Source organism: Shewanella vesiculosa, assembly GCF_009994065.1.
GTDB lineage: Bacteria > Pseudomonadota > Gammaproteobacteria > Enterobacterales > Shewanellaceae > Shewanella > Shewanella vesiculosa.
In genome coordinates, this window is the sequence record NZ_JAACSD010000007.1 from 115,344 (window position 1) to 173,014 (window position 57,671).

General features: G+C 41.7%; 34 protein-coding genes, 6 tRNA genes and 1 pseudogene (2 of these 41 cut by a window edge). 20 read left to right on the plus strand and 21 right to left on the minus strand.

The features are described 5' to 3' along the window. From GW828_RS08685 to GW828_RS08705, 5 genes are all read left to right on the plus strand, one after another. On the plus strand, nucleotides 1–2,928 hold the 3' portion of the coding sequence (locus GW828_RS08685) for a SusC/RagA family TonB-linked outer membrane protein (protein WP_273058159.1). 18 nt of this gene lie to the left of the window's left edge; only the last 2,928 of its 2,946 coding nucleotides appear in the window; its start codon lies off the left edge, out of view; it ends in the stop codon at nucleotides 2,926–2,928. 33 nt (nucleotides 2,929–2,961) lie between these two features. Further along, nucleotides 2,962–4,671, plus strand: coding sequence for a RagB/SusD family nutrient uptake outer membrane protein (locus GW828_RS08690; RefSeq protein WP_273058158.1), 1,710 nt, complete (start codon nucleotides 2,962–2,964; stop codon nucleotides 4,669–4,671). 124 nt (nucleotides 4,672–4,795) lie between these two features. Further along, entirely contained in the window at nucleotides 4,796–6,133 is a 1,338-nt protein-coding gene (locus GW828_RS08695) for a sugar porter family MFS transporter (protein WP_182756202.1), read from the plus strand. Continuing rightward, the gene (locus GW828_RS08700) at nucleotides 6,120–8,132 is read left to right on the plus strand and encodes a glycoside hydrolase family 32 protein (RefSeq protein ID WP_273058157.1); all 2,013 of its coding nucleotides are present in this window, start codon (nucleotides 6,120–6,122) and stop codon (nucleotides 8,130–8,132) included. Before GW828_RS08695 ends, GW828_RS08700 begins: the two co-directional genes overlap by 14 nt. A 61-nt stretch (nucleotides 8,133–8,193) precedes the next feature. Continuing rightward, nucleotides 8,194–9,408, plus strand: a complete 1,215-nt coding sequence (locus GW828_RS08705; RefSeq protein ID WP_273058156.1) for an oligosaccharide MFS transporter — start codon at nucleotides 8,194–8,196, stop codon at nucleotides 9,406–9,408. Here the strand turns inward: GW828_RS08705 and GW828_RS08710 are convergent. Both GW828_RS08710 and GW828_RS08715 read right to left on the minus strand, forming a co-directional pair. Continuing rightward, a complete protein-coding gene (locus GW828_RS08710; RefSeq protein WP_182698583.1) occupies nucleotides 9,380–10,375 on the minus strand; it encodes a LacI family DNA-binding transcriptional regulator in 996 nt (331 codons plus the stop codon). The two genes, GW828_RS08705 and GW828_RS08710, sit on opposite strands and share 29 nt — an antisense overlap. A 478-nt stretch (nucleotides 10,376–10,853) precedes the next feature. Beyond that, nucleotides 10,854–11,099, minus strand: a pseudogene (locus tag GW828_RS08715) (endonuclease III); the annotation flags it as partial. 118 nt (nucleotides 11,100–11,217) lie between these two features. On the opposite strand from GW828_RS08715, the gene GW828_RS08720 reads away from it, so the two are divergent. Further along, entirely contained in the window at nucleotides 11,218–12,609 is a 1,392-nt protein-coding gene (locus GW828_RS08720; RefSeq protein ID WP_124014715.1) for an alpha-amylase family glycosyl hydrolase, read from the plus strand. 110 nt (nucleotides 12,610–12,719) lie between these two features. Here the strand turns inward: GW828_RS08720 and nth are convergent, their stop codons facing one another. The 13 genes from nth to GW828_RS08785 all read right to left on the minus strand — a co-directional run bounded on the left by nth (nucleotide 12,720) and on the right by GW828_RS08785 (nucleotide 22,344). Continuing rightward, on the minus strand, nucleotides 12,720–13,352 hold the full coding sequence (nth, locus tag GW828_RS08725; RefSeq protein ID WP_124014716.1) for an endonuclease III: 633 nt from the start codon (nucleotides 13,350–13,352) through the stop codon (nucleotides 12,720–12,722). Nucleotides 13,353–13,411: 59 nt separating this feature from the next. Beyond that, complete coding sequence (locus GW828_RS08730; protein WP_124014717.1) at nucleotides 13,412–14,107, minus strand: electron transport complex subunit E; 696 nt, start codon at nucleotides 14,105–14,107, stop codon at nucleotides 13,412–13,414. Continuing rightward, entirely contained in the window at nucleotides 14,100–14,723 is a 624-nt protein-coding gene (rsxG, locus tag GW828_RS08735) for an electron transport complex subunit RsxG (RefSeq protein WP_182697431.1), read from the minus strand. The genes GW828_RS08730 and rsxG overlap by 8 nt, the downstream gene beginning before the upstream one ends. A gap of 26 nt (nucleotides 14,724–14,749) precedes the next feature. Beyond that, nucleotides 14,750–15,802, minus strand: coding sequence for an electron transport complex subunit RsxD (rsxD, locus tag GW828_RS08740; RefSeq protein WP_124014719.1), 1,053 nt, complete (start codon nucleotides 15,800–15,802; stop codon nucleotides 14,750–14,752). A gap of 5 nt (nucleotides 15,803–15,807) precedes the next feature. Next, nucleotides 15,808–18,333: an electron transport complex subunit RsxC gene (gene rsxC / locus GW828_RS08745; RefSeq protein ID WP_273058155.1), complete on the minus strand. Its 2,526-nt coding sequence runs from the start codon at nucleotides 18,331–18,333 to the stop codon at nucleotides 15,808–15,810. Continuing rightward, on the minus strand, nucleotides 18,327–18,905 hold the full coding sequence (rsxB, locus tag GW828_RS08750; protein ID WP_182722973.1) for an electron transport complex subunit RsxB: 579 nt from the start codon (nucleotides 18,903–18,905) through the stop codon (nucleotides 18,327–18,329). The genes rsxC and rsxB overlap by 7 nt, the downstream gene beginning before the upstream one ends. Nucleotides 18,906–18,907: 2 nt before the next feature. Then, nucleotides 18,908–19,486, minus strand: a complete 579-nt coding sequence (gene rsxA, locus GW828_RS08755; protein WP_182722839.1) for an electron transport complex subunit RsxA — start codon at nucleotides 19,484–19,486, stop codon at nucleotides 18,908–18,910. Nucleotides 19,487–19,626: 140 nt separating this feature from the next. After that, nucleotides 19,627–21,525, minus strand: a complete 1,899-nt coding sequence (locus GW828_RS08760; protein ID WP_182722840.1) for an EAL domain-containing protein — start codon at nucleotides 21,523–21,525, stop codon at nucleotides 19,627–19,629. A 325-nt stretch (nucleotides 21,526–21,850) separates the two neighbouring features. Continuing rightward, nucleotides 21,851–21,926: transfer RNA gene (locus tag GW828_RS08765), tRNA-Asn, on the minus strand. A gap of 29 nt (nucleotides 21,927–21,955) precedes the next feature. Then, nucleotides 21,956–22,031, minus strand: a tRNA-Asn gene (locus GW828_RS08770). A 29-nt stretch (nucleotides 22,032–22,060) separates the two neighbouring features. After that, nucleotides 22,061–22,136: transfer RNA gene (locus GW828_RS08775), tRNA-Asn, on the minus strand. Nucleotides 22,137–22,159: 23 nt separating this feature from the next. Then, a tRNA-Asn gene (locus tag GW828_RS08780) sits at nucleotides 22,160–22,235 on the minus strand. A 33-nt stretch (nucleotides 22,236–22,268) separates the two neighbouring features. After that, nucleotides 22,269–22,344: transfer RNA gene (locus GW828_RS08785), tRNA-Asn, on the minus strand. Nucleotides 22,345–23,651: 1,307 nt separating this feature from the next. On the opposite strand from GW828_RS08785, the gene uvrB reads away from it, so the two are divergent. Then, nucleotides 23,652–25,673, plus strand: coding sequence for an excinuclease ABC subunit UvrB (gene uvrB / locus GW828_RS08790; protein WP_124014723.1), 2,022 nt, complete (start codon nucleotides 23,652–23,654; stop codon nucleotides 25,671–25,673). A gap of 147 nt (nucleotides 25,674–25,820) precedes the next feature. On the opposite strand, the gene asnS is transcribed toward uvrB, so the two are convergent. Then, a complete protein-coding gene (gene asnS / locus GW828_RS08795; protein WP_124014724.1) occupies nucleotides 25,821–27,221 on the minus strand; it encodes an asparagine--tRNA ligase in 1,401 nt (466 codons plus the stop codon). Nucleotides 27,222–27,402: 181 nt separating this feature from the next. Here asnS and GW828_RS08800 point away from each other — a divergent pair, with 181 nt between their 5' ends. Further along, a complete protein-coding gene (locus GW828_RS08800; protein WP_124014725.1) occupies nucleotides 27,403–27,738 on the plus strand; it encodes a hypothetical protein in 336 nt (111 codons plus the stop codon). A 93-nt stretch (nucleotides 27,739–27,831) separates the two neighbouring features. Here GW828_RS08800 and GW828_RS08805 read toward each other — a convergent pair whose 3' ends face one another. Continuing rightward, nucleotides 27,832–28,407, minus strand: a complete 576-nt coding sequence (locus tag GW828_RS08805) for a CoA pyrophosphatase (protein ID WP_124014726.1) — start codon at nucleotides 28,405–28,407, stop codon at nucleotides 27,832–27,834. Between the two features lie 593 nt (nucleotides 28,408–29,000). Between GW828_RS08805 and malQ the strand changes: the two genes are divergently transcribed. The 6 genes from malQ to GW828_RS08835 all read left to right on the plus strand — a co-directional run bounded on the left by malQ (nucleotide 29,001) and on the right by GW828_RS08835 (nucleotide 41,263). After that, nucleotides 29,001–31,223 (plus strand): 4-alpha-glucanotransferase, encoded by a 2,223-nt coding sequence (gene malQ, locus GW828_RS08810; RefSeq protein ID WP_273058154.1) that lies wholly within the window; start codon nucleotides 29,001–29,003, stop codon nucleotides 31,221–31,223. Between the two features lie 10 nt (nucleotides 31,224–31,233). After that, on the plus strand, nucleotides 31,234–33,459 hold the full coding sequence (gene glgB, locus GW828_RS08815) for a 1,4-alpha-glucan branching protein GlgB (RefSeq protein ID WP_273058176.1): 2,226 nt from the start codon (nucleotides 31,234–31,236) through the stop codon (nucleotides 33,457–33,459). A gap of 48 nt (nucleotides 33,460–33,507) precedes the next feature. Next, nucleotides 33,508–35,607: a glycogen debranching protein GlgX gene (glgX, locus tag GW828_RS08820; protein ID WP_273058153.1), complete on the plus strand. Its 2,100-nt coding sequence runs from the start codon at nucleotides 33,508–33,510 to the stop codon at nucleotides 35,605–35,607. Continuing rightward, nucleotides 35,607–38,165, plus strand: coding sequence for a glycogen/starch/alpha-glucan phosphorylase (locus tag GW828_RS08825; RefSeq protein ID WP_273058152.1), 2,559 nt, complete (start codon nucleotides 35,607–35,609; stop codon nucleotides 38,163–38,165). The genes glgX and GW828_RS08825 overlap by 1 nt, the downstream gene beginning before the upstream one ends. Before the next feature lie 95 nt (nucleotides 38,166–38,260). Further along, nucleotides 38,261–39,523 (plus strand): glucose-1-phosphate adenylyltransferase, encoded by a 1,263-nt coding sequence (gene glgC, locus GW828_RS08830; RefSeq protein ID WP_124014731.1) that lies wholly within the window; start codon nucleotides 38,261–38,263, stop codon nucleotides 39,521–39,523. 9 nt (nucleotides 39,524–39,532) lie between these two features. Continuing rightward, entirely contained in the window at nucleotides 39,533–41,263 is a 1,731-nt protein-coding gene (locus tag GW828_RS08835; RefSeq protein WP_273058151.1) for a glycogen synthase, read from the plus strand. A 356-nt stretch (nucleotides 41,264–41,619) separates the two neighbouring features. Here the strand turns inward: GW828_RS08835 and GW828_RS08840 are convergent, their stop codons facing one another. The 4 genes from GW828_RS08840 to pabB form a co-directional block, all read right to left on the minus strand. After that, nucleotides 41,620–44,013 carry a TonB-dependent receptor plug domain-containing protein gene (locus GW828_RS08840; RefSeq protein ID WP_124014733.1) on the minus strand — a complete coding sequence of 798 codons (2,394 nt, stop codon included), beginning with the start codon at nucleotides 44,011–44,013 and terminating at the stop codon, nucleotides 41,620–41,622. 237 nt (nucleotides 44,014–44,250) lie between these two features. Next, complete coding sequence (locus tag GW828_RS08845; RefSeq protein ID WP_273058150.1) at nucleotides 44,251–45,972, minus strand: phospho-sugar mutase; 1,722 nt, start codon at nucleotides 45,970–45,972, stop codon at nucleotides 44,251–44,253. A gap of 326 nt (nucleotides 45,973–46,298) precedes the next feature. Continuing rightward, nucleotides 46,299–46,982, minus strand: coding sequence for a glutathione S-transferase family protein (locus GW828_RS08850; protein WP_273058149.1), 684 nt, complete (start codon nucleotides 46,980–46,982; stop codon nucleotides 46,299–46,301). Nucleotides 46,983–47,352: 370 nt separating this feature from the next. Next, nucleotides 47,353–48,774, minus strand: coding sequence for an aminodeoxychorismate synthase component I (gene pabB, locus GW828_RS08855; RefSeq protein ID WP_182756230.1), 1,422 nt, complete (start codon nucleotides 48,772–48,774; stop codon nucleotides 47,353–47,355). Nucleotides 48,775–48,954: 180 nt separating this feature from the next. On the opposite strand from pabB, the gene GW828_RS08860 reads away from it, so the two are divergent. From GW828_RS08860 to GW828_RS08885, 6 genes are all read left to right on the plus strand, one after another. After that, nucleotides 48,955–50,490, plus strand: coding sequence for a fumarate hydratase (locus tag GW828_RS08860; RefSeq protein WP_124015022.1), 1,536 nt, complete (start codon nucleotides 48,955–48,957; stop codon nucleotides 50,488–50,490). Nucleotides 50,491–50,697: 207 nt separating this feature from the next. Beyond that, nucleotides 50,698–52,749, plus strand: a complete 2,052-nt coding sequence (locus GW828_RS08865) for a dipeptidyl-peptidase 5 (protein ID WP_273058148.1) — start codon at nucleotides 50,698–50,700, stop codon at nucleotides 52,747–52,749. Between the two features lie 634 nt (nucleotides 52,750–53,383). Then, complete coding sequence (locus GW828_RS08870; protein ID WP_124014738.1) at nucleotides 53,384–54,016, plus strand: YchE family NAAT transporter; 633 nt, start codon at nucleotides 53,384–53,386, stop codon at nucleotides 54,014–54,016. A 230-nt stretch (nucleotides 54,017–54,246) separates the two neighbouring features. Continuing rightward, nucleotides 54,247–54,336 (plus strand) — tRNA-Ser (locus GW828_RS08875). A gap of 198 nt (nucleotides 54,337–54,534) precedes the next feature. Next, entirely contained in the window at nucleotides 54,535–55,854 is a 1,320-nt protein-coding gene (locus GW828_RS08880) for a DEAD/DEAH box helicase (RefSeq protein WP_182722848.1), read from the plus strand. A gap of 837 nt (nucleotides 55,855–56,691) precedes the next feature. Then, on the plus strand, nucleotides 56,692–57,671 hold the 5' portion of the coding sequence (locus GW828_RS08885) for a DUF885 domain-containing protein (protein ID WP_182697274.1). It continues 814 nt past the right edge of the window; the window shows 980 of its 1,794 coding nt (coding positions 1–980); it begins with the start codon at nucleotides 56,692–56,694; its stop codon lies off the right edge, out of view.

Consider the following 57,671-nt stretch of genomic DNA (forward strand, 5'->3'; position numbering starts at 1 on the left):
AAGCCACTTACTGCGAGCGTAAGTGCTGTATTAATAGGCTTGCTCTTGCCATACAGTTCTTTAGCAGCTCAACAAGAACAAGTACAAGAGCCTCCTGAGGATGACGATATAGAAGTTATCGAAGTGTCTTATGGATATGGCAGTGTTAAAAAAAAGGACCTAACAGGTGCTGTAAGTTCTGTTAAGTTAGACGATGTAGTTGATATGCCTTCGGGTAATATAATGCAAAACTTGCAGGGGAGAGTACCTGGCTTACAAATTTCAACTAATGGTTCACCGGAGTCTACTGCAACGGTAAGGATACGTGGCCAAGGTTTAGGGCCATTAGGCAATAATGACCCTCTATATGTTATTGATGGTATTCCTACTAAGTCAGGAATGCATGAACTTAATAGCCATGATATTGCTGATATTCAGGTTTTACGAGACGCAGCCGCTGCTAGTATATTTGGTGCACGTTCTGGTAATGGCGTGATAGTCATTACAACGAAAAAAGGTCATGAGGGACTTGATTTTAATTTCTCTGCTAACCAATCTCAAGATGACTATAGCTATGATCTAAATCCGCTTAATACCCAACAACGTGGACAAGCTGTATGGCAAGCTGCTGTTAATGATGGTTCAAATCCAAATTCAGCCAGTTCGCTATATCGTTATGATTGGAATGGTGACTTCAGTAACCCCCAATTAAACGCGGTGATCTTACCTACTTATACCGATCCTCAACAAGTACAGCGTCCTGCAGACACTAATTGGTTTGATGAGGTAACCCGTACAGCTAAAGTTAGTGACCTTAACATTTCTTTATCAGGAGGTTCAGAAAATGCCTCTATTTATACTTCTTTAGGCTATTTCAATTCTGAAGGTGTTGTTGATGGTTCGGAATTTGAACGAATTAGTTTTCGAGTTAATTCGGATTACCAATTAACCGACAAATTAAAAATTGGCGAAAACTTCACTGTTACTAATCAAGAGTCAAATCTCATCAATGCGAGAGCTAGTGAAATTCTAGGGCTGGCAATAGAGCAACAATCTATTGTGCCCGTTTACAATGATGAAGGCGGCTGGGGTGGCCCTGTTCCTGGTGTCACGGACCGCGATAATCCAGTTAGAATAATTGAAATGAACCGCGATAATGTCAGTCGGTTTAATAAACTAATGGGTAATATCTTTTTTGAATATGAATTAATTGATGGGTTAACGCTAAAAAGTACTGTTGGACTTGATTACGGACAATACTACTTCAGAAACTATACTCGTGCGTTTCAAGCTGGCTCATTAAACTACGGAGATCAACTTTCAGTTACTGAAAACTGGAATAGTAGTTTTAGTTGGACTAACACTGCAGAGTATAAATTAGATGTTGGTGATAATCACAGTTTTACCTTTTTAGCCGGTACAGAACAAATCGATTATGAGTATGAAGGCTCTGTTGGTTTTGGTTCAGGTTTTGCCTCTGATGATCGTGATTATGCTCATTTATCACAAGCAACTGGAGACGTACGTGTTGAAGGTGATGGTGATAAGTGGACACTCGATTCTTACTTTGCTCGTATGGATTATAACTTTGATGATCGCTACCTCGCTGGGCTCACTATTCGTCGCGATGGTTCATCTCGGTTTGGTAGTAATAATAGTTACGGTAATTTTCCAGCTGCTTCAGCGGGATGGGTCATTAGCAACGAATCATTTTATGACTTCGAGTTTTTAAGCACCTTAAAAGTACGAGCTAGTTGGGGTAAAACGGGTAACCAAGAAATTCCTACAGATGCAACATATACAACGTATTTAAGTCGATATGCAACACAGTCTTTATTCACTGATCAGCAAGATGAAGGCACCGCTTATGATATCGGCGGCGCTAATGGCGGCACCTTACCTTCAGGTTTTGTCAAAGCTCAAACAGGTAATGATGATCTAAAGTGGGAAACTTCAACGCAAAAAAATATTGGCATTGATTTTGGCATGCATTACGACACGATTTACGGCAGCATTGATTGGTTTGAAAAAACCACTGAAGATATCTTAACTCTTACCAACCCTATTGCGACGCTAGGTGAAGGCGCTCAGCAGTGGGTTAATGGTGGCACAATAGAAAACTCAGGTTTCGAATTTATAATTGGCTACGCAGATTACCTTTCATTCGATAGCCTAGATGATGATATTGATGTTGATATAAGCTTCAATATTTCTTCCGCTAAAAATAAAGTTGTTTCCCTTCCAAAAGATGTTGTTAACTCCTTTGGCGGCAATGGCGCTGATAAGACAATTGTTGGCCATTCTATTAATTCAGTTTATGGCTACGTTGCCGACGGTTTATTTCAAAATCAAGGTGAAATCGATGCTCACGCTGTTCAATCAGGTGCTGGCTTAGGAAGAGTTCGTTGGCAGGATCTTGATGGCAATGGTGTTATTAATGAAAACGACCAAACATTTTTTGCCGATACCGATCCTGATTTTATCTATGGCATGAATATGAACTTTAAATACAAAAGCTGGGATTTCACTATGTTCTGGCAAGGTGTTAAAGGAGGTCAAATTCGAAATGGTTGGCGTGGATTCACAGACTTTACATCACTCAACATAGGTTCTAACTATGGCGATCGTGTTCTTAATGCTTGGTCAAGCAGCAATACTGATACCGATGTTCCTGCGTTAACTGCAATTGATAACAATGGTGAGGGTCGTCAATCAAGCTTATTTTGGGAAGAGGGTACCTATCTTAAATTGCGCAATTTATCTATAGGGTATACCCCCGATGAACAGTGGTTAAGTCACTACGGTATAAGTTCTGCACGAATTTATTTTCAGGGAAGTAACTTATTGACCATTACGCCATCAGGGACGTTAACTCAGGATCCTGAAACTCCGAACGGAACCTTCCCAAATCCTAAACGTTTCACGTTAGGCGTGAACCTCACTTTTTGATTTATTAAAACAAAAACGATACGAGCACTTATTATGAATAAAATAAAAACGCTATTTTCAGCAACTACATTTGCTCTTTTTTTAGCTTCGTGTGGTGGTTCTGATCTTGATGTTGCACCTTCAGGGGTATTGACCGAAGAACAAGTTTCTAACAGTAAAAATGTAGATGCGTTGATCATCGCAGCCTACTCATATCTAGGTAACGATCATTATACCGCGCCTAACTTTTTATGGCCGACGGGGAATTTACGCGCAGGAGACGCCCATAAAGGCGGTAATGGACCTGGTGATATTTTTGCTTATCATGCTTTGTCTTTATATCAGCCAGTAGTGCCTGATATGGAGTCATTCCCGCCAGATTTGATTGATTTGAACAACAAAAAATGGGTGCGTAATTACACCGGTATTTCAAGAGTCAACTCAGCATTAGCGGTAATCGCAAATGCGCCAGATGCAATTGAAGACAGTGCTGCAAAACAATCCGAACTGCGGTTTATTCGCAGCATTTTCTACTTTGATTTAAAAATACATCATAAACATATCCCGTGGATTGATGAAACAATGACACAAGATCAGATACTTCTCACGACTAATAGTGATCTGAGCGATCAGGAGTTATGGGATAAAATTGCTGCTGATTTTGAGTTTGCTGCCAATCATTTACCACAAACTCAAAAAGATGTCGGGCGAGCTTCAGCGTTATCTGCTAAGGCATATTTAGCTAAAGCATTGCTCTACCAGGCTTATGAGCAGAATGAGTTACATCAAGTTATCAATATTAATAAAGATAAACTTGTAAAAGTGGTCGCTCTGGTTAATGAAATTGAACAGGCGGGCGTATATGGCTTATTTGATGATTACGCGAATAACTTTTTGTTTGAAAGTGAAAATGGCAAAGAATCAGTATTCGCTATTCAGCGTTCTTTAAATGACGGTTCGCCAGATGGACGTGGAAGCTGGCCTAGTGCATTAAATGCCCCATTGGCTGGAGGATTTGGTTGCTGTGGTTTCCATGTACCAACAGAAAATTTTGTCAATGCGTTTAAAACAGATCAACAAGGCTTACCGTTATTTGACACTTTTAACGATTTCAATTACGACAAGGTGACCGATGCCGTTGATCCTCGCCTAGATCATACTGTGGCGATGGAAGGTAAACCATTTAAATATGACGAGAATTTGATCCACGGCGGTGATAGTTGGGCTCGAGCTCCGGGGATATATGGCAACTTTACAGCGATGAAGGATCTTGAACACCCAGATTGTAGTTGTCGTGGTCAGAATGGACCATTTCCTATCTTTTCATTAAATACACCGCTCATTCGTTACGCTGATGTATTACTTTGGAAAGCAGAAGCGTTAATTGAGTTAGATCGGTATGACGAAGCATTGCCAATCATCAATCGCATTCGTGAGCGCGCTAAAAATAGCACCGGTAAATTACACAACGCCAGTATTTATAATATTGGCTCATATACAAGTTTTGTTTCTAAAGAGCAAGCAAGAGAGGCATTGCGCTTTGAGCGACGTTTAGAATTAGGGCTTGAAGGACATCGCTTTTTTGACTTAGTGCGTTGGGGAATAGCGAAAGAAACGATTGATAGTTATTTAGCAATTGAAGCGTTACGCAAACCTTATTTGGCCGATGCTGTTTTCACTAAAGGTCGTGATGAGTATTTACCTATTCCGAATCAGCAAATGATTTTAAGTGGTGGGTTGTATACACAAAACCCGGGTTATTAATAGCGGTTGCTTGTATACACAAACTCAGGTGATTAATAGCGGTGGTTTGTATACACAAAACTCAGGTTACTAATTAATGGTGGGTTTCGGCCCACCTTTTAAATTTAACGTGTTAAGAGCGATTATGAAAAAAATTATTTACTGGTCAGCGACTGTTGCAGTTGCTGGATTTTTATTTGGTTTTGATACCGCGGTTATATCCGGTGCTGATAAACCTATTCAAGCATTATGGAATACGAGTTCGTTATTTCATGGTCTTTTTATTATGTCTTCGGCTTTATGGGGGACACTACTTGGTGCATTAACCGGTAATTACCCATGCGATAAGTGGGGGAGAAAACCCACATTGATTTTAGTCGGGGTGTTATTTTTTATTTCGGCACTTGGCTCTGCCATGGCTCCTGAAGTTTACAGCTTTGCTTTATTGCGATTTATTGGCGGTGTGGGAGTGGGGATTTCTTCAATTGTTGTACCTGCCTATATTTCTGAGATTGCTCCAGCTAAGTTCCGTGGCCGTTTGGTTGCGCTTTATCAGTTCCAAATTGTATTTGGTATCTTAGTCGCGTTTGTTTCTAATTTTTTAATTGCAGGTACATCCTCAATTGATTGGCGTTTAATGTTAGGTGTGGAGGCAATACCTGCCTTAGCTTATTTGTTAATGATCATTAAGGCACCTGAAAGCCCACGTTGGTTAGTGCAAAAGAAAAATCAGAGAACCAAAGCGCGTTCCATTTTAGTTACCTTAGGTGAAGAAGATCCTGACCAAGTATTAAATGAAATTGAGCGCGACAAGTTACACAACAGTCAATCAAAGCTATTTGGTGGTAGTTACAATAAGGCCATATTATTTGCATTTTTATTTGCCGCATTTAATCAATTATCAGGCATTAACTTTATTATTTATTATGCCCCGCGTGTATTTGAACTTGCTGGTTTGGATGTAAATCAATCATTACTTTCAGGCGCAGGGATCGGTGTGGTTAACTTATGTTTTACCATGCTAGGTTTATCATTGATTGATAAGTATGGTCGCCGTGCGCTGATGTATATAGGCTCAATTGGCTATGTTATTTCTCTTTCGGTGGTGGCATGGGCGTTTAGTACGGATTCTGGCGGCTTAACGGTTGTAGCGTTTGTATTTGTATTTATTGCCGCTCATGCCATTGGCCAAGGTACCGTTATTTGGGTCTTCATTGCAGAAATATTTCCTAATAATGTACGTTCAAAAGGTCAGTCTTTGGGCTCAGGTACGCATTGGTTTTTTGCCGCAGCAATCACTTTACTTATGCCATTTTTCTTAGAGCGCTTTAGTGCCACTGAAGTGTTCACTTTCTTTACGTTAATGATGTTAGGGCAGTTAATTTTTGTTGCGTGGTTTATGCCAGAAACAAAAGGACGGTCTTTAGAAGCAATTTCATTAGATACCAATAATAAGCATGGAGCATTAGATGCGAACCGTTAATTTAGTGTTAATTTCATCATTTTTGGCAGCATGTAGCATGACAAATCAAACTGAACAAACTGCCCTTGAGGGTGTAGATAAACCTAGCAAAGAGGTGTTTCGTCCCGCTTTTCATTTTACCCCTAAAAAGCATTGGATGAATGATCCTAACGGTATGGTTTATTACCAAGGTGAATATCATCTGTTTTACCAGCATAATCCTGATTCATCTGTATGGGGGCCAATGCATTGGGGACATGCAATTAGTAAAGATATGGTTCATTGGCAGCATCAAGACATTAAGCTGTTTCCTGATGAGCACGGTACTATCTTCTCCGGTAGTGCGGTGGTTGATTGGCAAAATAGTAGCGGCTTTGGCACTAAAGAAAATCCACCATTAGTGGCTATATTTACTTATCACGATGATAAAAAGGCTGCACTGGGGGCGATTGATTTTCAAACCCAAGGCGTAGCATATAGCACCGATAAAGGTCGTACATGGAAAAAATACGCTAATAATCCGGTATTAAAAAACCCTGGGATCCGTGATTTTCGTGATCCTAAAGTAAGTTGGCATGAGGATACCCAGCAGTGGGTCATGGTATTGGCCCAAGATGATCATATTGGCTTTTACAGCTCAAAAGATTTAAAAACATGGCAATTTGAAAGTAACTTTGGCGCCGATTGGGGAAGTCACGCAGGTGTATGGGAGTGTCCAGACCTTATTCGCGTGCGTATTGAAGGCACAGATGAATATAAATATGTTTTATTAGTGAGCATCAACCCAGGCGCGCCAAATGGCGGCTCTGGTACACAATACTTTGTCGGCGATTTCGACGGTGAAAAATTTGTACTTGATAGTGATTATCAAAAAATGCTTACCGCAACGCCAGCCGTTTTCCCCCAAGGACTTGATTTTTCTAATTTCAAGAGTGGTTTAAAAAATTGGCAAGTATCTGGTGATGCATTCCATATAGTTAATGATCAACCAGCAAATACGATTGCCAGTTCTTTTAAAGGTTCTGATAAGGCAATTGGCACATTAACCTCAACATCATTTGCGATCGATCATGATTTCATTAACTTCAAGATTGCAGGCGGAAAGCATCACAATAGTACCGCAATACAGTTGTTAGTTAATGGCGAGATTGTTAAAACCGCAAGCGGAAATAATACCGGTACTATGACAGAGCGTTCATGGAACGTGAGTCAATTAAAAGGCCAGCAAGCTTATATTAAAGTGGTCGACAATGAACGAGGTGATTGGGGGCATATAAAAATCGCTGATATCGTATTTTCTGATAATGCAGCAAATGAAAGATACGAACCTTCAATATGGTTAGACTACGGCACAGATAATTATGCAGGTGTCACTTTTTCTGATGTCAAAGACGGTAGACACTTATTTATGGGGTGGATGAGTAACTGGCAATACGCAAACCAAGTACCCACTGAAGTATGGCGCAGTGCAATGACGATTCCCAGAGAATTAACCTTATTGCAAACAGCAAGTGGCGTGCGTTTAGCATCTCAGCCTATTAAAGAACTCGATAGTTTATTGAGTAACACACAACAAAAGGCAAGCCTAACTGGTGCAAATAGCTATCAGTTAGATGAGCTTTTTACTGTTGAACCTGGGCAATTTAAGGTGAGCTTTAGTTTATCAAACGCTGAGCAAGTTACTGATATCGTGCTTAGCTCTGATACGGGTGAATACACTAAGCTGCAGCTAGACCCAGCTCAAGGGCAACTTGTACTTGATCGCAGACAATCAGGTTTAAAAGACTTTGAAGATGGTTTTGCATCTTTACAAACAGCCCCATTACAAAAGGGCCTTGAGTATTACGATGTTGAGATATGGGTAGATAAAGCGTCGGTAGAAGTGTTTGTAAATAAAGGGGTTAGCTCTATGACCTCGATTGTTTTTCCAACCTCTCCTTACAATAAAATACAAGTAAGTTCTGAGCAGCCTTTGTCGCTTAGTGACGTTAAGTTAAATAATATAGCAATAGAAAAATAACTTCCAAAATGACTCTATATTATTATAGAGTCATTAATCTTTCTCCAAGGCTATGCGATATATGAGTAGCAACTATCGACTCTTAAGTGTCATTTTGTTTGTTTATTTTATGGCATGGTCTTTTTCTTTTTCATTATTTCCTATTTGGCTTAGTCAAGAAGTAGGCCTCAATAGTGCTAAAGTCGGGATTATCTTTAGTATTAATTCCATCATGGCTTTACTCGTGATGCCTTGCTACGGCATTTTGCAAGATAAACTCGGTTTACAAAAAACACTACTTTACTTCATTGCATTTTTCATCATGTTGATTGGCCCGTTTGTTAGTTATGTATACGCGCCACTACTACAAACGCAGTTTTATCTGGCTGCTATTTTAGGCGGTGCCGTTTTTTCATGTGCATTTTTAGCTGGAGTAGGGACGCTTGAAAGTTATATTGATAAACAAAGTCGCTCGACGAACTTTGAATTTGGTAAAGCTCGAATGTGGGGGTCACTGGGTTGGGCCATGGCAAGCTACTTTGCCGGTTTATCGTTTAATTTATCCCCTAGTTTAAATTATTGGTTATCAAGCATTGCGGCGGTTTGCTTAATAGGTTTTTTAGCCTTTGTTAAGGTCGCACAAAATCAGAGTGAAATAGCGCCTTCTCGAACTTTTACTCCTGTAAAACAGCTTAAAGCCTTTTTTAAAATCGCAGGACTGTGGCGGTTAAGTGTGTTTGTGATCGGTGTTAGTTGTATTTATGCGGTATTTGATCAGCAATTTGCTATTTATTACACCTCTTTTTTTGACACCCCAGAGCAAGGTCGAGAAATTTTTGGCTATTTAACTTCAGCGCAAGTTATCCTTGAAGCGGTTATTTTGTATTTAGCTGTAAAATGGGTGAATTATTTGGGCGTTAAAAATTCGTTGCTGTTAAGTGGTGTATTGATGGCGATGCGAATATATTGCTCGGGGGTTGTTAGTGATCCTATCAGCATTAGTTTATTGAAATTGTTACACGCAATTGAATTACCGCTGATGCTGATTGCGTTATTTAAATATATAAATATGCATTTTGACGCTCGCTATTCAGCGATGATCTATATTATTGGCTTTCAATTTACTACGCAATTGGTGGCATCAATGTTAGCCGTCGGGGTAGGCGTTGTATATGATCATGTAGGCTTTGCGTTAGCCTATCAATATTTGGGTTTGGTTATCTGTGTGTTTATCGTATTATCGTTTTTTGCATTAAAGGCAGATGCTATTAAAACGAATTGCGAGCAATCAATTTAAACGGTAAGTGGTGGTGAACAATATCAGTGCGCTGCTCTATAAGATACTCCATTGCCCAACGTCCCATCGCATGATGTGGTAATGCCATGGTGGTTAAATTTGGTTGTAATAATTCTGGAATACTGCCCCAATCATCAAAACTTGCAATACCAATGTCCTTACCAACTACCATTCCTTTATCATGCACAACAAAATAAATTTCCAGCGCCATGGGATCTTGCCCGCATATAATAGCATCAGGTTTAAACTCGTCTATCACTCGCGCCGCAGATTCTCTCGAGGTAGAAATATCACTACCATCGGCTTGACAAAAAATAACCGATTCAATGAGTAAATCATCTAATGGTAAGCCGTGCTTTTTAAATGAATTTATAACGCCTTGTTTGCGACCTTTGGCAGCAATTATATGCTCATTTAAGTTTAAGAAAGCAATTCGGCGATAGCCTTTACGTATTAATGCATCGGTAATATCTTCACCGGCTTGTTGCTCATCAGGTACTACGCAAGGAAAGTTATTTGAAGCAGGGAAGCAGTTAGCTAAAATAGTTGGGATTTTTTTTAGTTCATCAGCGATTACAACTTGGCGATGATACATTGCTGAATAGATAACACCCTCTACGCGATACTCTAAAAGGCTTTCGATAGCTCTGTCTATACTCGCTTGGGTTTCGTTAACATTGAGGATCAACAGTTCTTTATTTTTCTGCCAAGCAATTTCTTGGGCACCACGAATAATATCGAAAGTATAAGGAACACTAAGCAGTTCATCAGCAATAATTGCGTAAATGTTTGATTTTTTACGTCGCGTTAAGCTTGCCGCACGATTAGGGCGATAATCTAATTCTTTTATTGCTTTAAGAACCTTCTCGCGGTTAATCTTTTTGACTGTTGGATCATTATTGACCACTCGCGATACTGTCTTGAATGAAACACCTGCGTGGACAGCCACTTGCTTAATTGTAACCATACTAGAATAAGACCCTCTCTGAGTCATTAGAGTATAACAGCTGATTAGATTTTATTTATGTGTTTTTATAATAGTTTTATTACAAATATAAGCAGTAACTATAAATCTTGGCTTACTGTAGCCAAATTTTTTATTGCTAAATCAGATGATTTTTGACCACAAACATCTGGAGAATATACAGCGTTATTGAGTAAGCAAAAAGGTAAACTTACTCAACAGACAAGCTTTAAATTGAAACCTTGGGAATATAGAGTGTATGTTCAGTGATATTAATAAGCTAAGCGAAAATTTTATACATTAAATAGTCACATAATGGTGCTCAAACGAGTGCTAATTATTATAGTTACTCGTTTGAGTGCCAATGTAATGAAGAAAATAAAGGAAAAGAGGCTTGAATTTATCTATTACCGAAAATCTATACCTTAATTTTAGGGCAACAAAAACTTAAAAGCCGCAGAAAAAGAATCCAAGGATCTCACTACTCTGTTTTATCCTTAAATTCACACAGGTCTTCGATAATACAGGAGCCGCAACGGGGTTTTCTGGCTAAGCAAGTGTACCGTCCGTGAAGAATAAACCAATGATGAACATCCACTTTAAACTCATTCGGCACCACTTTAAGCATATTCAGTTCAACTTGATCGACATTTTTGCCTGGGGCAAATTTAGTCCGGTTTGCTAACCTAAAAATATGCGTGTCAATGGCAATGGTTGGCCAGCCAAAAGGTAATTATGCTAGACAGGCGCAAAGGTTTGCATTCGTATTCATGTTAATGGACTGTTTAAAATAATGTCGCTACATCGTATATTCTTTGAACTTAATCGTTTAAGGTGTTCCACAAATGAAAAAACTTACGCTCATATTACTGCTTTTAGGGCTGTGTGCTTGTACTAATATAAGTAAAAAAACTAAGACAACGAATATTTCCTCAAATTATGTTCCGCAAGAATATGTGAAGTTAACGCATCCTCAGTGGAGTAAGAATGCAAGTTTTTATCAAATTAATACGCGACAGTTCACGCCTGAAGGAACATTTGCAGCCGCTGAGCATCAACTACCACGATTAAAAGAACTTGGCGTCGATATTCTTTGGTTAATGCCGATTCATCCGATTGGCGAAGAAAACAGAAAAGGGTCGCTGGGTAGCCCTTATTCAGTAAAAGATTACTACGGTGTTAACCCTGAGTTTGGTACTTTAGATGACTTAAAAAGCTTTGTTAATGCTGCTCACGAATTAGGTATGTACGTTATTTTAGATTGGGTCGCGAATCATAGTGCCTGGGATAATGAATTAAGGCATAAGCACCCAAATTGGTATACAAAAAATTCGCAAGGCAATTTTCAACCTACGCCTTGGTGGGATTGGTCAGACATAATAGACTTTGATTATAACGTACCAGAAATGCGTGAATACATGACTGATGCAATGAAGTATTGGGTCAAAGAAGCTAACATTGATGGTTATCGATGTGATGTAGCAGGTTTTGTTCCTCTAGATTTTTGGGAAAACGTTAGGTCAGAGCTAGACGCGATCAAGCCTGTTTTTATGTTAGCTGAATGGGAGATGCGGGATTTACATGCTAAAGCTTTTGATGCTACTTATGCATGGTCTTGGCAGGAAGCTATTCATGATATTTTAAGTGGTCACGCTGATCTAAATAGGTTGTTTGTATACTATTCATGGAATGAGGGAGCTTACCCAAAAAATAGCTACCGGATGACGTATGTTTCAAATCACGATGCTAATTCGTGGGAAGGTACCGTATTTGAACGTTATGGTAGTGAAGAAAAAGTAGCGACAGCTATTGTATTGTCTATTGTCGGTGAAGGTATGCCATTAATTTATAATGGACTTGAAGCTGGGAATAATAAGCGGCTTGAGTTTTTCGAAAAAGATCCTATTAAATGGAAAGAGCATGAGTTTAAGCCATTGATTCAGAAGCTCTTAGCTTTACAGAAACAAAATAGTGCGTTATGGCATGGCAAGTATGGCGCGAGAATGGAACGTATTTATAATACTAACCCGACTGAAGTGTTTAGTTTTATACGCGAAAATACCAAAGATAAAGTGTTTGTTGTGATTAATTTTTCTGATAAAGAGCAAGATATTCAATTTATGGGGCCACAAACAGCTGGAGTATATACAGAGCTATTTAGCAAACAAAAGGCAACGCTTACTGAAGACACAAGCCTTAAGTTGGCGCCTTGGGAGTATAGAGTTTATGTTCAGTAATAATTAAAGGTTAAGCGGCTATTTAAGGTTTTCAAATTAAGATAATCATGCGAGTAGCACATATTTAAGTTATTCGCATGATCATCAATATATTTCAATTAAAAATTAGCTTACTCAGTCTTATCCTTAAACTCACACAGGTCTTCGATAATACAGGAACCGCAACGGGGTTTTCTGGCTAAGCAAGTGTACCGTCCGTGAAGAATAAACCAATGATGAACATCCACTTTAAACTCATTCGGCACCACTTTAAGCATATTCAGTTCAACTTGATCGACATTTTTGCCTGGGGCAAATTTAGTCCGGTTTGCTAACCTAAAAATATGCGTGTCAACGGCAATGGTTGGCCAACCAAAAGCGGTATTGAGTACTACATTAGCCGTTTTTCGTCCCACTCCAGGTAAAGCTTCTAATGCTTCCCGATTTTCGGGTACTTCACCAGCATGTAAATCAATCAGCATTTTACAGGCGTTAATCACATTAATGGCTTTGTTATTGTATAAGCCAATGGTTTTAATATATTGCTTGAGCCCGTCAACGCCTAAGTCATAGATTGCTTGAGGCGTATTGGCAATTGGAAACAGTTTATCAGTGGCTTTATTGACACTGACGTCAGTTGCTTGTGCTGATAATGTGACCGCAACTAAGAGCTCAAATGGGCTGGAAAAATTAAGTTCGGTCTCAGGTTTAGGGTTATTGTCCCTTAATCGGCAGAGAATTTGATGGCGTTTATCTTTATTCATAATAATCGGTCAATTTATCGTTAAGTTAACGGCCGCTGTCGGTTAACAGCGGTTGAGTATTAGTTGACTTTAGTGATCCGAGCCCGCGTAACACCAACTACTTCAGCTTTAGGTTGCATTGCTTTTACTCGGCTGTCGATGACATTTTTAAGGGCGATTAGTAATCCCATGCCAATGAATGCTCCTGGCGGTAACATGGCCAATAAAAATGGTGTGTCTACCTGCCATACATGAATGGTCAATACACTGGCCCAATCACCTAATAATAGATCTGCACCGTCAAAAAGAGTCCCTTGACCAATGAGTTCACGGCTTGCACCTAACACTACCAATACTGCGGTAAATCCCAAGCCCATCATCAATCCATCGAACGTCGAGTGGGCTAATGAATTACGCGATGCAAATGCTTCAGCGCGACCTATGATGACGCAGTTAGTGACGATCAAGGGTAAGAAAATACCTAATGATAAATATAAATTATAGGCATAAGCGTTAATCAGTAATTGCACACAAGTCACCAGTGCAGCAATGATCATCACAAATACCGGGATTCGAATTTCTTTAGGAACAAAATCGCGCACTAAAGAGACTAAAATATTCGACCCAACTAATACCAACAAAGTGGCCACACCTAAACCTAACGCGTTAGTAATGGTGGCAGTAACGGCAAGTAGTGGACATAGGCCTAAGAGTTGCACTAACCCTGGATTGTTTTTCCATAGCCCTTGAGCGGCTATTTCACGATAATTACTCATGGCTGGCCTCACAGGCATAATGACTTTGGTACAGTGTTTGACGATGTTGTTCAATAAACGTCATCGCTTTAGTAATGGCTTTAACATAAGCGCGCGGAGTAATGGTTGCACCGGTAAATTGATCAAACTGGCCACCGTCTTTTTTTACTTTCCACATGCTGGTGTTGTCTTTAAATAATTTGCCACTGAAATGGGTCACCCAATCAGATTTACGAAGATCGATTTTATCACCTAACCCAGGAGTCTCTTGATGGGAAAGGGTTCGCACACCTAATATTTCCCCTTGGTTATCAACGCCGATAATCAGTTTTATCTCGCCGTTATAGCCATCTGGTGCAATTGCTTCTATTGCGATAGCGACAGGTTGATCACCCTGATAAGCAAGATATGCCGGTAAATCGGCTTCTGTGCCTAATAGTTCTGGCGAGTTAACCAAAATACATTGCTCACTGAGTACATTATCGTGTAACTGGGGCGGAATGATTTGGTTGAGAATCAAGGTTAATTGTTTTTGCTGTTGCAATGAAATCGTGTCGCTGGTTAACGCATGTACTAAGGCTACAAGACCTGTGCAACACAAGGCAAATAGGCCCAGTAAAAGACCATTTTTAATCATCGGGTTAGTGGTTAAAATAGACATAATTAATTTCCTGCTCGATGACCATAACTACGAGGGCGAACATAATAATCGATAAATGGTGCGCACATATTCGCCAGTAACACAGCAAATGCGACAGCATCAGGATAGCCGCCAAATGTTCTTATTAAGTAAATCAGTAAGCCTATCATGGCGCCAAATATTAGACGACCACGAGTACTCGTTGCCGCAGTCACAGGGTCAGTGGCAATAAAAAATGCCGCCAGCATGGTTCCCCCAGAAAATAAATGCATCGTAGGGCTCACGAAGGTATCAGGGCTGATTAAAAAGCCAATACTGGCACAAACAAATAAGCTCAAAAGAATTGATCCGCTTATGTGCCAGCGGATCACCTTGAGCTTCAGCATGACTATGCCGCCAATGAGATAGGCGAGATTGACCCAAAACCAACCTTCGCCAACAGTGCCAGAAAAGATAGTCTTAGTCATACTTTCTGTTGTAGTTAGGCCCATCGACAGGTCGGTTTTTAGGGTATCTAGTGGCGTGGCCATCGTTGTGCCATCAATCGCAAGATGGAAATAGTCTGCAGCGTAGCCAGTGTTTAATTGAAAGATACTGTTGAACGTATGCAACATATCGGCGCTGTTGAGGGCTAATGTTTGCGGGGCAACCCATGATGTCATTTGCACTGGAAATGAGATCAACAGCAGTACGTATGCAGCCATAGCAGGGTTAAAGACATTATTGCCCAATCCGCCATAGAGCTGCTTGACAATCACAATCGCAAATAATGTCCCGATAACGATCATCCACCAGGGTGCTAAAGGCGGAATTGCAACCGCCAGTAAGCTTGCCGTCACCAATGCGCTATTATCCGCTAAGGTTGCCGTTATATTTTTGTGACGTAACTTTATTACTGCAGCTTCAGCGAGATAAGCTACTGTGATGGCGAGTAATAATTGAACTAAGGTTCCATAGCCAAAATAATAGCTTTGTACAGCAATCCCGGGGATCAAGCATAGCGCAACGCGCTTCATCACTGTATTGGTTTGCGATGTTGAACTGACATGTGGTGATGAGGCAATTTTAAATGCCATAGTGGTTATTCCTCTTGCTTAGCACTGTTAGCGAGTTTCTTGGCTTTCGCTTTGGCGACAGCGGCGGCAATTTTGGCTTTTTTGTCATCAATAGGAGCTTCGCTATTGGTCATATCAACATCACTAGCGGTCTTAATCGCCTGATTGACGACGGTAGATGATACGGCTGACTCATCTGTTTGCGTCAACTCATTAGCTAATGCTGCTTTTTTAGCTTTTGCTTTAGCCACTGCGGCAGCGATTTTAGCTTTTTTGTCATCGACAGGAGCGGCGTTAATACTGCTATCTGTTGCACTGGGGCTATTTATCGCCTCAGCCGCAACAGCACTACTAGGCTCAGCTGGGTTATCGGTTGCAGCCGATTCATTAGCTAACGCGGCTTTTTTGGCTTTTGCTTTAGCCACCGCAGCAGCGATTTTAGCTTTTTTGTCATCAACAGGAGCGACGTTAATACTACTATCTGTTGCACTCGGGCTATTTATCGCCTCAGCCGTAACAGCACTATCAGACTCAGCAGGGTTATCGGTTGCAGCCGATTCATTAGCTAACGCGGCTTTTTTGGCTTTTGCTCGAGCTACCGCAGCAGCGATTTTAGCTTTTTTGTCATCGACAGGAGCGGCGTTAATACTGCTATCTGTTGCACTCGGGTTATTTATCGCCTCAGCCGTAACAGCACTACTCGATGTAGCTGAGTTATCGGTTGCAGCCGATTCATTAGCTAATCCTGCTTTTTTGGCTTTTGCTCGAGCTACCGCAGCGGCAATTTTTGCTTTCTTGTCGTCGATATTATCAGCGGAATGATCAGCAGTTGCCTCTGTGACATCAGCTTGCTTATCAGCTAAAGACTGAGCTGCAATAGCGGCTTTTTTAGCTTTAGCCCGCTCAATTGCTGCACTAACCGCGGTTTTCTTAGCGTCCGGACTGTCTACAGCTACACTTGGTGCATCGGTAATGTTTGTGTCTGTTGTGACTGAGTCCTTTGTCGCATCTGCTGTTTGAGCCTTTTTAGCAGCAATACGTGCCATTGCAGCGGCAACGGCATCTTTGTCGCTCGATTTCATATTCGCTTGGCGTTTAGCCGCTGCTTGCTTAGATTTTTCTTCTCGAGCCGTTTTTTCATCTTCAAGTCGTTGCAGGCGCACTTCAAAACGTTGTTTTGCTCTTTCAGCTTGTAGTTTTTCTTCTGCAGTATTTTTCAGCGCAGATTTAGCCACGCGATAGTATTCTACTAATGGAATATCACTTGGGCATACGTAACTGCAACAACCACATTCTATGCAGTCTTTTAAGTTAAAGCTGGCAGCCTTATCGTATTCTTCGGCCTTTGCATGCCAAAATAATTGCTGAGGTAGCAATAATGCCGGGCAGGCAACTGCACACTCACCACATCGAATACAGGCTTTCTCATCGGCGTCTGGGGCGATTTCAGCTTGGCTGGGGGTCAGTAAGCAGTTAGTACCTTTTAATATTGGCACATCGAGATCTGCTAGTGCGTATCCCATCATTGGGCCACCCACAATGACTTTTTGGCCATTATCTGGGGCAAAGTTGACTTGATTTAGAGCATCGGCCACCGTTGTTCCTATGCGAAGCCAATAGTTTCCTGGTTTTCCGACGCGTTCCCCAGTGAAAGTGACAACGCGTTCAATAAGTGGCTTACCTTGTAAAACGGCTTCTTGAATCGCATAGGCGGTACCGACGTTATGCATCACAATACCAAGTTGGGCTGGAATGGCTCCACTGGGTACTTCTTTACCGGTAATAATTTGAATCAGTTGTTTTTCACCGCCAGAAGGATACTTGGTCGGAATAACCGTGACGCGAATAATATCATTAGGCAATGTACTGCGAGTAATTGCCGCTTGCATCGCTTTTGCTGCTTCAGGTTTATTATCTTCAATAGCGATAACAATGCGCTGAGGATTGAGTAAGTGATGAATAATGCTGATCCCCGTTAAGATCTCATCACTGTAATCGCGCATTAATCTGTCATCGGCGCTGATGTAGGGTTCACACTCGACACCATTAATGATCACTAAATCTATTTCACTGGCAGGGTTAAGTTTTACGTGGCTGGGAAATGCTGCGCCGCCCATACCCGCAATACCCGCTTGTTTAATTTTGTCTAAAATAGCCGACTTTGACAGTTGTTCAAGCTGGTTTGGTATTAATTCACACCAAGTATCTTGACCATCAGCTTCGATGATGCAGCTTAATACTGGCAATGTAGAAGCATGGTTACTGTTATGTTGCTCTATGGCGACAACCACACCAGAGGTAGGCGCGTGAACGGGTAAATAAGTAAAGCCAGCTCCTTCAGTGAGAGCTTGTCCTTTGAGTACGTGGTCACCCACCTTGACACTCATGGTCGCAAGTTGGCCGACAAGGGGAACCGGTACGACAAATCGCGATGGCAAGGGTAACGATGATATTACGCTTTGATTGGATAATGTTTTCAGTTCAGGTGGATGGATCCCGCCAGGAGAGCGCCACAAATGACCTTTATCTAATTGCTCTAATAACGTTAACACCGTTTATCCTCTTGCTGTTGATCGATTACGCTTATTGGAATTGCGCGTAATTTCCAATCCCAATTTTGTATAGTGGTTTCAACGGGGATCATGTCAATACAATCGACGGGACAAGGTTCAACGCATAAATCGCAGCCAGTACAATCTTTGGCAATCACGGTATGCATTAATTTTCCAGCCCCTAAAATAGCGTCGACTGGGCATGCTTGAATACATTTAGTACAGCCAATACATTCATCTTCGCGGATAAAAGCCACTTTTTTCACATTGGCTTGGGCTGCTTCCCCTAATGGTTCCGGTTCTACGCCCATGAGTTCGGCAATCTTTTCCATGGTAGCAGTACCACCAGGAGGGCATTTATTGATTTTATCACCATTGGCAATGGCTTCGGCGTAGGGCCGGCAACCCGGATAACCACATTGTCCACACTGAGTCTGTGGCAGCAGGGTGTCAACTTGATCAACAATAGGATTGCCTTCGACTTTAAATTTTTTCGATGCAAAGCCTAAAATGACTCCAAATGCTAACGCTAAAACGGTCAATATCGCTACAGCAATGAATATACTCGACAACATTAGTTAACCAGCCCCGCAAACCCCATAAAGGCTAATGACATTAAACCTGCAGTGATCATCGCAATCGCACCACCTTGAAAAGGTAAGGGCACGTCTGCTGCAGCCAAGCGCTCACGCATGGCTGAAAATAAAATTAACACTAGAGAAAAACCAACAGCAGCACCAAAACCATAAATAGCCGATTCAATAAAGTTATGGTCTTCATTAACGTTAAGCAATGCCACGCCTAATACCGCGCAATTGGTGGTAATAAGCGGTAGATAAATTCCCAAAGCACGATGTAGAGACGCGCTGGTTTTTTGCACCACCATTTCAGTGAACTGTACGACAACAGCAATCACTAAAATAAAGCTCATGGTGCGTAAATAGCTTAAGTCAAAAGGTTGCAGTAAAAATTCGTTGGTTAAATAACTCAGAATAGAAGCGAGGGTCAACACAAACGTGGTGGCCATTGACATGCCGACCGCCGACGCTAATTTGCTCGACACCCCCATAAAAGGGCATAGACCTAAGAATTTTACCAGAACGAAGTTATTTACCAGCACTGTGCCGATCAACAGGAGAAGATACTCTGTCATTGCTACAATTTTTTTGACCAATAGATACGAGTATTATCTTAGGTTTGGCGCCGATAAACAACGGATAAAAAATAAGGTTAAACATAAAATGTTTAACCTTAGAATAAAAGCGATATATTTACCGTATATTAACGTTGTTTTTACTGTTTATTTAACAATAACTCAGGTTTAGCAATATAATAACCTTGCATACCATCTACTAACAGTTTTTCTAACGTCAGCTTTTCGTCTTGTTTTTCAACCCCAGTAGCGATAACGCGGATACTGATGCGTTTAGCGATATCGACAATCATCCGGACAAAGAACTTATTATTATTGTCCTGTTCGATATTGTCACTGTAACTACTGTCTAACTTGATAAAATCAGGACGAACCTCTCGGAAAAATTTAAATGATGTAAAGCCTAAACCAAAGCGCTCGATAGCCACTTTTGCTCCAGCTTTGTGTATCTCGTTTACAAAATTATGGCTAGATTCTAAATTGGTTTGCATGCCTGATTCATTCAGTTCAAACACCAATCGAGCCGCTGTGCCTCGATTTTTAGTTAATATGTCTTTAAGCCACATGGTAAAACCGTCTTGATGTGCTGAAGAAGCACTGATATTAACTCCCATGTGGCCTGAAATGCTTGGGTTCTCACTCAACACCTTAATGGTTTGTGTCACGATCATTTTATCTAATTCAACACTCATCCCATATCGTTCAGCCATTGCAATAACAGTGGTCGTGGGTAAATGTTTACCTTCGACATTATAAAAGCGTGCTAATAATTCACGGTAAACTTCAGTCGCATTATTACAAGGTTGGATAGGTTGTTGATAAAACTTAATACTTCTTCGATTAATTAAGTCATCTATAGTGATTTTCCAATGTTCCGTGCTTATTTGCTCACTACCCGATAGTTTCTCTAATTGATAGTAACGATTTGGTCCCATTGTTTGCGCCACGCTGACGGCCGTATCGGCTAATGCCATCAATGCCAATGGCTCGTTACCTTGCTGATAGGGCACCATACCAGCATGTGCAATGGAATCACTTTTAGTTGTTTGAGCATATTCATCTAAGTGGCGTTTAAGGTGTTCTAAAAATCGTTCGCCTTCTTTAAGTGAAATGCTGTCAATAAAAATAGCAAAATCACCACTTGAGATTCTAAAGCACTCACTCATTCCAAGATTAGCTAGCGATTTTCGAATACAGGTTGCCAATTTTGCTAAATAATCATCTCCAGCCGCACGTCCATGCAACTGATTGATGCTTGCCAGTTCAGCAGCCTTAACGACTATGAGTACACCATACTGTTGCTTATCCGTTTTATTAATTGCTTCAATATGTTGTGTAAAACGTTGTCGAGTTGAAAATCCACTGACGGGATCTTGATATGCGGCTTTAGTTAACTGTTCATTCTCTTTTCTGACACGATCTAAGTTGAGCTTTAATTGGCTGCGACAAATTTCCAGTGTATTACCGAGTGGTCTTAAAACACCTGGAAAGCGCGATTTCTCAATGGCGAGGAAGGATAAATCAGGAATATGAGAGATGTATTCGGCAGCATAGTTGATTCTTCGGCGGTGTAGTTGCATCAGCAATGCAAATAACAACATCAATGACACATAAGCGATAATCAATAAGGTTGCTGTCTGTTGTAAATCATCAAAACTGGCTGATAATACGCTCGCGGTATCTAATCTAACTTGTAAGCGACCGTCAGGAAAATTTTGTACATGACCTAATTCAATATTGAAGATTTCACTGGCGAAATCTCCCGCTGGGCGAAGTAAGCTGCCATGAGTAAAATTGTTATTATTATCAGTTTTATCAATATACTGAAAAAACTGAAACGAAAATTTTTCAGACATAAGCTGGTATAGTGCTTCGCCACTCCCTTGCCACTGATCAATAGTTTGCACGTATTGCTGATAATTAACCCGTGCAATTTCACCTTGTTGTTGAACTTCATTATTTTCCACCGTAAAAATTCGGAAAATTAATAAACCGAAAACGATAAAAAGAACAAGCTGAAAGGATTTCGATAAGCCCATAAAACATCTATTCCTTGAGTATGTTTGGTTAAACTTGCTCGTTCTGGCACAAACCTTGTGCTGCAGTGGTTCGAATGTCGTTTTTTAACCAAAAGTAAAATGCGCTATATAGTTTGTATAATAACCAATAATATCATAGCAGAAATGAGATTAAATAATGATTAATCTAAGGTTATATTTCCGATAGAAAATTTAACGATTTTAATCACAAAAATTTTAACATAAATGACCAATGATAAAGGATCATCAATGACTAATAAGATATTGAATTACATGGGAGGTTCGTAGGATGGGAGTTTTAGCTGTGCGATGAAGTTAATAATAATGGCTCCCCAGACTGGACTCGAACCAGTGACATACGGATTAACAGTCCGCCGTTCTACCAACTGAACTACTGGGGAATTATTATTACTTATTTTAGACTTTGAAATGGCTCCCCAAACTGGACTTGAACCAGTGACATACGGATTAACAGTCCGCCGTTCTACCAACTGAACTATTGGGGAAGCGTATTATTTCAAATATGTTATCTCGATGGCTCCCCAAACTGGACTTGAACCAGTGACATACGGATTAACAGTCCGCCGTTCTACCAACTGAACTATTGGGGAATCGTTTCGATAACAGTAAATATTGGCTCCCCAAACTGGACTCGAACCAGTGACATACGGATTAACAGTCCGCCGTTCTACCAACTGAACTATTGGGGAATTATATTTACATCTCAACTTACTTTTACTAAATGGCTCCCCAGACTGGACTCGAACCAGTGACATACGGATTAACAGTCCGCCGTTCTACCAACTGAACTACTGGGGAAGCGTTTTTAGCAATGTATTGCTGAGAACGGAGCGCATAGTAAAACGCTCTGGTAACTGAGTCAACTCGAGTTATAAAAAAAAACGCATTTATGTGACTAATTGGTTACCAAACACACATCGTGAACGACTTTTGCTCGTTTGTGGTGATATTTTGACAATGAAAACAAAATTAATCACTTACTCATAAAATGGATTGTCGAACACTAACGATGCTGTTTATGTCAATTTCTTTGGGGAGTAGGTAGTTTGTGGTTGAAATTTGTTCGACTGACTTGATTTGTCTCTTTGTAAAAGAATGTGGCACAAGTTTTAGCGACAAAGTCTCTCAATAAGCATATATCGAGCAATAAATTGTTCGTTGATACATTAGACTACTTAGCTAATCTCTTGAGATCACGTTTGTGGTCACTTTTACTGTAGCACCGCTCACTCATGACGCTCAACTCCATCTGATGATTTCCATCTTGATGCCTCATCATATTAAAGTGATTATTCAAGTGCTGATATTTCGGCTAAGAGCTAGCTCAGTTTAACTAATGTATTTAAGAGAATGAACATTAACATTAATGAAATGGGTATCGAAAGTAGATGACTCAGAGATGGGATCGCAAGCTTGATCGATATTCAATCGATTGCTAAAGTAATTGTAGATTATCGAATTTAGCTATTCTTGACCCAATAGGTGAACTATTGTCGCTATCTTTCGTATTAATATGCAAATGTAATTAAATTTCATCACAAATTTCTTACGCTTTTATGAAACTCACTTGGTCGCTACCCCGCAGCAGTATTGAACTTTATTGACTTATCCACTAAATCTGTGGATAAACTTGTGGACTTCTTATGTAAATGAGCGGCAACCCCTTATTGCGCTTGAGTCGGACTTAAATTGGTACAATTATTTAGCGATAAGTTAAGTTGTATTTAATCAACTAGATACAAAAATCAATAACTTTCTTTTGTCACTGTTCTCTCAGTTGCAAAATTGTAATCTCTTTGGACAGTAGATTGTGTATTAAATTATGATTTAAGTTAGTTTTTCGGCGTATTACAGTGATTTAATCATGACCTTATCCATTTGTTTATAACTTTCACTTTAGGATCTTTATTTTGTCACATTACAGTGCTTAGTCGCTGATATTGATCTGAATAAAACATGCCCCAATTAATGGCTATAATGCGCTTTTAGGATTCATTTGGGCATAGCTTTAAATGATAAGAGAAGCTGTGCAATGATATTTTATATCGCCATTTGCTTGTTTTTGGGTATATCATAAACAGTTAATTAAAATAGGAAGCCGTGTTGTGTCAGAGTCCGTTTTTTCCCTAGAATCTAAATTTGAACCCGCCGGCGATCAACCTACAGCGATAAAAAAATTAGTTGATGGTTTAGAATCCGGTGTGGCTAGCCAAACGCTACTCGGCGTTACTGGATCAGGTAAAACATACACAATCGCCAATGTCATTAAGCAAATGGGGCGGCCAACTATCATCATGGCGCCTAACAAAACCCTTGCTGCCCAGCTCTATGGTGAGATGAAAGAGTTTTTTCCACATAATGCGGTTGAATATTTTGTATCCTACTACGATTACTATCAACCTGAAGCCTATGTTCCTGCGTCTAACACCTTTATAGAAAAAGATGCATCTGTGAATGCTCACATAGAGCAAATGCGTCTATCGGCCACTAAAGCGCTTTTAGAGCGTAAAGATGTGGTGCTCATCGCCTCGGTATCAGCTATATACGGTTTAGGTGATCCCGACTCTTATATGAAGATGCTATTACATTTGCGCCAAGGTGATTTTATGGGGCAACGGGACATCCTTATCCGACTCAGTGAATTGCAATACAAACGCAATGATATTGAATTACAACGCGGCACATATCGAGTTCGTGGTGAAGTGATTGATATTTTTCCGGCAGAATCTGAACGTGAAGCGATTCGAATTGAATTATTTGACGATGAAATAGAACGTTTAAGCGAATTTGATCCTTTGACTGGACAGATTAACAAGCGCATCGCACGCACCACTATTTATCCTAAAACCCACTATGTTACCCCGCGAGAAAAAATTCTTGCCGCCACGGAAGAGATAAAGGAAGAGCTACGAGAACGCCGTCAGTATTTACTTGATAACAATAAATTGATTGAAGCTCAGCGGATCACTGAACGGGTTCAATATGACATTGAAATGATGGTCGAGCTGGGTTACTGCTCTGGAATTGAAAATTACTCGCGATATTTATCCGGTCGATCATCTGGAGATGGTCCACCAACATTACTTGATTACCTTCCTGCAGATGGTTTACTGATCATTGATGAATCACATGTCACAGTGCCGCAAATTGGCGCTATGTACAAAGGTGACCGAAGCCGAAAAATGAACTTAGTAGAGTATGGCTTTCGATTACCATCTGCATTGGATAATCGGCCATTGATGTTCGAAGAGTTTGAGCGATTAATGCCGCAAACTATTTTTGTTTCGGCGACACCTAGTTTATATGAACTTGAAAAAAGTACCGGAGAGATAGCAGAGCAGGTGGTAAGGCCTACGGGATTGCTCGACCCTGTTTTAGAAGTGCGTCCTGTGGGTATCCAAGTTGACGATTTATTGTCTGAGATCCACAAACGTGTGGCGGTGAATGAAAGGGTGCTGGTTACCACATTGACCAAACGGATGTCAGAAGATCTGAGTGAATACCTTGATGAACATGGCATAAAAGTGCGCTATCTGCATTCTGACATTGATACCGTTGAGCGGGTTGAGATTATCCGAGATTTACGTTTAGGGCGTTTTGACGTACTGATTGGGATTAACTTATTACGTGAGGGCTTAGATTTACCAGAAGTATCATTAGTCTGTATTTTAGATGCCGATAAAGAGGGTTTTTTACGTTCCGAACGCTCACTTATCCAAACCATTGGTCGTGCGGCCCGTAATGTTAACGGCAAAGTTATTTTATATGCAGATCGCATAACCAACTCAATGGCTAAAGCCATGGGGGAAACGGAACGTCGACGCGAAAAACAACATCTACACAATGTGGCCAATGGGATTGTGCCGCGAGGTGTGGTGAAAAGTATTACAGATGTGATGGATGTTGGTGATAGCAACTTCAGTAAAGGTACACGTAAAAATCACTCTAAATTTGCTGAAGTCGCAGAAGAGCGCGCTAAATACACCAGTATTGCTGATTTGAGTCATCAAATTGATAAACTTGAAAAACAAATGCACGAACATGCTAAAAATTTAGAGTTTGAGCAAGCCGCTGCTGTGCGTGACGACGTTAAACATTTACGAGACCTGATCATTGTTAATAGCTAACAAGTTCAAAATATAATCCCTGTCTGCTGCCAGACGGGGAAGAGTCTCATGTGATCACAAACAACTGCATCGGCAAATTATTCTAAAACTGCTCATAAAAAAACGCGCCAATTGGCGCGTTTTTGTTGTTGCATATTATTGAGCTAATTAGAAACTGGCTGAGCGTGGGGCACGTGGGAACGGGATAACATCACGAATGTTGTTAACGCCAGTAACGTACGATACCAAACGTTCAAAACCTAGACCAAAGCCTGCATGAGGTACTGTGCCATAGCGACGTAAGTCGCGATACCACCAGTAATCTTCTTGGCTTAAATCCATTTCAGCTAAACGCTTATCAAGCACGTCTAAACGCTCTTCACGTTGCGCACCACCGATGATCTCACCAATGCCTGGTGCTAACACGTCCATAGCGGCAACTGTCTTGCCGTCATCATTTAAGCGCATGTAGAAAGCTTTAATGTCTTTCGGGTAGTTTTTTACTACCACAGGTGCTTTAAAGTGTTCTTCAGCTAAGTAGCGTTCGTGCTCAGACTGTAGATCGATACCCCATTCGACTGCGAATTCAAACTTCTTACCGCAGTTTTTAAGGATTTCAACCGCATCAGTGTAATCCACTTGGGCGAAATCACTGCTCACAAAGGCTTGTAAACGTTCAATAACGGTTTTATCAATACGCTCATTAAAGAAGGTTAAGTCATCCATACGCTCTTCAAGTACCGCACTGAAAGCGAACTTAAGCATTTTTTCCGCTAACTCAGCCGCATCGTCTAATGTAGCAAACGCCACTTCAGGCTCAACCATCCAGAATTCTGCAAGATGGCGAGTTGTGTTGGAGTTTTCAGCACGGAAAGTCGGGCCAAAGGTATACACTTTGGATAATGCACAAGCATAGGTTTCTGCGTTCAACTGACCCGATACGGTTAAGAATGCTTCTTTACCGAAAAAATCTTTATCGTAATCAACTTTACCTGCGTCAGTACGTGGAAGATTTTCCATGTCTAATGTCGACACGCGGAACATTTCACCTGCGCCTTCACAATCAGAAGCGGTAATAAGTGGGGTAGATACCCAGATAAAACCTTCTTGGTGATAGAAACGATGGATTGCTTGCGATAAACAGTTACGAACTCGAGCTACAGCACCAATAATATTGGTACGTGGGCGTAAATGGGCGAGTTCACGAAGATGCTCAATAGAATGACGTTTAGCCGACATTGGATAAGTATCTGGATCATCAACAAATCCAGTCACTACGATTTCAGATACTTGTAATTCAAATGCTTGGCCGGCACCTGGAGAGGCTACCACTTCACCTGTCATCACAACAGAGCAGCCTGCAGTCAATTTCAATACATCGTCATTGTAATTGGCTAGGCTATTTGGCACGACACCTTGAATAGGGTCGAAACATGAACCGTCATAAACGGCCAAGAAAGAGATACCCGCTTTTGAATCACGACGAGTTCTTACCCAGCCACGTATAGTGACATGTGAACCAACGGCGTGTTCAGCTTTAAATACAGAAGCGACAGATGCAATGCTCATTGTTGCTTTATTCTCCAACGTATAGAATATAAATATAAAATTTGGGTTTATCTTACCTTGCTGGTGGCTTTTCTCAAGCTGAAAACGCTATTCTATAAAGATTATTGTGATACTTTTGAGTAAGTCGATTAAATATTTGGCGAATTAGCCTCGTATTCTCTCGTTAACCAAGGAAAAGGCCATGTCTCGTTTAGGTATTATACAAGTGGTGTTGACTATTTTGTCATTATTAGGCTGGAGCTTAGCCATTTATGCATTGATTATCTTTGGCGAAGCCAGACCCGATAGAGCCGTAGGGTACTTTTTGAGTAAGGGCGCCACGGTCCGCTTAAACTGGGATCCACAGTTAACCATTAAATTAGAATACCTAATTTGGTGGTGTGCCGGTGTTAGTTTTCTCAACCTGCTGGTAAATTTTTATGCTAAGGCCACTACGCGCATAGGGTTTTGGGTTAATATTCCGTTGTTGTTTTTGGTGTCAGTGTCTGCGGGTTTGTACATTCGTTACGTGGTGTAGATGTGTCGATTAATGCTCATGCAGAAGCCAATAAAAGTGGTTACCGTTTGGGTGTTGAATTGGATTGTTATTTAAATCGCCAATGTTATAGGCTTAATTGACATCGATATGACGACACAATAAGTCGATAATGGCGGCGGTAACCCCCCAAATAAACTTGTCTTCAAAAGGCATAAAGTGAACTTGATACCTTGCCCCATGACGATAATGAAACATGTTATGGCGGTTGCTGCGCTCAATAAAAAAATTGAGTGGTACCAAAAAGCAATCTTCAACTTCACCAGGATCTAGCACCAATTCAAAAGGCTGCTTTACCATCGCTACCACAGGGGTAATTTCAAAACCAGTAAAGGTTTTGTGCGCAGGAAAAATCCCTAGAATATCGACATTTTCAGGCTGTAATCCTATTTCTTCGTGCGCTTCGCGCAGTGCCGTATGAATAATATCCCTATCATTTGGCTCAACTTTACCGCCAGGAAAGCTTATTTGACCAGGATGGTGACGTAAATGCATAGGACGCCGAGTTAACATAATATGCAGTTGCTGATCGACTTCCATTACTGCAATTAACACCGCGGCTTGACGACCAAGATATGATTTGGGCGCAGAGGTGATGGTTGAGCGCAGCCGATGTAAGTTATAGCGTAAAGTGAATTCGTGTTTATTCATTGGTAACGTCTGGATCCTATTCATTATATCTGGCTGTTTTAGTCGTAAATAGTCACAATCTTCGATGGTATCTACCAAAGCTTAACCAGCATAACGGAGCCATTTAATGGTGGCATTTTACCACAATGATCGATATGAGTGCGCTTAGATATCTTATAGAAAAACAACACCTGTTATAAATTTAATACCATTCAATAACCCGTCTATAGTAAATCAATATTTCGTTCCTATTTTATTAATCTTTCATCAATAGCAGGCAAATGCTATTGGTAGCTAATCAGTGGTCTACTGATGATCATTAATTCATCTGTAAGTCTCTTCTATTTAGCTGCGCTATTTTATGGCAATAGCAAAGCAAACTTTATGATGTTATGCACTTTTTTTGTATCTTCTGCACTATTTCTGTGCGATAACTAATCGCAGATGAGCGTCACAAGTAACAATATTTGTTAAATTGAATTTAATTAACCATCTGATTTATAAGTAATATGTTTTGTCATTTTACTGCCATTAATCTGTAGTCAATTTGTTATGATTAACTGGCATGGTAACTGCTGTATTTTCAGTAGTTAATTCACGCGAGGAGGACAAATATGGAGCTAGAAAAGTTACTGTATTTGCAAGGCGTAGGGGCAGAGTTTATCGATTGTTTCGGTAATCTTGTTCATATACCCGCTAAGGACAGGCAGGGTATTTTAACCACAATGTTGTTACCATCTTCAGGTCATCAACATGCTTTTAGCCGTCATAGCGAAGCGTTATGTCATCTCAATGAGTCTTATCATCAACCATTATCAGAGTCACAGGTTGCAGCTAAGATCAGCCAGCTCGATATCCAACCTTGGTTAAAGCCACTGCATAACTTTCAATGGTGTTTAATTGATAAGCCTCATGTTGATATTTACTTACCAGAGCGTGATTCAGGTGCTTTTAGCATCAAGATCCACGGTGAAAATGCACACTCTATCTCGATCTCTGCACAGGTCAATGACTGTATTGTTGTCGGTGAATACCATATTAACGGTCAGCGTTATTGTCAGTATCGCTTATTTTTTGTTCACTCTAGTCTGCAGTTAGGATACTACTCATTGAGTTTATCCTTTATCAATGATCCAGTTCATCCTGATGTGTTGCGTGGGCAATTAATGGTCTCTCCATCTATGGCCTATCAAGGTCGTTTAGCACAAACAGATAAACAGTTTTGGGGACTGAATGCGCAGCTTTATGCATTACGTAATGATGCGCAATGGGGCATAGGCGATTTTGGCAATTTAGCCGAACTGATTGATTACGCGGCTCATGCTGGTGCTGATTTTATTCTGCTTAATCCACTTCATGCTTTAGACATCAGCCAGCCAGATAATCCCAGCCCATATAGCCCAACGGATCGTCGTCGTTTAAATCCCTTATACATACAAATTGAAGCCGTTGGTGAATATAACGCCCTTGATGGGGAGTTATTATCACAAAAATGGCAACAAAAAAGACAGATCCTCAATCAAGCTCATTTGATTAACTATGATGAAGTTCAGCAGTTAAAATATGCAGCATTTGAAAAACTGTATCAAATATTTTGCTTGGACCATGTTAAGTATGAAACCCCCAGATTTAAAGAGTATTTGGCATTCATAGAACAAGATAACGTTGCATTAATGCAATTTGTCGCCATGGAATTGAAATTGGCATCTAAAAATTTCACTCATGATGCTGGGTTTTATTTATATTTACAGTTCATTGCCAATGAGCAATTACAAGCTTGTCAGCTTAATGCGAAGCAGTGCGGCATGAGTATTGGACTGATCCGTGATTTAGCTGTTGGTGCCATTAGCCATGGGGCGGAGGTGAGTGCAAATGTTGATTTTTTTTGCGATAACGCCAGTATCGGCGCGCCGCCAGATCCGTTTGCCGAGCAAGGCCAAAATTGGGGCTTAACTCCATTTGATCCTGTCAAACTAAAACAACATGACTTTAGCCACTTTATCCAACTGGTTCGCAGTAATATGCAAAGTTGCGGAGCCTTGAGGATCGACCATGTCATGGGGTTGCTGCGTCTATGGTGGTGGCCGTTACAGGACGATTTAGGCAATGGCAGCTATGTCTATTACCCGCTTGAAACCTTATTAGCTATTGTGTGTTTAGAAAGCCAACGAGCGCGTTGTGTCGTTATTGGTGAGGACTTAGGCATAGTTCCGCCAGAAATAGTGGCTTGTTTGCGTGACGCGGGTATTTTTTCGAACGAATTATTCTATTTCTGTAAAGATTATCACGGCTTCAAGTCTCCACAAGAACACAAGCGCCAGAGCTTGATGATGCTAGCTAATCATGATGTTCCTACATTATTTGCCTGGTGGTCTGGCGACGATTTACGTCTACGACGTCAGCTTAATTTGATCGAAACCGATGATAAATTACAGCAGCTTTTAGCGCAGCGTCAGCAAGAAAAAATACAATTAGTCGATTTACTTATCCGCGAACATGGGTTTGAGTTACCACTGCCCACATCTTCAGTGGATGAATTAGAGTTTGACAGTGTGTTACTGGCTTGGATAAGTGTTGCCGCCAAAGGCAATGCACAATTGTTTAGTGTGCAATTAAGTGACTTAGTCGCTGATAAGCATGGGGTTAATATTCCTGGTACTTGGAAAGAGTTCCCTAACTGGCAGCGCAGGTTACCTTTGTCTATTAAGCAAATGTCCCAAAGTCCTAAAGTACAACAACGTCTTGAAGCGATAGCTTGTGCACGACAACCTCGCAGCAACGCCCGAAGCAGCGTTAGTGCTGTAAACATTCCCTCATCCGATACACTCGGCCATTAATGGATCACTGATTATGACTGTAGCGACCCCGTATTTTCAGCAAGATAGTGAAATAGCCTTATTAAATGGTGAGTACACTGACGTGTTTTCATTACTTGGTATGCACAGTAGTAGTGATAATAAAGGATTAATTGTTCGTTGCTTACTTCCCGGTGCACTGAGTATCGATGTGTTAAACGCAAAAGATCTCCGTAAAGTGGCCAGTCTTGAACAGGTTAATCAACAAGGTTTGTTTGCCGGTAAAATGGGCCGCAGAGTGAAACCTTTTGCTTACTTATTGCGAGTGCAATACCCACTGTGTGAACAGCTCATCAATGATCCTTATCAGTTTGATAGTTTACTCAATCCTGATGATGTGTATTTATTCGGTGAAGGTAGTCAGTTACAAACTTATCATTTTCAAGGGGCTAACTGGCGCGAGCATCATGATGTTAAAGGTGTGCATTTTTGTGTGTGGGCGCCAAATGCCAAGCAAGTGGCTGTGGTGGGCGATTTTAACTTATGGGACAAAAAACGCCATGTGTTGCGCCACCATCCTGCGAGTGGGTTGTGGGATATTTTTATTGCAGATGTTGAACCTGATCAACACTATAAGTTCGCTATTTGCGATGTTCATGGCAATGAGATTATTAAATCTGATCCCTATGCCGTTGCCATGCAACCGTCGCCGCACAATGCGTCAAAAATCCCTAATCTTGATCACTATGACTGGCAAGATGGCGAATGGTTAACTGAACGAGCTAGCCGTGAGCCTCATGCTCAACCTATGTCTATTTATGAAGTGCAATTAGCCTCATGGCGTCGTAGTGGTGATGACGGTCAAGATTACACCGATTATTCACAGCTCATTGCCGAACTGGTGCCGTATGTCAAAGAAATGGGCTTTACACATTTGCAATTGATGCCGATCAGTGAGTATCCATTTGACGGTTCTTGGGGTTATCAACCTGTCGGGTTATTTGCGCCTACCTATCGCTTTGGCGACGCTAATGGTCTTAAAGCCTTTATCGATGAATGTCATTTGCAAGGTATTGCAGTATTGCTTGATTGGGTACCCGCACACTTTCCTCGAGATCCACACGGGCTGGTGAGATTTGATGGTAGCTGCTTATATGAACATGAAGATCCGCGCCGAGGTGAGCACCCTGATTGGGATACGCTAATTTATAATTATGGTCGCGCGGAAGTCCGCAGTTTCTTATACAGCAATGCCTATTACTGGCTAAACGAATTCCATTTTGATGGTTTACGCCTTGATGCTGTGTCGTCGATGTTATATCTCGATTACAGCCGCACAGCCGACCAATGGATCCCCAATGAACTGGGTGGCCGAGAAAACCTTCAAGCTATCAGCTTTCTACAAGAGCTTAATGCGCGCATGTACCAATGTTTTCCTGGCATTAATATGATCGCTGAGGAATCAACTGCGTGGCCAGGCGTGACTCAAGCGACCAGTAATAACGGCTTAGGTTTTGGTTTTAAATGGAACATGGGCTGGATGAACGACACACTGCGTTACATCAGCAGCGATCCTTTGTTCAGACGTTATCACCATGGTGAGCTGACATTTAGCTTAGTGTATGCCTTTACCGAACAATTTATTTTGTCGCTTAGTCATGATGAAGTTGTCCACGGCAAGGGGTCGTTATTACATAAAATCCCCGGCGACGATTGGCAGAAATTTGCTACGTTACGCGCTTATTACGGTTTCATGTGGGCACATCCGGGCAAAAAGTTATTGTTTATGGGCAATGAGTTTGCCCAGCGCAATGAGTGGAACCATAACCAGAGCCTTGACTGGCATTTATTAAACTATACGCCGCATCAAGGCGTGCAAGATTGGGTACGCGATCTCAATCAGTGTTATCAGCAATATCCTGCGTTATATCAACGCGATCACAACAGTGATGGTTTTCAATGGCTCGACTGCAATAATGCCGACGATAACATTTTAGTATTTTGTCGTTTTGGTATTGATAAACAACAACCTGTGGTGATTGTGGTCAACATGTCGCCACAGGTTTTTCACCACTTTAGAATTGGGGTGCCAACCGACCAGTCCTATAACGAAATACTTAACAGTGACCACCGTCATTATGGCGGCAGTCATGTTGTCAATGATGCAACGTATGAAATACAAGCAACAGAATGGCAAGGCATGCCTTACAGTTTAGTGATTACAGTGCCACCACTGGCATGCAGTATTTGGGCACCGGAACCGCATGAGTTGCCATAATAGTGCAACATGTTAAAACAGCAGGGTTTGATTTCAAAAGGGCATGTTATGGGTATAAGCAGCGGTTATCCTTATCCACTGGGGGCGACGGTTGATAATAGCGGAGTGAATTTTTCGTTATTTTCAGCACATGCCACCAAAGTGGTGTTGTGTATCTTTGATGCCACGGGGGAAATTGAGGTTGCTCAGTACATTATGACTGAGAAAACACGGCAAATTTGGCACTGTCATCTAGCCAATGCTCAAGCTGGGCTTTTGTATGGTTACCGCGTTTTTGGGCCCTATCAACCGCAGCTTGGCCATCGTTTTAATCACCATAAATTGCTCCTCGACCCATATGCAAAAAAGCTGGTGGGAGAGCTAAAATACCATCCGGCAGTCTATGGTTATGACATTAATGCCCTTGATGAAGATTTGTCATTTGATACTCAAGACAGCGCGCCTTATTTACCCAAAGCGCAAGTGATCGATTATGAGTTTGTTAAAGACATTCCAATCGTACCACTCAATATTAGTCTGGCTCGAAGCATTATCTATGAGACCCATGTAAAGGGGTTTACTCAACAACATCCACAGGTCGATGCAACAAAAAAAGGCACCTTTGCGGGCCTAGCGAGCAAGCCGATAGTCGATTACTTACAAAATGTTGGTATTACTAGCGTAGAGTTATTGCCCGTGCATGGCTTTTTCGATGAGCCTTTTTTGATTGAAAAAGGCCTCAATAACTATTGGGGCTATAACAGTATTGCCTTTATGGCGCCGCATTCTGCTTATTTATCTGATGAGGGGGATATTGCTGAGTTTAGGCAAATGGTCTCAACACTTCACGCAGCAGGGATTGAAGTGATCCTCGATGTGGTATTTAACCATACCGCCGAAGGAAACCATTTAGGGCCGACGTACAGTTTTCGCGGTATCGATAATGCCAGTTATTACCGTTTATTGCCTAATGATAAGCGCTTTAATATTAACGATACTGGTTGTGGTAACACCTTTAATCTCAATCATCCGCAAGTATTAATGTTAGTCATGGACTCTTTGCGTTATTGGGTCGAAATTATGGGCGTCGATGGGTTTCGATTTGATCTCGCCAGTTGTCTTGGCCGTGAGGCTTATGGTTTTGATCCCGGAAGTGGATTCTTTGATGCTATTACCCAAGACCCAGTATTGTGCAAGGTTAAGCTCATTGCCGAGCCTTGGGATATCGGCCCCGGTGGTTATCAGCTCGGTAATTATCCCGTAGCATTCAGTGAATGGAATGATCGCTACCGTGATGCAATGCGCCGTTTTTGGCGTGGGGATAGTGGTTTATTACCTGAATTTGCCAAGCGATTTCATGGCTCGAGTGATTTCTTTGAACATAACGGCCGAGGCCCTGCGGCGAGTATTAATTTTATCACCAGTCATGATGGCTTTAGCCTACATGATTTGGTGAGCTACAACGATCGCCATAACTTGGCTAACGGTGAGGATAACCGTGATGGTCATCAAGAAAACTGCAGTTACAACTATGGTATTGAAGGCGAATCTGCCGATGAAGCAATTAATGCCATTCGATCGCGACAAAAACGCAATTTATTAACCTGTTTATTGTTGTCTCAGGGCGTGCCCATGTTGTTGGCGGGTGATGAATCAAGTCAAACACAACAAGGCAATAATAACGCCTATTGCCAAGATAATCCTATCGGCTGGTTTGACTGGGAGCAAATAGATTGGTCGTTAGTGAATTTTACTGCGCAGTTGATCAGCTTGCGCAAACGCTTTCCTATGCTGTGTCACCAAGCTTTTATTCATAAACCAGAAGCCTTATTTGATAACGGTTTAGCTTGGTTTAACCGCCAAGGTGAGGTGATGAATAAATCAAATTGGTGTGAACATCATACCCGTACCTTAAGCGTGATTTTAACCGGTAATCTAGCGGATGCCGACATTGGTGCGGTGGCGGAAAGTACCGAAGCGTTATTATTGATGATTAATGTCGATGAGTTACCCCACCAATTTACTCTGCCGCAATTAGCCCATTTTCGCCATTGGCATTGCTTACTGCATACCCAAGAAAGTGAACCCGAAGTCGATGCTAATAAGCAAGTGAATGTAATCAGTCGTAGTTTAATGCTATTTCATACCGAATTTACTAGGAGTCATTGATGACCACAGCAAAAGATAACGCCAGTGTAAAAAAAACCACTGTGCGTGCCAGTCGCAGTAAAGCTAGCACTAAGGCGACGAGTAAAGAAAATGTCGTGGCGGCCTCGCAAGCTGACAAGGTGGTTAGTGCTCATCATGATCCTTGTGAACCCTGTGACAGTTTATCGGCATCACTTGCCCGACATATCCGCTACGGGCTATGTCGTGACGAACATGAACAACATGAGCTTTTCAATGCCGTGGCGCAAAGCGTTAAAGAACAAATGCTCGATAACTGGCGTCAAACACGGATTAAAGACAATCAATATCAACAAAAACAGGTCGCATACTTATCACTTGAATTTCTAATGGGCCGAGCCCTAGGTAATGCATTGTTGAGTTTAGACATTACTGCTGATGCCCAACAGGTGTTAACCGATTACGCCACCAGCTTAGAAGATATTGAGCAAGTTGAACAAGATGCTGGTCTTGGTAATGGTGGACTTGGGCGCTTAGCGGCATGCTTTTTAGACAGTTGTGCGAGTTTAGACTTATCGGTTACTGGTTATGGGATTCGTTACCAATATGGCATGTTTGCGCAAAAGATTGTCGATGGTTATCAAGTAGAACGTCCCGATCGCTGGTTACGTCATGGCAACCCATGGGAAGTTCGCCTCTCTAACCGTATTGTTAGCGTGCCTTTTTTTGGTCATACCGAAACTTATGTTGATAAGCATGGACATCGACATCATGTGTGGGCAGATACGCAAAATGTGTTAGCTGTCCCTTATGATATGCCAATCCCAGGATTTAAGAATGGTCGTATCAATACGCTGCGTTTATGGAAAGCAGAAGCGAATGACGAATTTGATTTAGCCGAGTTTAACGAGGGCGATTATGCTGAAGCCGTTGCCACTAAAAATTTGGCTGAACAAATCACCATGGTGTTATACCCAAATGATTCGAGTGTGAATGGCAAAGAATTACGACTACGCCAGCAATACTTTTTATCATCAGCCAGTTTGCAAGATTTACTGGCCCGTTACGTTAGTCAATTTGGTGAAGACTTCAGCCAGTTTAGTGAACATAACGTGTTACAGCTTAATGATACTCACCCCAGCATTGCCGTACCTGAGTTAATGCGACTGTTACTGGATAAATACAGTTTGAGTTGGGATGCAGCATGGGCGATTACCAGTCAATCTATGGCCTATACCAATCATACTTTACTGCCCGAAGCGTTAGAGCGCTGGTCGGTACCTATGATGAAAAACATGTTGCCACGCATTGTCGAAATTATCTTCGAAATTAATGCTCGTTATTTAGAACACGTGGCTCACCATTGGCCGGGAGATATTCAAAAGTTAGCCAGTATGTCGATTGTCGAAGAAGGCCCCGAGCAACATATTAGGATGGCATATTTAGCCATAGTCGCCAGTTTTTCAGTTAATGGTGTGGCGGGTTTGCATACTCAGCTACTTAAACAAGGGCTGTTTAATGACTTTTATCAATTGTGGCCCGATAAATTTAATAATAAAACCAACGGTGTTACCCCAAGGCGTTGGCTTGCGTATTGTAATCCTAAGTTATCGGCACTTATTTGCCGTCGTTTAGGTGACGAATGGATCAATGATTTATCTCGTCTTACCGCACTCAATGCTTTTAGCAGTGACAAGCAGTTCGTTAAAGAATGGGCGCAAATTAAGTTTGAAAATAAACAAGCGCTAAGCACATTTGTGAAGCAGCAATGCGATGTTGAGTTTGACCCACTAATGATGTTTGATGTGCAAGTGAAGCGTATTCATGAATATAAACGTCAGCTCCTGAATATCCTCCATGTGATTCATTTATATCGCCGTATTTTAAGTGGCGATACGCAGAATATGGTGCCACGCTGTGTACTCATAGGAGGCAAAGCCGCACCAGGTTACGCCATGGCCAAGCAAATTATTAAACTGGCTAATAATGTCGCTCATATGGTCAATTCCGATCCTTTGGTCACGCCATTTTTACGCATGGCATTTTTGCCCAACTATAACGTCAGTGCCATGGAAAAAATATGTCCGGGTACCGATTTATCTGAGCAAATATCTACAGCAGGTAAAGAGGCGTCGGGCACAGGAAACATGAAATTCATGATGAATGGAGCCTTAACGATTGGTACTTTAGATGGCGCCAATATTGAGATGCTGGAAGAGGTGGGTGATGATAATTTCTTCTTATTTGGTTTAGATGCTAACCAAGTCGCTCAAGCGCGGATAAATTATCAACCGCAACACATTGTTGAGCATTCAACAGCCCTTAATGGGGTCATGAGTATGCTAAAAAGTGGCCATTTTAATTTGGTCGAACCGGGTATTTTTAACGACATTATCGCTTCAATAATTGATCCTAATGATCAGTGGATGACCGCTGCTGATTTTGACAGTTATTGTTTAGCACAAGAGCAGGTCGCTAAGACGTATCTTGATCAAGATAGCTGGCAAAAAATAAGTATTCGAAATACTGCCGCCAGTGGGCGTTTTTCAAGCGACAACACCATAGCGGGCTACCGCGATGAAATATGGATGAAAAAGTAATACAAGGAAAGTGCAGCGACGCTGTAATTAACGTAAATCGTAGATTAATGTTTGTTTATTGGTGGCTAAGTTGAATAGCCAAATGGAGTCTGCTTATGAGTAATGTTCGTTATATTAGTAATTTAACTCGTGATACCTATGCGTTGATATTAGCGGGTGGTCGAGGTTCTCGGTTGTATGAATTAACCGACTGGCGTGCGAAACCTGCGCTTTATTTTGGTGGTAAGTATCGCATTATCGACTTTCCGTTATCAAACTGTATTAACTCAGGAATACGAAGAGTGGGAGTGGTGACGCAATATAAGTCACATTCTTTAATTCGACATGTTACTCGTGGCTGGGGTCATTTCAAAAAGGAACTAGGGGAATCGGTTGAGATTTTACCTGCGTCACAGCAAACATCTGGTAACTGGTATCAAGGTACTGCCGATGCGGTATTTCAAAATATTGACATTATTCGGCATGAAATCCCTAAGTATGTGATGATTTTATCTGGCGATCATATTTATCGTATGGATTATGCTGGTTTGCTCGCAGCTCATGCTGAGTCGGGTGCCGATATGACAGTGTGTTGTTTAGAAACCCCAATTGCAGAAGCGGCAGGTGCATTTGGAGTGATGGAAGTTGATAGTGATAATCGGGTCATTGGTTTTGAAGAAAAGCCCGCAGAGCCTAAGCCAACCCCAACTGATCCAGAAAAGTGTTTAGCCTCAATGGGCAACTATGTTTTTAATACTAAATTTTTGTTCGAACAATTAAGAAAAGATGCCAATAACGAAAGCTCAGATCGTGATTTTGGCAAAGATATTATTCCGGCAATTATCAAAACACATAATGTGTTCGCGTTTCCTTTTACAACTTCAGTGTCTGATGAGCCAGCCTATTGGCGCGATGTGGGTACCTTAGATTCATTTTTCCAAGCGAATATGGAGTTATTGTCGCCAACACCAGCATTAAATTTATACGATGCTAAGTGGCCTATTTGGACATATCAGGAACAGCTGCCACCGGCTAAGTTTGTGTTTGATGATGATAATCGCCGCGGTATGGCAGTTGATTCGATCGTTTCCGGCGGTTGTATTATCTCTGGTGCCAAAGTGAAACGAAGCGTGCTATTTGACGAGGTGCGTGTGTGTTCTTATTCCTCAGTCAAAGATTCGGTATTATTACCCGATGTGGTGGTACTGAAGAATTGCAAAATAAAAAATGCCATTTTAGATCGGGGTTGTATTATTCCTGAAGGCATGTCGATTGGTTATAATCAAGAACATGACAAGGCGAGGGGTTTTAGGGTGTCAGAAAAAGGCATTACCTTGGTAACCCGCAAAATGTTAGGTTTAGCGGTTGGCTTTGAATAAGGATCCTAGATGACTCCTGCGAGTGTAAAACGAGTCCTGCTGGTGGCAGCAGAAAATGATGCACTGCATGGCGCTAAAGTTGGGGGCATGGCGGATGTCATCCGTGATTTGCCGCCAGCATTGGCACAATGCGGCGTAATAGCCGATGTGGCCATGCCAAATTATGGCTTCTTAGCGCAACATTATCATGCCGCACACATGGCTGATGTTGAAGTTGATTTTGCCGGCCAGCGCCATACTGTAGCGGTTTATCGCTTGCCAAGACCACAACATAAAGATGCCATCCTTAATATGGCTGAAGATCAATGGGATGACGCGGTAGCTCAAATCTATCTATTTGATCATCCTCTATTTAATCACCAAGGCCAAGTGTATTGCAGTGGTTCGGCAGACAGACCGTTTGCCGAAGATGCAACCAAGTTTGCACTGTTTTCTCTTAGTGTGGCCACGTGCTTGGTGAATAAATTATTACCACAGTTTGAGGTGTTGCATTTACATGACTGGCACAGTGCAATGGTTGCCATGCTGCGTGGATGCGTAGATGATTTTTCTGCGCTGAGAGCATTACCTTGTGTGTTTACCATTCACAATTTGGCCTTACAAGGGATCAGGCCTTTTATTGGCGATGATTCATCGTTTGCCCATTGGTTTCCGCAATATGTGGGTAAATTAAACCTTATTGCCGATACCAGTATATTTGACCCTCGTTACAGCAATTGTGTTAATCCGATGCGCATGGGCATTGTACTCAGTGACAAAGTGCATTTAGTGTCGCCCAGTTATGCGCAAGAAGTGTTAATGCCATCTGACTATCACAAAGGCTTTTTTGGTGGCGAAGGGTTAGAGGCCGATTTAGTGGTTAAGTCTTTACAAGGTAATGTGGTTGGGATCATTAATGGCTGCGTTTATGATGATGTTAGCCATAAATCCAATCAAGCCCAGCCTACTCAGCAGAGCGAGTATTGGGCGTTATTACTTCAAGCTGAGAATGCCGTCATTAAGTGGCAAACTAAAACAAGCCAGTTGAGTGTATTAGATTCCATTGCGTTAACACGGATCAGTCAATCTAAGCAGACTATATTAGCCGACTATCATCACTTAACCGCCTTAAAAAGCAGTGTGTCAGATGATGAGCAACGATTTTTACTGACCTCAGTTGGGCGTTTAACAGAACAAAAAGTGTTGATTCTGTTGCAGCCTTTTAACCCAACTCACGCCACTAAAATTCATGCCTCGGCGAAAACAGTGTTAGAGGCTATTCTCGAATCACTCAAGAAACATCAACCTAATGGCGTGTTTATGTTACTTGGTAGTGGTGATGTGAATATTGCTAATGCATTACAAGCTACCGCAGCACGTTATGATAACTTTGTGTTTTTACATGGTTATGACGAAGCTTTATCTGAGCAACTTTATCGCTTGGGCAGCTTGTTTTTAATGCCCAGTTCATTTGAGCCTTGCGGGATCAGTCAAATGCTCGCGATGCGGGCAGGCCAACCATGCTTAGTTCATGGCGTGGGGGGGCTCAATGATACGATTGAAGATAATGTCAGTGGCTGGGTATTTAACGGTGCAACACTGGCGGCACAAGGTGAAGCCTTGGTTGAGCGTTTTACTCAAGTGCTCGAGTTATTTGGCAGTGATACTTGGAAGCAAGTGAAACAAAATGCCGCTAAACAACGATTCACCTGGGATGAGGTTGCTAAACAATATATTGAAAAGTTATATGTGAGCAGTTGAGCTATCCAGTCAGTGTCCAAGCGAATCATATTGGATAATGTGACTAGGTAGCACTCAACCGGTTACTCAAATTATTAGCAAACGAGTAGCAGGCAGCTCTTGGCACTCTTTGTATTGATAGCCGTAAGTGCTCAATCAGCCAATAAAAAAGCCAATCAAATTGATTGGCTTTTTTGTCTTCCAATAACCACTTAAACTTCACCTGCTAAATAGCTGACGACTTTATATAGTGCACTTTATGTCGAAGCGTTGTGCTGAGCCATCGAACGATGTTGTCCGTTTGATGACTCATGAGTCAGCTGCTGATATCGTGCTATGACCAATAAAGATACCGTCTTGTGTTACTAGTTTAGTGACTAATAGGTATAGCGAAGATCCAAGTAATAGTAACCACCATTAAACCCAAATGGAGTATTGGTGAGCGGGTATATAAAAATTCCGTTAAAGTTATTATCCTCAGGACGTTTCTCTGGATAAGTATCAAACAGGTTTTGTACCCCTAAGGTGACGGCGAGATTATCGGTTGCACGGTAACGAGTACTTAAATCTGTGGTCCATCTTGAGCCATATTCCACTTCACTTGATGAATAACCCACAGTGTAGTTTCCGAAATAACTGAAACGTAAGTTGGTAGTGAAGTCGTCATACTGATGCGTAAAGCCAATGTTAGCAGTGTTTTTAGGATTAGCTTCAGTCATGCGAACAACTTCAATATTATCAAATAGCTCGTCTTCTAAACCATTGAGGATTGAAGGCAACGAAATGGACTCAATTTCAGTTTCTTTGTATGAGTAGGCTAGGTTGGCTTTTAAATCGCCAAATTCACCAAGGTCTATCCCTTGAGTGATAACTAAGTCGACACCTTGAGTTTTAGTATCAACCGCATTCATAAAGAAGCGAGCCGAGTCGGCATTGGTGCCCTCAAGGATAGCGGCAATCGCCGGTGAACTTTCTTTATCTATAGCGCCTGATAAAATGATTCTGTCATCGACATTAATTTCATAAGCATCTAATGTGACTGCAAAACCATTATTACCCGTGTAAACAATACCTGCACTATAAGAATGTGATTGTTCAGCTTTAAGATCTGGAATACCTAGCTCTGATCTAATCGGCGATAACTGATTAAAGGTGCCTGATTCTCTAGGAATAAACTCACCAGTGACTGGATCGGGATCAAAAAAGGTCGATACGTTAGTAAAATACAGTTGCTGCACACTGGGTGCACGGAACCCCGTGTCGGTGGTTAACCTAAGTGCCAGACTGTCCGTCAGCTCATAACGGCCAGATAGCTTCCAGCTGGTGTTGCTACCAAAGTCAGAATAATCTTCATAACGCACTGCTGCTGCCCAATAAAAATCTTCGGTGAGTTGGTTTTCAAGTTCAATATACAGTCCGAGGTTAGTGCGGTCTTCATCGACTTCAGACTCTTTGGTAAAACCACCAAAACCTTGGCTACCGCCGGATTTCCCTTGGTAATCGCCTTTGATATACGACTCTTCTTGGCCTGCATCAATTTGATAGCCACTTTGACGCCATGTCACGCCCATCGCGACTAATAAGTCTGAGTCATTAGCAAAATCATAGTAGCTTGAAGCATCGACATTAAGATTAAGTTCACTGGTTGACAGGGTTCCTGCATCAAAGCTTGTTGGGCTAATAGGGCCGAGAGAGGCATTGATACTGTTTTCTAAGGTATATTCAAAACTGTTGCTACCAAAACCAGCCGATGAGTCAACTTGCCATTTCCCTAACTCAAACTCATAACCGGTTACTAAAGAGTAATCGATAATTTCTGGGCTTATTTGCGGTAAAAATCCGTCTGGATAGACTTCAATCACGTTGCGAGAATCAAGTGCGCGACGATAAAAAGCGCCTGAACTTGAGTTACGTTTGCTAATGCCACCAAAGGCATAAAGCTTACCCTTGGTATCTAACCCTTGTTCAGCATTCAAAAATAAGCCGTAGTTGTCATAGTCACTGTCGCCAACATGATGGTTTTTACGATCAAATGTGGCTTCTCGGGGATCAGGACTGCCGTCGGCTAATGTTGGATATTGCTGGCGAGTATCAAAGCCCGCTCTGTTGGTGGAGTTTTTCTGATGCGCCTCTAAAGAGACGTTCACAAAACCTTCGTCACTGAAGCTAAAGCCTTGGTTTACGCCTAAACGAACTTGTTCACCATCACCTTCATAGGTTTGACCTACTTGAGTCGTAATGCTGCCGCCTTGGTCACTGTCTTTCAGTACAACGTTAATCACCCCAGCGATAGCGTCAGATCCATAAAGTGCAGAGGCACCGTCACGTAAAATTTCAATTCGCTTAATGGCTGTCATCGGAATAGCATTTAAATCAACGTTTGACGAACCTTTGCCTAAGGTTCCGGCCAAATGCACTAATGCCGAACCATGACGGCGTTTACCATTAACCAACACTAAGGTGTGATCCGGTGACATGCCGCGAAGGCTTGCTGGACGCACAGCGTCACTGCCGTCGGTAATTGATGAAAATGGGAAGCTATAACTTGGTGCTGCAAATTGTAATGCTTTGGCCGTTTCAGTAATCCCGGTGGCTTCAAGTTGTTCGGAGGTAATAATATCGACAGGTGTTGCACTGTCTGTAGCGGTACGAAGGGCGATACGCGAGCCAATGACCTGAATGCGCTCTAGGTTTTCACCTTCCTCTGCAGCGATGGCTACAGGAGCTGAAATACTGCCAATAACGGCCAAACAAACGAGACTTTTATACATTAGTAATCCTGCGATAACGTTATAGTAAACTTTGTAACATTATAGGACATTTTCGCTGATGCATAGGAGTACTAACTGCTGACTTAGTTAGTCTAATCAGTCATATGTCATGACACTCTGGTCTAGTTGAACACTTAGCGGCGTTCATTTATTGACCATTTAACCGCGCAAACAATAAATGCCTGCGATCAGTCACAGGCATTTATTGTAGATGATGTGATTGCTGTTAAGCGGCTCTTAGTTAGGTAAGCTTGCTTGGTGGGATGAGATAAAAGCTGCCATCGCTTGTTCGGCGCGATCTTGTGCGGATGCCCAAGTATCGGTATTGGTCATGGTTTCGACTATTTCGTAATAGCACTTAATTTTAGGTTCAGTGCCAGAGGGACGAACTATCACGCGTGCGCCATTTGCTAAAGCATAAATTAATACATCACTGCTGGGCAGATCAATGGTGTGTTTGCTGCCATCAGCGCAAGTACGCTGCAGGCTTTTTAAATCATCGCTAGACACCACAGCGAACTCACCAATGGTAAGTGGTGGGTTTTCACGTAAAAACTCACCAATATTGGGGGTGTCAGGCTTAAGCGCAATACTGACTTGGGCATTAAGATGAAACCCGTGTTGGCGATAAATCTGTTCTAATCTGTCCCAGATGGTTTGGCCATTGGCGGCAAGCTCTGCAGTGAGTTGCGAAAAGGCAACAATGGCCGATAAGCCATCTTTATCCCACACTAAGTTACCTATGGTATAACCGAGTGCTTCTTCATACGCGAATAAAAATTGGTTATCTTGTTGATGCTGACTAATACCGACATTCATCAGCCATTTAAAACCTGTTAGCGTAGTGTAGCTTTGGGCACCGAACTCAGAGGCGATTTTAGACAATAGGCTTGATGACACTATGGTTGTGCCGTTGAGTTGTTGATTTTTAGGGGCGTGGCTGAGTAAGTAATGACCCAATAAAACCCCGACTTGATCGCCAGTTAGCATTTTATATTCACCATCTGCTGTACGTACAGCAACAGCAAAGCGGTCTGCATCAGGATCATTGGCACAAGCCAGAGTCGCCTTGTGCTTTTTTGCCTCAGCAATCACTAAGTCCATGGCGCCTTTTTCTTCCGGGTTGGGGAAGTTAACTGTCGGAAAGTCACCATCAGGTTCACGTTGCGCGGCTACCGAATACACCTGAGTAAATCCAGCATCTTTTAACACAGTTTCAGCCATGTCGGCGCCCACACCATGCATTGCGGTATACGCTAAACTGACTTTATCTTGGCCAATGCGATATTGCAGCTCTTTGGCATCAAATATTCCCTGGCGATAGGCTTGGTAAAAATCGTCTTGCAACCAATTCAGCTTTTGTTGTGCAATGGCATCATCTAAGGCTAGAAACGGCATAGCTTGAGTGGCTGCACGAGTGATTTGGGCAGCAATTCCGCTGTCGTGGGGGGGAATAATCTGTGCGCCATTTTCCCAATAGACTTTATAGCCATTGTATTGTGGTGGGTTATGGCTGGCTGTTACCACAATACCTGCGGCAGCATTAAGATGTTTTACCCCAAAAGCGACTAATGGCGTGGCGGCAACTTTATGAGTCAAGTACACGTTAATGCCCATGGCAGTTAGTACACTCGCCGCATCGTGGGCAAAATCATAAGAATCGTGGCGGCCATCGTAACCAATTACCACACCGCGCTCGGCAGCATTGTTAATCTGCTCGAGTAAGTAAGCACCCAAACCGGCAGTGGTTTGGCGAATAACTAAACGGTTCATCGCCATTGGGCCAACACCAACTTCACCTCGAAGGCCTGCAGTGCCAAAGGCTAAACGGCCTGCAAAGCGAGCGGCAAGTTCAGTTTCATTGTTTGAATCAATGAGTGCTTGCAGTTGCGCACGAGTTTTTGGGTCGGGGTCTTTGTTGAGCCAATGGTTTATTTGATGTTGAAGATGGGTATTCATGAATCACCTCATTGATAATCATTTTCAATAACAGTAGGAAAATCGCGCCACGAGAACAAGTGAATTCGTTACCAAATCAATAAAAATAACAATTTGTATTCATGATTTCTACGCTTAGTCTACATGCTTGAACGTAATCATTAGTCTATAAACAAACAGTTGCCGCTAAATATGAAACCTCTAAAGCAAGTATTACAACTTCTAAAGTCAATATACAAATCCATCGCGTTAAGCGTGCATTATAAGCAAGAGCATTGTCGCCTAGACAAGATACAAAAAAGGCTTGTGAGCGTTATCAACAAGCCTTTTGGTGACAGGATCAAAATCTATTTTGTTTCAGCAGCATAATTTTGTGGGAAAAAAGCACGTTTTGCGGCTTCATCAAATTCTGATTTAAATACAATATCTTTACCCATGTCTCTGGCTCGTGCAACGGCTGGACGATTGTTGATACTGTTAAACCAGCGTTGAACATTCGGGTAAGTGGCCAGTGCATCTTGGCCTAATACATAGCCGATTTTATCAACCCAGCCCCATGCAGCAATATCGATAATGCTCAATGCATCACCCACGATAAACTCACGGTTACTAAGATGTGCGTCAAGGACTTGGTAATGACGTTGAGTTTCACGTTGATAACGGTTTGTGGCGTAAGCTATTTTTTCAGGTGCATGATGGGTGAAATGTACACATTGACCAGAATAAGGTCCTAAACCAGTGGCGACAAACATTAACCAAGATAATAGCTCCCCACGATTTTCAGGCTCGCCAGCTAATTGACCTGTTTTGTCTGCAAGGTATAAAAGAATGGCACTTGAATCGAATACACGCACGCCATTATCTTCAATAGCGGGGGTTTTGCTGTTGGGGTTAATCGCTTTAAACTCCGCAGTATGTTGCTCACCTTTTAAGGTATCCACTGGCACAAGCTCAAACTCGAGAGCAGTTTCTTCAAGGAACAGCGCAATTTTCATTGGATTAGGGCCTGGATGGAAATAAAATTTAATCATGTGAACTCCTTATAAGTAAGAAGTGTATTAAAACAGTTTTTGAACGAATGCTCAAATTAATTTGATCGATCGCTCAAAATTGATAGAAAGACGATAGGGTATTGTTATCATGTAATTAAATATACGGGAGAGAACTGTAAGTTGATTGCAGTGAAAGCTATGGCCTTTAAAGCCTGATTATCTTTTTAGGAGTTGTTTTAAGCAGTGTGTGACTGTTTTATCTAAAGTAGAGGCTATGACAGGGCGTTATTTCAGCTAGGTAATCAATAACGCGGCAGCACTAAAAACAATCCGATTGCTGACAAGTCAACAATCGCTATCATCTAGTGTTGTAAGTCTTGGTATAACGAATGGTTATCGACACCTGTTTTTACTGATTCAGACTCGCCAACAAAGGCAATATTTTGCTGACTTTATCAAAACTTTCTTGGTACTCAGCGTCGGCATTTGAATCAGCGACAATGCCACCGCCAGCCCAACAGTAAATACGATTATTTTCGGTGACTAAAGTGCGAATGGTAATACTGGTATCCATATTACCGTTTTGACTGATATAACCAATACTCCCACAATAGACATTTCGTCGTGATGGCTCTAACTCTTCAATGATTTCCATGGCGCGAATTTTTGGTGCGCCAGTAATTGAACCGCCAGGAAAGGCTGCTTGGAGTAAATCAAATGCATTTTTATCCTCTGCCAGTGTGGCACTTATGGTGCTGACCAAATGGTGTACTGCAGGGAAACTTTCAATCGCAAATAATGTCGGTACCTTAACCGAGCCGGGCGCCGCGACTTTGCTAATGTCATTGCGTAACAGATCAACAATCATCACATTTTCAGCACGATCTTTTTCGGATGCAAGTAATGCTGCTGCAGCTTGTTGATCCAAAAGCGGATCTTGATGGCGAGGTAACGTGCCTTTTATCGGTTTAGTTTCAATCTGCTGGTCGCTTAGTTTAATAAAGCGTTCTGGCGAAATAGACAGAATACAATGATGTTCAAGGCGTATAAACGCTGAAAAAGGGCCTTGATTCGCCGTGGATAATGCACAATAAGCTTGCCATTCATTACCTTGATATTGCGCCTCAAATCGTTGGGTTAAATTGATCTGGTAACAATCACCGCTGAGTAAATACTCTTGAACACGTGCAAACTTATGTTGATATTGTTCAACGCTAATGTGGTTAACCCATGGTGTGGTTAATTGAAAAGCAGGCAAGCTGGATGTCTGTTTTAGATTATGCTCTATTTTTGACTGAATTAAATTCAACTCATACTCGAGTGCGCCGCAGCCGTCGTAATGATAGGCATACCAAGACTCTTCTGCGTAATCATATATCAGGGCGAAATCATAAAATCCAATATTCATATCATTAAGATGAATATCTTTAACTGCTATTTTAGGCAGGTTTTCAATATCTCGACCCAAATCATAACCCAATGCCCCAAGTGCACCGACACTAAAAGGATGCAGAGATCCTTGCGCACTGGGATAAAGACGAGCATGCAGTTGCGCTAATGTTTCAAATGGACTGGCTTGCTGATTGATGTCGATATTAAGCGCGATTATTTTTGGATGTTTAGGGTTAAATGAGCAAATTCCGTCATGGCTAGTTAAGGTCGCGATAGGATTAAACCCAATAATGTCGAAAGTGGCATCTTGGTGCGGCGCATTGGCGGAGTCGAGTAATGTCGCCCATGGCTGGTGGCTAAAAAGTGAAAATAGCGCCTTAGTGTCTATTTTCCAATCCAGTTTTTGCATAAAAAGTGCGTTTTTTGCCCGCGCAGACATCGATAACCCTTATCTAAAATGTGATGTAGCCCAAAAAGGATGGAAAGAGTATCATATTGGCCTTAATAGTTAATATTAAATCGATTCTAATAAAAACGATAACCATGTTAGGCCGCAATGGCTGCTGGAGCGCCCCATATGTCGACGAATACCACATCTCACTCTACAACTGAATCTTCAATGTCTAGTCAAGCGGTTGTGATTAAACAAGCGGACTTTATTGAAAGTATCGCAGATTCTTTGCAATACATTTCCTATTACCATCCCAAAGACTTTGTTGATGCAATGAACAAGGCTTATGAGCGTGAACAAAGCGCTGCGGCTAAAGATGCCATTGCTCAAATCTTGATTAACTCGCGTATGTCTGCTGAAGGTAAACGTCCTTTATGTCAAGACACCGGAATTGTGACTACCTTTGTTAAAATTGGTATGTCGGTTCAGTGGGACAAAACCGATATGACCGTTCAAGAAATGGTCGATGAAGGTGTTCGTCGTGCTTACACTAATCCAGATAATCCTTTACGTGCATCAATTGTGTCAGATCCTGCTGGCGCACGTAAAAACACTAAAGACAATACTCCGTCTGTGGTGCATATTGATATGGTTGCGGGCAACCAAGTTGAAGTGATGATTGCCGCTAAAGGTGGTGGCTCAGAGAATAAATCTAAAATGGCTATGCTTAACCCGTCTGATGACATTGCTGCTTGGGTTGAAAAAACCTTACCAACAATGGGCGCGGGTTGGTGTCCACCAGGTATGTTAGGCATAGGTATCGGTGGCACAGCCGAAAAAGCGGCTGTACTGGCAAAAGAGTCATTAATGGAATCGATTGATATCCATGAATTAATGCAACGTGGTGCGGTTACAACTGAAGAGAAGCTGCGTTTAGACATTTTTGAACGAGCAAACAATTTAGGTATTGGTGCACAAGGTTTAGGCGGTTTAACCACAGTGCTGGATGTTAAAATTAAGTCTGTGCCGACCCATGCCGCTTCAAAACCTGTGGTGATGATCCCTAACTGCGCCGCAACGCGTCATGTTCATTTTCATTTAGATGGCACAGGTCCTGTGGATTTAGTGCCACCATCGTTATCTGATTGGCCTGAGATCACTCGTGAAGCGGGTGAGAATACTCATCATGTGAATTTAGACACCATCACTCAAGCCGAAATTGAAACGTGGAAAAGTGGTGATACCTTACTACTCAACGGTAAAATGCTGACTGGCCGTGATGCTGCTCATAAACGCATTCAAACGTTACTTGAGTCTGGTGAAGGTTTACCTGAAGGCGTCGACTTTACGGGTAAATTTATTTATTACGTGGGCCCAGTTGATCCTGTCGGCAATGAAGTGGTTGGCCCAGCCGGTCCTACCACCGCCACTCGCATGGATAAGTTTACAGACATGATGTTAGACCAAACAGGCCTTATGGGCATGATTGGTAAGTCTGAACGCGGTCCTGAAACCGTTGCTTCGATTAAAAAGCACAAAGCGGTGTATTTAATGGCCGTTGGCGGTGCAGCATATCTAGTGTCTAAAGCGATCAAGAAGTCACGCGTGGTGGCATTTGAAGACTTAGGCATGGAAGCCATTTACGAGTTTGACGTACAAGATATGCCGGTAACGGTTGCGGTTGATACCAATGGTGTCAATGCACACGAAACCGGCCCGGCGATTTGGAAAATTAATATCGCGAACAGTAAAGCAACAAAGTAAGCGATAAACACTACTGTGCTTATGTTTAAGCCATATGTGTCAATGTGATCTAACGCTCGGGTTTACAGCTTTTTACAAAAGGCATGTTGCCTGAGCGTTTTGCTTTGGTTAGTCTGCAATACACATTTTATGATTACGCGTTAGTCGAGTTGTATCTACCTCAACGCGCAGTCATGTTTTTATTTAAACAACTGAGACAAGATAACAATGAAAAAGTCTTCTGTATTATTTGCATTGGTAGCTGCTGGTTTGGCTACATCAGTTTATGCGGCAGAGCCCACCGCCTTTAACGTTCAACAATTAGTTAAGCTAAATAAGTTGCATTCGGCAGCCGTTTCAAATGATGGTAAAACCATGGTTTACGGCGTCAAAGTGGTTGATGATAAAGGCGAGGCTAACTCGGATCTTTACCTGCTCGATTTAAGCGATAAAAATGCTAAGCCAAAACAACTGACTTCTGCCGCCGGAACTGAGCATGATGTCAGTTTTTCGCCTGATGGAAAATCAATTTACTTTCTTGCTAGCCGCACTGGAAGCAGCCAATTGTATCAACTGGCGCTAAATGGTGGTGAAGCGATAGCGATTACTGATTTACCTTTAGACATTAATGGCTACAAATTGTCTAACGACGGCAAACAGCTTGTCATGACCCTGCGGGTATTTCCAGAGTGTAAAGACTTAGCCTGTTCAAAAGAGATGTTTACCGCAGAAGCTGAACGTAAAAGCACTGGACGATTATATAAGCAGCTAATGGTCCGTCATTGGGATACATGGGAAGATCACGCGCGTAATCATTTATTTGTGGCTTCACTCGATGGTGAAAAAGTCACCACCGCGATTGATGTTACAGCCGGTCGTGATACTGAAACGCCGCCTAAGCCTTTTTCAGGCATGGAAGAAGTAACCTTCACCGCAGATGGCAAATTCGTTGTTTATAGTGCTAAAGCGCCCAGTAACGATCAAGCGTGGACCACCAACTATGACTTATGGCAAGTGCCAGTTGCGGGCGGTGAAACGGTTAATTTAACCCCAGACAACAAAGCCTGGGACTCACAACCAACATACTCAGCCGACGGCCGTTATCTGGCTTATTTAGCCATGACTAAGCCTGGTTATGAAGCTGATCGCAACCGCATTATGTTACGTGACAATGTCACTGGCCAAGAAAAAGAAGTCGCTCCATTATGGGATCGTAGCCCAAGTTCGCTCAATTTCAGTGCCGATGGCCGTACGTTATATGTGACGGCTCAAGATCTTGGTCAAGTGACACTGTTTGAAGTCAATACCCAATTTGGCGATGTGCGTCCGATTTATAATCAAGGTAGTAACAGCTTAATTGCGGTCGCCAATAATAAATTGTTCTTCCAAAAGTCGACATTAGTTGAACCAGGTGATGTATACAGTGTGACTTTAGAAGGTGAGCGATTGACTCAGCTGACTGATGTCAACAAAGACAAATTAGCCAATATTACCTTTGGGGAGTTTGAACAGTTCAACTTTAAAGGTTGGAACGACGAAACCGTTCATGGCTACTGGATTAAACCAGTTAACTATGAAGAAGGTAAAAAATACCCGATTGCTTACCTCGTTCACGGCGGCCCACAAGGCTCATTTGGTAACAGTTTTAGCAGTCGCTGGAATGCGCAGCTATGGGCTGGTGCTGGATACGGTGTGGTGATGGTCGACTTCCATGGTTCTACCGGATATGGCCAAGCGTTTACTGACTCAATAGGTAAAGATTGGGGCGGTAAACCACTTGAAGATCTTAAAAAGGGTATGGCTGCCGTGACGACTCAGCAACCTTGGTTAGATGCGAGCAATGCATGTGCCCTCGGTGGTTCTTACGGTGGTTATATGATGAACTGGTTCCAAGGCAAGTGGAACGATGGTTTCAAGTGCTTAGTTGATCATGCCGGTTTGTTTGATATGCGCTCTATGTATTATGTCACTGAAGAGTTATGGTTCCCTGAATATGAATTTGGTGGTCCATACGATCAAAACAAAGAGCTATATGAAAAGTTTAACCCAGCTAATTATGTTGAAAACTGGAAAACTCCGATGCTGGTTATTCACGGTGAAAAAGACTACCGCGTACCTTATGGGCAAGGCTTAGCCGCATTTACCTTGATGCAACGTAAAGGTATTCCATCTGAGCTACTGGTATTCCCGGATGAGAACCATTGGATCTTAAATCAAGATAATCTACAGCTATGGTACAAGAATGTGCTTGGCTGGATGGATCGTTGGACGGCTAAATAGGTTTTATACCTTATCTGCAATTTTAGACTTAGTCCTGTGTTGATATCAGCGACCTAGTCATTACACAGATGAGTATTAACGGTCAAATAAAAGAGATGTTGCCACTGGCAACATCTCTTTTTTGTTGTACGCTATTTTATGGCCTAATATCAGCGGTTATTGCAGGATTAACATGAAAGCATGAGTGGCTGGTTAATCTTGGTGTTGCGAGTGAATATTAGCATCTCAATAGCAAGGGGTTTTATCGACGATAAACGAGTGCCTAAACATGAATGTTTTTCAGTTATCTAATTTGGCTAAATGTTAGTATTTTTCATCTTTGGCCAATATGCATACCAGTGGCGGGTTAGTATTTTTAGTACAGACAAGGTGATTCGCCAAAGCGGTTAGTAGATTAAAGCATCAGTTAGTGGCTAATGTGTGCAATATCGTGAAATAAAATTACTTAGCGCCTCATTTTTCGTGGATTATAATTAAACGGTTAAAGAGGTTAAATAGATGTTCCATTAGTTTTTGTATTGTAAAATGGCCTATCAAATATAAAAAATTTCATTTGGGAAATGTCTGGGTTTCAGCTACATTAGCGCCCTCAGAATCGAGCTTTAAATCAGGTAATATTAAGAGGGTGCAGTCAGTGGATTTTATGCTTTATATCAAGTTCTTTTTAGGACTGTTAGCCATCATTAACCCAGTAGGGTTATTGCCTGTATTTGTGAGCTTAACCAGCCATCAAACTGAAGTTGAGCGCCGCCATACCAACCGAGTGGCTAACTTTGCTGTTGTGGTGATTTTATTAGTCACTATGATAGCCGGTCAGCATATTCTGAGTATGTTCAGTATTTCATTGTCTGCATTTCGTATTGCTGGTGGTAGCTTGATATGTATTATTGCGATGTCGATGCTGCAAGGTAAGATCAGTGAAGTAAAACGTAACCAAGAAGAAGATCGTGAGTCTTCTGGGATGGAATCTGTTGCTGTGGTGCCATTAGCGTTACCTTTGATGGCAGGTCCTGGCGCCATTAGCTCGGTGATTGTGTTTGCCGCAGAGCATAATAAGATGATTAACTTCGTTGGCATGTTCTTAACTATTGTGACCATAGGCCTTGTCAGCTGGGCTTTATTCCGTATGGCGCCAGTATTGTTTAAGTTACTCGGAAAAACCGGCATTAACGTTATTACCCGTTTAATGGGACTATTAATGTTGTCATTAGGCATTGAAGTCATTGCCGCAGGAGCTAAAGGCCTTTTCCCCACATTAATCGGTTAGTTCACTGATAAGTTGCTGAGCATTTGTGCAAACGCTTGATAGTCGGGTTTTTTAGCTTGACCCGCTATCGGCATTTGCGTAAAGTACGCGTCGATTAGCAATACTGCGACTAAGCTTTATGCAGTTTTGTATGTGAGAACTAATATATAGCCTCAATGTAATCAGATATTAAAGATTGGCTTTTTATCATATGACTTTGCTGTTATTGATAAAAATTCAGTCAAAAAATTGGTGAGCTGGCTGAGTGGCTGAAGGCGCACGCCTGGAAAGTGTGTTTAGGTTTATCCCTAACGAGAGTTCGAATCTCTCGCTCACCGCCATATTATGAAAAAAGACGTCTTCGGACGTCTTTTTTCATTTGTATTTTTAAATAAAACCACGACATTTGGGTGATGCTAGTTCTCTCCCTTGTCTACCATGCTATTTTATCGCATGCCTTATCGTTACTTGGTGTTAGCGCTTGTTATGCGCAGCCTCTATAATGCTTTATTCTTATTCTACTACTGAGACCCACTTTCATGCCTTTTTCGACACTTGGATTACGCGACACGATTGTCAATGCCCTACATGAAGTGGGATACAGTCAACCAACACCAATCCAACAACAAACTATTCCGGTTATTTTACGGGGTAAAAACCTGCTTGCGGCCGCGCAAACCGGTACCGGTAAAACCGCCAGTTTTGTGTTACCAATATTAGAGCGCTTAGCCGACAGTGAAATGCAGCGTAAAAAGCGTATTAGGGCATTAATTTTAACCCCAACACGTGAACTGGCTGTACAAATACAAGCCAATATTGTGCATTATGCTAAGTTCTTACCGTTAACATCATTTGCGATTTACGGTGGTGTTGATGAAAAACCGCAAAAACAAGCATTAATCGAGGGTGTCGATATTCTGGTTGCAACCCCAGGACGTTTACTCGACTTATATACTCAACGTGCTGTGCACTTTGATGAAGTTGAAGTCTTGGTTCTGGATGAAGCAGATAGAATGCTCGACATGGGCTTTATTGAAGACATTAATAAAGTGATTGATAAGTTACCTTCTGAGCGCCAAAGTTTATTGTTCTCAGCCACTTTATCAAACCAAGTTCGTGCGTTAGCGAAAACGGCCATTAAGCGCCCAGTAGAAATTTCAGTGATTGCTGATCGCGATTCCGCACCAAAAATCGAACAGTGGTTAACCACAGTAGATAAAGATAAAAAATCTGCTTTATTAAGTCATTTAATTAAAACAGAAGAGTGGAATCAAGCGCTGATATTTATCGAAACCAAACAAGGTGCGGCAAAGTTGGTCAGTCAGCTTGAAAAACGTGACATTAGCGCTGAATGCATCCACGGTGGCAGAAGTCAGCCAGTGCGTGAGCAAATTCTAGCTGATTTTAAATCAGGTAACATTAAATACTTAGTGGCAACCGGCATAGCGGCACGCGGTATAGATATTGATGATTTATCTCGTGTTATCAATTACGATTTACCTTTTCCTGCCGATGATTACATTCATCGTATTGGCCGAACGGGTCGCGCGGGAGCTGCTGGTGTGGCAATTTCTTTTGTGTCAAATGATGACTTTAAAAATCTGTGTATGATTGAAAGTCGTTTAGGGCATTTAATTGAACGCAAAGTCATCGAAGGTTTTGAACCAAAAAAACCGATCCCAATTTCGGTATTGAATTTTATGCCTAAGAGTCGTCAACATAAATCAACCCCCGATACTGACAGACCCACGCTTAGTTTAGGTAAGTCGAAAACGGCTCCAGCTGATTTTAGAAAAACCAAAACCACCAAAGCAGCGACAAGCACTAAAGGCGGTAAAGTGAATCCATGGAATATCTAACCTAGACTGAGTCAAAGGTTAATTCGTCTCTGATTAAAGCGGAATGTCTATTCCGCTTTTTTGTGTCGATGCTTTTTGTGTCGATAAAAAAAAGGCTAGGGGAGTCTGGCGACAGCACAAACCTAACGGCTACGGTTAACACTGCAAACTGCTTTTGCTGTCTAGGGTAAGGTTTGCCATCAAAACAGCCATGAGGCCTGGTAACATTGCCTTGATATGGCTAACCTCCAACGCTTTTGTTCAACCAATTAAGCTCGTTCAACTCATTAAGCTATAAGCGCCAATAAAATCTTTGAATTGCTTTGGGGCTTGTATGCTACTTTGTGCACCAAGTCCGCTAACTGTGACATTGATAACGTCTTTATTGTTGGTCCAGATAATATCGATGAGTAATTGTCGCTGTTAACGGCTATCTGCAATCACCAATCGTTGAGCATCATAGGTAATCTCATCTTAATAAGGTGCAACCTGAATACACATAGCTTTCAGCATTAGTGGCCTTTTTGCCATTAAGATCTAGGTAATAGGGATAGTGGTCATGTTGAAGGTCTGCCATTGGCGATGGGTACGGCTGCACAAATGTAACCAAATACCTTGTAGTCGGCCGTTATAGCATCGATAGCGTAAGATTTTATGTCACAAAAGATGTCTGCTTGCTGCAAATAAGTCACGAACATGATTAACTATTAATAATGCTAACAAGATAGTTTTCATCAACTTGATCACGTTAATCAAGCAAGTTATTACTCATAAAAATAGCACCCAAAAAGCGCTAAATGTAACATAATAAGATAAGTCATTTTGCACAAACAATAATAACAATTTAAGGGATAACAAATGAAAAAAGGTCTACTTCCTTTGGCGGTTTCTTTCGCTTTAGCCGCATTAGCGGGCTGTAGTGATAACTCAATGCAACAAAGTGATCCACAAAATAGCGTTAATGCGCAGGCTAGTACATCAGCAGAAAAATTAAATTTTAACCAATATTCACAACGGTTTATCGATGAGCTTTGGCAATTGTCACCGACTTGGGCCTTGTATAGTGGTAAGCATGTTAATGATGGCTATTTGGATATCCCAAATCAAGCTAGCCGTGATAAAACATTGGCTTTTGTTAAGCAACAGCAAATGGCTATGGCTGAGTTTGATCCGCAATCCTTGTCAGCTAATGAGCTAATCGATTATAAACTGTTGAGTAATTTAGTTGATTCAATGCAGTGGGAAATTACTCGGTTTAAAGGTTGGCAGTGGGACCCGTCAAATTACAATGTTGCCGGTGGATTTGCGCAAATTATTAATGAGGACTTTGCACCATTAGATGAACGCCTCACCTCAGTGATTGCTCGTCTTGAAAATGTGCCTGCTTATTACGAAGCGGCACGAAATAACATTAGCGACCCAACTCTTGAACACACTCAACTTGCGATTATGCAAAACCAAGGGGCTTTTTCGGTATTGTCTGATGCATTAGTACAGCAAGTTGCCGATTCTGGCTTAAGTACAGATCAAAAGGCCTTATTCACTCAGCGCTTTGATGCCGCAACTGCAGCCATTAAACAGCATATTGAGTGGTTAACTGCACTTGAAAGCAAATTGACTGAAAAGGGCGCCCGAGATTTTCGTATCGGTGAAACATTGTATGAAGAAAAATTCGCCTTTGATATTCAGTCTGGTATGACCGCAAAACAGTTGTACAACAAAGCGGTAGCAGATAAAAATCAAGTTCAGCAAGAAATGGCTAAGCTAACCGATACTCTTTGGTCAAAGTATATTGATACGCCAAAACCTGCCGATGAAAGACAAGCGATCCGTCAGCT

What these genes read in the sequence shown, in the direction of transcription:
- malQ (WP_273058154.1), top strand. Translation starts at nt 29,001, where the DNA reads ATGGAGCTAGAAAAGTTACTGTATTTGCAAGGCGTAGGGGCAGAGTTT.
- GW828_RS08860 (WP_124015022.1), top strand. Translation starts at nt 48,955, where the DNA reads ATGTCTAGTCAAGCGGTTGTGATTAAACAAGCGGACTTTATTGAAAGT.
- GW828_RS08835 (WP_273058151.1), top strand. Translation starts at nt 39,533, where the DNA reads ATGACTCCTGCGAGTGTAAAACGAGTCCTGCTGGTGGCAGCAGAAAAT.
- nth (WP_124014716.1), bottom strand. Translation starts at nt 13,352, where the DNA reads ATGAATAAAGATAAACGCCATCAAATTCTCTGCCGATTAAGGGACAAT.
- GW828_RS08730 (WP_124014717.1), bottom strand. Translation starts at nt 14,107, where the DNA reads ATGAGTAATTATCGTGAAATAGCCGCTCAAGGGCTATGGAAAAACAAT.
- GW828_RS08700 (WP_273058157.1), top strand. Translation starts at nt 6,120, where the DNA reads ATGCGAACCGTTAATTTAGTGTTAATTTCATCATTTTTGGCAGCATGT.
- GW828_RS08825 (WP_273058152.1), top strand. Translation starts at nt 35,607, where the DNA reads ATGACCACAGCAAAAGATAACGCCAGTGTAAAAAAAACCACTGTGCGT.
- glgX (WP_273058153.1), top strand. Translation starts at nt 33,508, where the DNA reads ATGGGTATAAGCAGCGGTTATCCTTATCCACTGGGGGCGACGGTTGAT.
- GW828_RS08800 (WP_124014725.1), top strand. Translation starts at nt 27,403, where the DNA reads ATGTCTCGTTTAGGTATTATACAAGTGGTGTTGACTATTTTGTCATTA.
- GW828_RS08880 (WP_182722848.1), top strand. Translation starts at nt 54,535, where the DNA reads ATGCCTTTTTCGACACTTGGATTACGCGACACGATTGTCAATGCCCTA.
- asnS (WP_124014724.1), bottom strand. Translation starts at nt 27,221, where the DNA reads ATGAGCATTGCATCTGTCGCTTCTGTATTTAAAGCTGAACACGCCGTT.
- rsxA (WP_182722839.1), bottom strand. Translation starts at nt 19,486, where the DNA reads ATGACAGAGTATCTTCTCCTGTTGATCGGCACAGTGCTGGTAAATAAC.
- GW828_RS08840 (WP_124014733.1), bottom strand. Translation starts at nt 44,013, where the DNA reads ATGTATAAAAGTCTCGTTTGTTTGGCCGTTATTGGCAGTATTTCAGCT.
- GW828_RS08705 (WP_273058156.1), top strand. Translation starts at nt 8,194, where the DNA reads ATGAGTAGCAACTATCGACTCTTAAGTGTCATTTTGTTTGTTTATTTT.
- GW828_RS08760 (WP_182722840.1), bottom strand. Translation starts at nt 21,525, where the DNA reads ATGGGCTTATCGAAATCCTTTCAGCTTGTTCTTTTTATCGTTTTCGGT.
- GW828_RS08850 (WP_273058149.1), bottom strand. Translation starts at nt 46,982, where the DNA reads ATGATTAAATTTTATTTCCATCCAGGCCCTAATCCAATGAAAATTGCG.
- rsxG (WP_182697431.1), bottom strand. Translation starts at nt 14,723, where the DNA reads ATGATTAAAAATGGTCTTTTACTGGGCCTATTTGCCTTGTGTTGCACA.
- glgC (WP_124014731.1), top strand. Translation starts at nt 38,261, where the DNA reads ATGAGTAATGTTCGTTATATTAGTAATTTAACTCGTGATACCTATGCG.
- rsxD (WP_124014719.1), bottom strand. Translation starts at nt 15,802, where the DNA reads ATGGCATTTAAAATTGCCTCATCACCACATGTCAGTTCAACATCGCAA.
- GW828_RS08710 (WP_182698583.1), bottom strand. Translation starts at nt 10,375, where the DNA reads ATGGTTACAATTAAGCAAGTGGCTGTCCACGCAGGTGTTTCATTCAAG.
- GW828_RS08865 (WP_273058148.1), top strand. Translation starts at nt 50,698, where the DNA reads ATGAAAAAGTCTTCTGTATTATTTGCATTGGTAGCTGCTGGTTTGGCT.
- GW828_RS08695 (WP_182756202.1), top strand. Translation starts at nt 4,796, where the DNA reads ATGAAAAAAATTATTTACTGGTCAGCGACTGTTGCAGTTGCTGGATTT.
- pabB (WP_182756230.1), bottom strand. Translation starts at nt 48,774, where the DNA reads ATGTCTGCGCGGGCAAAAAACGCACTTTTTATGCAAAAACTGGATTGG.
- GW828_RS08845 (WP_273058150.1), bottom strand. Translation starts at nt 45,972, where the DNA reads ATGAATACCCATCTTCAACATCAAATAAACCATTGGCTCAACAAAGAC.
- GW828_RS08690 (WP_273058158.1), top strand. Translation starts at nt 2,962, where the DNA reads ATGAATAAAATAAAAACGCTATTTTCAGCAACTACATTTGCTCTTTTT.
- GW828_RS08720 (WP_124014715.1), top strand. Translation starts at nt 11,218, where the DNA reads ATGAAAAAACTTACGCTCATATTACTGCTTTTAGGGCTGTGTGCTTGT.
- GW828_RS08805 (WP_124014726.1), bottom strand. Translation starts at nt 28,407, where the DNA reads ATGAATAAACACGAATTCACTTTACGCTATAACTTACATCGGCTGCGC.